General features: G+C 69.8%; 42 protein-coding genes and 2 pseudogenes (1 of these 44 only partly in view). 30 read left to right on the top strand and 14 right to left on the bottom strand.

Annotation, left to right across the window (positions count from 1 at the left end):
• A pseudogene (locus H5J26_RS02000) lies at window positions 1-490 on the bottom strand (hypothetical protein); the annotation flags it as partial.
• A 162-nt stretch (window positions 491-652) separates the two neighbouring features.
• Here H5J26_RS02000 and H5J26_RS01995 point away from each other — a divergent pair.
• The gene (locus H5J26_RS01995; RefSeq protein WP_181763883.1) at window positions 653-1,222 is read left to right on the top strand and encodes a histidine phosphatase family protein; all 570 of its coding nucleotides are present in this window, start codon (window positions 653-655) and stop codon (window positions 1,220-1,222) included.
• A 4-nt stretch (window positions 1,223-1,226) separates the two neighbouring features.
• Here H5J26_RS01995 and H5J26_RS01990 read toward each other — a convergent pair whose 3' ends face one another.
• Entirely contained in the window at window positions 1,227-2,057 is an 831-nt protein-coding gene (locus H5J26_RS01990) for a hypothetical protein (RefSeq protein WP_181763882.1), read from the bottom strand.
• Window positions 2,058-2,390: 333 nt separating this feature from the next.
• Here H5J26_RS01990 and H5J26_RS01985 point away from each other — a divergent pair, with 333 nt between their 5' ends.
• Window positions 2,391-3,512, top strand: coding sequence for a hypothetical protein (locus tag H5J26_RS01985; protein WP_181763881.1), 1,122 nt, complete (start codon window positions 2,391-2,393; stop codon window positions 3,510-3,512).
• Between the two features lie 220 nt (window positions 3,513-3,732).
• Here H5J26_RS01985 and H5J26_RS01980 read toward each other — a convergent pair whose 3' ends face one another.
• The 5 genes from H5J26_RS01980 to H5J26_RS01960 all read right to left on the bottom strand — a co-directional run bounded on the left by H5J26_RS01980 (window position 3,733) and on the right by H5J26_RS01960 (window position 7,785).
• Window positions 3,733-4,737: a MerR family transcriptional regulator gene (locus H5J26_RS01980; RefSeq protein WP_181763880.1), complete on the bottom strand. Its 1,005-nt coding sequence runs from the start codon at window positions 4,735-4,737 to the stop codon at window positions 3,733-3,735.
• Between the two features lie 3 nt (window positions 4,738-4,740).
• A complete protein-coding gene (locus tag H5J26_RS01975) occupies window positions 4,741-5,412 on the bottom strand; it encodes a HEAT repeat domain-containing protein (RefSeq protein WP_181763879.1) in 672 nt (223 codons plus the stop codon).
• 198 nt (window positions 5,413-5,610) lie between these two features.
• On the bottom strand, window positions 5,611-6,099 hold the full coding sequence (locus H5J26_RS01970; RefSeq protein ID WP_181763878.1) for a hypothetical protein: 489 nt from the start codon (window positions 6,097-6,099) through the stop codon (window positions 5,611-5,613).
• A gap of 22 nt (window positions 6,100-6,121) precedes the next feature.
• The gene (locus tag H5J26_RS01965; RefSeq protein ID WP_181763877.1) at window positions 6,122-6,469 is read right to left on the bottom strand and encodes a GntR family transcriptional regulator; all 348 of its coding nucleotides are present in this window, start codon (window positions 6,467-6,469) and stop codon (window positions 6,122-6,124) included.
• A gap of 296 nt (window positions 6,470-6,765) precedes the next feature.
• The gene (locus H5J26_RS01960; RefSeq protein ID WP_181763876.1) at window positions 6,766-7,785 is read right to left on the bottom strand and encodes a hypothetical protein; all 1,020 of its coding nucleotides are present in this window, start codon (window positions 7,783-7,785) and stop codon (window positions 6,766-6,768) included.
• Between the two features lie 1,015 nt (window positions 7,786-8,800).
• On the opposite strand from H5J26_RS01960, the gene H5J26_RS01955 reads away from it, so the two are divergent.
• Genes H5J26_RS01955 through H5J26_RS01935 form a run of 5 tightly spaced genes read left to right on the top strand, consistent with a single transcriptional unit; the run spans window position 8,801 to window position 16,341 of the window.
• Entirely contained in the window at window positions 8,801-10,063 is a 1,263-nt protein-coding gene (locus H5J26_RS01955) for a phenylacetate--CoA ligase family protein (protein ID WP_181763875.1), read from the top strand.
• On the top strand, window positions 10,060-11,484 hold the full coding sequence (locus H5J26_RS01950; RefSeq protein ID WP_181763874.1) for an MFS transporter: 1,425 nt from the start codon (window positions 10,060-10,062) through the stop codon (window positions 11,482-11,484). The genes H5J26_RS01955 and H5J26_RS01950 overlap by 4 nt, the downstream gene beginning before the upstream one ends.
• Window positions 11,481-12,632, top strand: a complete 1,152-nt coding sequence (locus H5J26_RS01945) for a GNAT family N-acetyltransferase (protein ID WP_181763873.1) — start codon at window positions 11,481-11,483, stop codon at window positions 12,630-12,632. Before H5J26_RS01950 ends, H5J26_RS01945 begins: the two co-directional genes overlap by 4 nt.
• Window positions 12,629-13,795: an acyl-protein synthase gene (locus H5J26_RS01940; RefSeq protein ID WP_181763872.1), complete on the top strand. Its 1,167-nt coding sequence runs from the start codon at window positions 12,629-12,631 to the stop codon at window positions 13,793-13,795. The genes H5J26_RS01945 and H5J26_RS01940 overlap by 4 nt, the downstream gene beginning before the upstream one ends.
• Window positions 13,792-16,341, top strand: coding sequence for an acyl-CoA reductase (locus H5J26_RS01935; protein WP_181763871.1), 2,550 nt, complete (start codon window positions 13,792-13,794; stop codon window positions 16,339-16,341). Before H5J26_RS01940 ends, H5J26_RS01935 begins: the two co-directional genes overlap by 4 nt.
• Before the next feature lie 150 nt (window positions 16,342-16,491).
• Here H5J26_RS01935 and H5J26_RS01930 read toward each other — a convergent pair whose 3' ends face one another.
• Window positions 16,492-16,962, bottom strand: a complete 471-nt coding sequence (locus H5J26_RS01930) for a hypothetical protein (RefSeq protein WP_181763870.1) — start codon at window positions 16,960-16,962, stop codon at window positions 16,492-16,494.
• Window positions 16,963-17,173: 211 nt separating this feature from the next.
• Between H5J26_RS01930 and H5J26_RS01925 the strand changes: the two genes are divergently transcribed.
• Together H5J26_RS01925 and H5J26_RS01920 are read left to right on the top strand one after the other, a co-directional pair.
• On the top strand, window positions 17,174-18,913 hold the full coding sequence (locus tag H5J26_RS01925; protein ID WP_181763892.1) for a sensor histidine kinase: 1,740 nt from the start codon (window positions 17,174-17,176) through the stop codon (window positions 18,911-18,913).
• A gap of 91 nt (window positions 18,914-19,004) precedes the next feature.
• A complete protein-coding gene (locus H5J26_RS01920) occupies window positions 19,005-19,667 on the top strand; it encodes a response regulator (RefSeq protein ID WP_181763869.1) in 663 nt (220 codons plus the stop codon).
• A gap of 90 nt (window positions 19,668-19,757) precedes the next feature.
• Here the strand turns inward: H5J26_RS01920 and H5J26_RS01915 are convergent, their stop codons facing one another.
• Window positions 19,758-20,150 (bottom strand): DUF2267 domain-containing protein, encoded by a 393-nt coding sequence (locus H5J26_RS01915; RefSeq protein WP_181763868.1) that lies wholly within the window; start codon window positions 20,148-20,150, stop codon window positions 19,758-19,760.
• A 326-nt stretch (window positions 20,151-20,476) separates the two neighbouring features.
• Between H5J26_RS01915 and H5J26_RS01910 the strand changes: the two genes are divergently transcribed.
• Both H5J26_RS01910 and H5J26_RS01905 read left to right on the top strand, forming a co-directional pair.
• Window positions 20,477-21,136 (top strand): methyltransferase, encoded by a 660-nt coding sequence (locus H5J26_RS01910; protein WP_181763867.1) that lies wholly within the window; start codon window positions 20,477-20,479, stop codon window positions 21,134-21,136.
• Between the two features lie 31 nt (window positions 21,137-21,167).
• Window positions 21,168-21,461, top strand: a complete 294-nt coding sequence (locus tag H5J26_RS01905) for a CDGSH iron-sulfur domain-containing protein (RefSeq protein WP_309237741.1) — start codon at window positions 21,168-21,170, stop codon at window positions 21,459-21,461.
• On the opposite strand, the gene H5J26_RS01900 is transcribed toward H5J26_RS01905, so the two are convergent.
• Both H5J26_RS01900 and H5J26_RS01895 read right to left on the bottom strand, forming a co-directional pair.
• Window positions 21,435-22,460 carry an iron-containing redox enzyme family protein gene (locus H5J26_RS01900; RefSeq protein ID WP_181763866.1) on the bottom strand — a complete coding sequence of 342 codons (1,026 nt, stop codon included), beginning with the start codon at window positions 22,458-22,460 and terminating at the stop codon, window positions 21,435-21,437. The two genes, H5J26_RS01905 and H5J26_RS01900, sit on opposite strands and share 27 nt — an antisense overlap.
• A gap of 763 nt (window positions 22,461-23,223) precedes the next feature.
• The gene (locus H5J26_RS01895) at window positions 23,224-24,504 is read right to left on the bottom strand and encodes an ATP-grasp domain-containing protein (protein ID WP_181763865.1); all 1,281 of its coding nucleotides are present in this window, start codon (window positions 24,502-24,504) and stop codon (window positions 23,224-23,226) included.
• A 477-nt stretch (window positions 24,505-24,981) separates the two neighbouring features.
• Between H5J26_RS01895 and H5J26_RS31830 the strand changes: the two genes are divergently transcribed.
• The 7 genes from H5J26_RS31830 (at window position 24,982) to H5J26_RS01865 (ending at window position 31,826) form a co-directional block, all read left to right on the top strand.
• A complete protein-coding gene (locus H5J26_RS31830; RefSeq protein WP_268932961.1) occupies window positions 24,982-25,110 on the top strand; it encodes an LPFR motif small protein in 129 nt (42 codons plus the stop codon).
• Between the two features lie 254 nt (window positions 25,111-25,364).
• The gene (locus H5J26_RS01890) at window positions 25,365-26,582 is read left to right on the top strand and encodes a phospholipase D-like domain-containing protein (RefSeq protein WP_181763864.1); all 1,218 of its coding nucleotides are present in this window, start codon (window positions 25,365-25,367) and stop codon (window positions 26,580-26,582) included.
• A 204-nt stretch (window positions 26,583-26,786) separates the two neighbouring features.
• Window positions 26,787-27,815, top strand: a complete 1,029-nt coding sequence (argC, locus tag H5J26_RS01885; protein WP_181763863.1) for an N-acetyl-gamma-glutamyl-phosphate reductase — start codon at window positions 26,787-26,789, stop codon at window positions 27,813-27,815.
• Between the two features lie 52 nt (window positions 27,816-27,867).
• Window positions 27,868-29,043, top strand: coding sequence for a bifunctional glutamate N-acetyltransferase/amino-acid acetyltransferase ArgJ (gene argJ / locus H5J26_RS01880; protein WP_181763862.1), 1,176 nt, complete (start codon window positions 27,868-27,870; stop codon window positions 29,041-29,043).
• Window positions 29,040-29,984, top strand: coding sequence for an acetylglutamate kinase (argB, locus tag H5J26_RS01875; protein ID WP_181763861.1), 945 nt, complete (start codon window positions 29,040-29,042; stop codon window positions 29,982-29,984). The genes argJ and argB overlap by 4 nt, the downstream gene beginning before the upstream one ends.
• Window positions 29,985-30,103: 119 nt before the next feature.
• Window positions 30,104-31,252: an acetylornithine transaminase gene (locus tag H5J26_RS01870; protein WP_235980297.1), complete on the top strand. Its 1,149-nt coding sequence runs from the start codon at window positions 30,104-30,106 to the stop codon at window positions 31,250-31,252.
• A 19-nt stretch (window positions 31,253-31,271) separates the two neighbouring features.
• Window positions 31,272-31,826 (top strand): arginine repressor, encoded by a 555-nt coding sequence (locus tag H5J26_RS01865; RefSeq protein ID WP_181763859.1) that lies wholly within the window; start codon window positions 31,272-31,274, stop codon window positions 31,824-31,826.
• A gap of 134 nt (window positions 31,827-31,960) precedes the next feature.
• On the opposite strand, the gene H5J26_RS01860 is transcribed toward H5J26_RS01865, so the two are convergent.
• Window positions 31,961-32,494: a GNAT family N-acetyltransferase gene (locus tag H5J26_RS01860; protein ID WP_181763858.1), complete on the bottom strand. Its 534-nt coding sequence runs from the start codon at window positions 32,492-32,494 to the stop codon at window positions 31,961-31,963.
• A gap of 54 nt (window positions 32,495-32,548) precedes the next feature.
• Window positions 32,549-32,911 (bottom strand): annotated as a pseudogene (locus tag H5J26_RS01855) (helix-turn-helix domain-containing protein); the annotation flags it as partial.
• A 15-nt stretch (window positions 32,912-32,926) separates the two neighbouring features.
• Here H5J26_RS01855 and H5J26_RS01850 point away from each other — a divergent pair.
• The 9 genes from H5J26_RS01850 to era all read left to right on the top strand — a co-directional run bounded on the left by H5J26_RS01850 (window position 32,927) and on the right by era (window position 42,348).
• Window positions 32,927-34,273, top strand: a complete 1,347-nt coding sequence (locus H5J26_RS01850) for a cation:proton antiporter (protein ID WP_235980254.1) — start codon at window positions 32,927-32,929, stop codon at window positions 34,271-34,273.
• Between the two features lie 185 nt (window positions 34,274-34,458).
• Window positions 34,459-35,751, top strand: a complete 1,293-nt coding sequence (locus H5J26_RS01845; RefSeq protein ID WP_181763856.1) for a glucarate dehydratase family protein — start codon at window positions 34,459-34,461, stop codon at window positions 35,749-35,751.
• A 405-nt stretch (window positions 35,752-36,156) separates the two neighbouring features.
• The gene (locus tag H5J26_RS01840) at window positions 36,157-37,368 is read left to right on the top strand and encodes a carbohydrate kinase family protein (protein ID WP_181763890.1); all 1,212 of its coding nucleotides are present in this window, start codon (window positions 36,157-36,159) and stop codon (window positions 37,366-37,368) included.
• A gap of 120 nt (window positions 37,369-37,488) precedes the next feature.
• Window positions 37,489-38,565 (top strand): PhoH family protein, encoded by a 1,077-nt coding sequence (locus H5J26_RS01835; protein WP_235980251.1) that lies wholly within the window; start codon window positions 37,489-37,491, stop codon window positions 38,563-38,565.
• A gap of 12 nt (window positions 38,566-38,577) precedes the next feature.
• Entirely contained in the window at window positions 38,578-39,078 is a 501-nt protein-coding gene (ybeY, locus tag H5J26_RS01830) for an rRNA maturation RNase YbeY (RefSeq protein ID WP_181763855.1), read from the top strand.
• Window positions 39,075-40,412 (top strand): hemolysin family protein, encoded by a 1,338-nt coding sequence (locus tag H5J26_RS01825; RefSeq protein WP_181763854.1) that lies wholly within the window; start codon window positions 39,075-39,077, stop codon window positions 40,410-40,412. The genes ybeY and H5J26_RS01825 overlap by 4 nt, the downstream gene beginning before the upstream one ends.
• 109 nt (window positions 40,413-40,521) lie before the next feature.
• On the top strand, window positions 40,522-40,884 hold the full coding sequence (locus H5J26_RS01820) for an MmcQ/YjbR family DNA-binding protein (RefSeq protein WP_181763853.1): 363 nt from the start codon (window positions 40,522-40,524) through the stop codon (window positions 40,882-40,884).
• 67 nt (window positions 40,885-40,951) lie between these two features.
• Window positions 40,952-41,311 (top strand): cytidine deaminase, encoded by a 360-nt coding sequence (locus tag H5J26_RS01815; RefSeq protein ID WP_181763852.1) that lies wholly within the window; start codon window positions 40,952-40,954, stop codon window positions 41,309-41,311.
• Window positions 41,312-41,370: 59 nt separating this feature from the next.
• Entirely contained in the window at window positions 41,371-42,348 is a 978-nt protein-coding gene (gene era / locus H5J26_RS01810) for a GTPase Era (protein WP_181763851.1), read from the top strand.
• A 109-nt stretch (window positions 42,349-42,457) separates the two neighbouring features.
• Here the strand turns inward: era and H5J26_RS01805 are convergent, their stop codons facing one another.
• The gene (locus H5J26_RS01805) at window positions 42,458-43,192 is read right to left on the bottom strand and encodes an SDR family oxidoreductase (protein ID WP_181763850.1); all 735 of its coding nucleotides are present in this window, start codon (window positions 43,190-43,192) and stop codon (window positions 42,458-42,460) included.
• Between the two features lie 426 nt (window positions 43,193-43,618).
• Here H5J26_RS01805 and H5J26_RS01800 point away from each other — a divergent pair, with 426 nt between their 5' ends.
• The 3 genes in view from H5J26_RS01800 to H5J26_RS01790 are tightly spaced (each overlapping or abutting the next) and all read left to right on the top strand, a layout consistent with a single transcriptional unit that may run on beyond the window.
• Entirely contained in the window at window positions 43,619-44,047 is a 429-nt protein-coding gene (locus H5J26_RS01800; RefSeq protein ID WP_181763849.1) for a cupin domain-containing protein, read from the top strand.
• Entirely contained in the window at window positions 44,044-45,312 is a 1,269-nt protein-coding gene (locus tag H5J26_RS01795) for a beta-ketoacyl-[acyl-carrier-protein] synthase family protein (RefSeq protein ID WP_181763848.1), read from the top strand. Before H5J26_RS01800 ends, H5J26_RS01795 begins: the two co-directional genes overlap by 4 nt.
• Window positions 45,309-46,140, top strand: the 5' portion of a protein-coding gene (locus tag H5J26_RS01790; protein ID WP_181763847.1) for a ketosynthase chain-length factor. 401 nt of this gene lie beyond the right edge of the window; the window shows 832 of its 1,233 coding nt (coding positions 1-832); the start codon lies at window positions 45,309-45,311; its stop codon lies off the right edge, out of view. Before H5J26_RS01795 ends, H5J26_RS01790 begins: the two co-directional genes overlap by 4 nt.

The raw sequence follows: 46,140 nt of genomic DNA, 5'->3' as shown, positions 1-46,140 counted from the left end.
CGGCTTCTCTCGCGGCGGCGTCGAACCCGACGGGGACGGCCAGCGGCTTCGAAAGTCGCCCGGCCGCCCACTCCTCGGCGGCGTCCGGGTCGGCGAGCACCGCTTGGAGCGTCTGGGTCAGCTCCTGCTGCGCCTGCGGGCCCAGCGGCTGCCCGGCGTCCGAGGCCAGCTGCTCCGCCTGCCGGGCCAGGGCGCTCACCAGCTGATGCTGCTGCCGCGAGAGGGCGCGCAGCTCCTCCCCGTCCAGATTCCGGTGCGCACCTCGGAGTTGGGAGCCCAGCCGGAGCAACGGCGCGACCTGCTCCTGCTGCTCGCGCACCAGCAGATTGCTTGCCCAGGCGGCCAGGGTCGGACGGTGCAGCGCGCGGATCCTCTCCGCCAGCTCCCGCTGCCCGTCTGCCCGGGCGCGCTGCGCGCGGTCGTTGCGGGCGGCGGTGAACTCCTGCGGCCGCAGTCCGTACAGCTCCTCCGACACCTCGTCCAGCTCCACGCTGTCCTCCTGTGTCCGATATCACCTTCTTCGTCGCCGCTCCTCATCTTCCCACCGCTCTCTCGACCTGCAGGGATGTCCGTGCAGCCGGATGCGCAGGCGGGTTGCGCGAAACTGACCGGTCCAGGCCAATTCAGGCGCTCGCCGTTCTACGATCGCCGAATGGCTCTTCGCCTCACCCTGCTGGTCTCCAGCCGCAGCTCCTCGGTGCTCGACGTGCGGTTCGCGGACAACCGCCCGCTCGACCCGGCTGGGCGGCACCAGGTGAAGAGGAAGGGACGCGCGCTGTCGCATCTGGCGAGGGCGGAGCTGCGTTACTGCTCACCGTCCACCCGCTGCCGCGAGACGGGGCTCTCACTCGGACTCGAACCGCTCGCGCAGCCCGCACTGCGCGACTGCGACATGGGCCGCTGGAACGGACGCACCCTCCAGGAGGTGACCGCGCGCGAACCGCAGGCCGTGAACGCCTGGATCGCCGACCCCCGCACGGCCCCGCACGGAGGGGAGTCCCTGCTGGAGTTCATCCAGCGCGTGGGGGCCTGGCTCGACACCCGTCCTGCGGACGGAGGCGCTTGGATCGTCGCGGTCACGGAGCCCGCGGTGATGCGCGCGGCTCTGTGCTACGTGCTGAAGGCGCCGCCCCACGCGTACTGGCACATCGACGCCAACCCGCTCTCCGTCGTCACGCTGTCGGGACGCTCGGGGGACTGGTCCGTGAACCTGCAGACCTGACGGGTCACGCCTGTTGGCGATGTCCGGGGAAGAGCACCGCGGGCGAACCGCTGTCCGGCGGCTCAGGGAAGTCGGCGATGGCCAACTCGACATCCCGCGTGCAGTCCTCGGCCCCGCATTCGCAGGCGAACGCGCGCACAGCCGTCCGCGCATCCCCTCGCGACCAGGGGCGGGCGAAGGCTTGAAGGTGCTGGGAGACGATCGCGCGGTTGGCATAGCGCAGCAGCTCGCGGCGCTCGTTGGCCGAGGCGGCCGCCGGTCCCTCCGCGAGCGGCCCCGCGAAACGCCTCTCGACCTCGGCGACGGTCTCCGCCACGCTCAAGGACCCGTCGACGGTCAGCTTCGCGGCGCCCGACGCCTCGACCTTCGCCTCGATCTCGTCGAACAGGGCGCGGTAAAGCCGGAAGAAGCCCCCGTCGGGTGACAAGCCCTGCTCGATCAGCCGGGCGTGCTGGAGTTCCGGCGTCGGCAGCAGCCACAGAGCGCGGTCCGGTGCGGCCATGACCGCCGGCGTGACCGGCGATCCTTCGGCGACGGTCAGAGGCCGGGCCGGGAGGGCACGCAGATCGTCGGCGATCATCTGGCCGCGCTCGTGATGCAGGGACATCGACAGCAGCTCCCCGGTCCCTTCCGCCCAGCGTTCCTCGTGCGTCATCCGCTCCCAGCGGAGCGCGCCGGGATGCCCGTCCGCAACGGCCCGGTCCCGGTGCTCCCATGTGTGCGCATCGGAGTTGTACCAGCGCAGACCGCGGCGGCGGGCGATCAGCCGGGCGACGCTCGTCTTGCCCGCTCCAGGCGGTCCGCCCAGCCACAGCACAGGTGGCCCGTCACCCATCCGTCCGCTCCCCCCTTCCGCGCACGGGACGGCGCTCGTCCCGCTCCGGCCTCAACTCCGGATCGGCCGCCCACCGTAGCGGTACGGGACCCGCCGTAGGGCCGCCGTGCTGTCCGCACTCGGCGAAGCGGTGTTCGGCAGCGAGTCGGACCAGGCGGCACGGCCGGAAGGCTTTCCGGGGGTGGCGGGCCAGACAGCCGAGCCGCAAATGCGTGGACCGTGCGCTTCGGATAGATCTCTGAATGTCGATCTGCGGCGTTCGGAGGCGAAGGCCGTCGGGGGCGGGGCGTCACCAGGTCGACCGCCCCCACCCCCACGCGCAAGGGACGCCGCATGACTGACAAGCTCAGACGCGCCACCGTCACCGCTGTCACCGGCCTCGGCCTGTGCCTCACTCTCCTTCCCACCGGACAAGCGCAGGCGCAGGCCCCGATCCGCGTCCCCTGCAACGACATCGCGGCGCTCAAGGCGGCCATCGGCACGGCGAACAGCAGCGGCGGCAGCATCGTCCTCGCCTCCCGCTGCGTCTACTCCCTCGTGTCGGCCGACAACACGGACGACGGCCTGCCGGAGATCACGGGCAAGGTACGGATCTCAGGAGACCGCACGATCGTCCAGCGGGCTCCGGCATCTCCGGCCTTCCGCATCTTCCACGTGACGCGGGGCGGCAGCCTCAGCCTGAAGTCGCTCACCGTCCGCGGCGGTGAGTCCGCTCCCGTCACGGGGAGCAACGGCGGAGGAATCCTGAACGAACGCGGCGCCGTCACCCTGACCGGCGTGACGGTCAGGAACAACGTCTCCAGCGGCCTCGGCGGCGGGATCGCGAACCTCCTGGGAACGCTCGCCCTGAAGGACACCACGGTCAAGGACAACAGTGCCGTGTGGGGAGGCGGCGTCGGCACCAACGGCACCATGACGATGCGGGGCGGCGCCTTGCGCGACAACGCCGGAGGGAACTGGGGAGGCGGCCTCGCGAACGGAGGCAGGACCACGCTGGACCACGTGTCGGTCGACGGCAACTACGACGGCGACCTCGGTGGCGGCATCATCACGCTGGCCATCGATCAGCACACCGGGCCGCTGCGCCTGAACTTCACCCAGGTCAAGGGCAACAACGCGCAGACATCGGGGGGCGGCCTCTTCGCAGGCTCGGAAGAGCCGACGACCCTCTACCGGAGCAGCGTCAGCCACAACTCGGCGAACGGCGGCCCCGCCACCGGGGGCGGCATCGCGAACTCCGGTCCGTCCCTCAGCATCGATCTCGGCCCGGGCTCCGGAGCCAAGCAGAAGAGCAGCAAGAGCGGGCCCGCGCAGCCGCCGTTCGACGTGAACCTCATCCGCAGCACCGTCTTCAAGAACACCCCCACCAACTGTGCGCCGCCCGGCAGCGTGCCCCGCTGCGACGCCGTCGGCGCCGCGCCGGGCACGAAGGCACCGCACCGGCACGGGAGTTGACGCGGCGGTTGCGTGCGTGAGGCGGCGCCCAGAGGCCCGGCGCCTTTGAGGTCCGGTACGTAGAAGGGGCCAGGTCGTCCCGAGGCCGGCGGGCTGTGATCTTCAGGCTGGATCCAGGGGACGACTGTCCACGGGCGGGTGGCGGTGCAGGTGTGCTTCGGCGCAGGACCGCCACCCGTGCGGGCAGTCGGCGTGATGATCCTGGCCGCCTGGGGATCCGTCACGGGGTGGCGCGTAGCTGGAGAAGGTATGCCGCAGTCAGCGCAACGGCGCGGTCCCCGTCATGAGACAGCTCTGCCAGGGCACGCGAGGCCGTGGTTCCCGGGATGTCCGCCAGTGCCTGGGTCAGCCGTCCGCGTGCAGGGCCTTGAGTGGTGTCGTGGGCGAGGCGGTCGACGAGCCCGTTCGCGATCTGATTCGCCATCGCATCGTCGATGGCCAGCACGCTCAGTGCATCGGCTGCATCGGTGTCGTTCCTTCCGTCCACGATCATGTCGATGAGGGTCGGGGCCGCATCGGCCACTCCACGCGTCCCGAGAGCCAAAGCCGCATGTCCGCGGACGACGACGTCGTGGTTGTCGAGAGCGTCCCGCAGCTGCGCGGCGGCCACATCACCCGGCATCTCGGCGAGGGACTGAACGGCACGCTCCCGCACCGCGGCCACCGGTGAGCCGATGCCCTCCGCCAGCAGCGCCGAGCCGGCGTCGCCCGATCGTGCCAGCGCCCATCGAATGGCTCCGGCGACGTTCGGGTCCGTCTCGCTCAGTGCCGCCTCGACCAACGCCTCCACCGGCACCGGAACCTCGTCGACCGACGAAAGGGCGGCGCGCTGCCGTGCGTCGGCGCTCTTCGACCCGAGTGCCTGGAGGAGCGCGACGGCCCGGAGGACGTCCTCCCAGCCGGCGAGGTCCGCGGCATCGATCCGGCGCAGCCGTGTGAGCAGCTCGGTCTCCGCTGCGATGCGTTCGTGCGTCTGACGGATGAGGTCGCCGACGAGCGCCGAGGGCGTGAAGCCGGGGTCTTCGAGCGCGCGCCCGATCTCACGCAGCGACAGCCCCAGCGACCGCAGGCTCTCGACATGGAAGATCCGCCGGATGTCCTCGCCGGAGTACTCCCGGTAGCCGGAGCCCGTACGACTCGCAGGCCGCACCAGGCCGAGCGACTCGTAGTGCCTGAGCATGCGGGCGCTGACCCCGGACCGTCGCGCCACCTCACCGATCAGCACGTCCTATTGCCCCTCCTGGCCGGGCCCGCCGAGTGCCACGATGCGCTTGGCCTCCTCGATCGCGAACTCGAATCCTGCGTCCGGCTCTCGCAGCAGCCGTTGCGTGGCGAGCGCGTGTGCGCACACGCGCGGGTCAGGGGCCATCGTCGCAGTACGCAGAGCCGGCACGATCACTTCACCCAGTGCGACCAGCGCCCGGCTGAGACTCAGCTGCATCTCCCGCTCACCGCGCCCGAGCTGTGTCGCCAGCACCGTGGCCAACGCGGCCTCCTCACCCTCCGGCACGAGCACGACCGCGGCCCGCCAGGCGCTCCGCGCCACCTCGTCGTCGGCGTCGGACAGTACCGCCGGTGTGATCGCCGGCCACGCCTGCCGGTCCTCGATCTTGGACAGCGTGTGCAGAGCCTGGCTCCGTGCCTGCCCACGCCCTGAGCGGACCTCGCGGAGCAGCACCGGAAGCGTCATGGACCCCGGGTGGCGGGTGAGCGCCCAGGTCAGCATGTCGCGGACGAAGAACTCGGGCTCGATCGCGCATCGCTCGACGAGCTTGTCGACGAAGCGCGGGTCAGGCGTCGTGCCGACCGCCAGAGCGGCCCGCAGCCGCACGGATGAACGGCTGTCCTCCAGCCCTTGGAGCGCCCGCATCGCATCCGTGTCCTGTCTCGTGACCGTCATCGAGACCACCTCCTCGGAGGCAGTGAAGGCCCTGTCACCGTGTCAAGGTCAAACAGCGCTCCGGTGTGCGGTCACCCGTCACCTGCTGCTTCCCGGGCGTGCCCCTGGGTGCCGCAGCCTGTGACCGAGAGTCTTAGCTGGCGGATCACGACCTGAACCGTGGGTGGGACCGCGTTGTAGGCGCCGCGGGTCCCGCAGTCAGGCGGATTTGGCCTCGTCGATGGCGGCGACTGCCGCGCGGGCGTCCGGCACGCTGACGGTCACGGTTCTGCCGGTACGAAGGGTCAACTTCAAGGTCGGCCCGGAGCGGACCGTGCAATACGTACGGCGAGTGGTCCACCAGAACCCGAAGGCCACGTACCACGGGTGGAGATCGATCACCTCGGCACGCTCGACCTTTTCGAGGCCGTAGGTGCAGCGCGGCCACCCGAGCAGCCCGAACCGGACGGAGACCCCGTTGGGACCCGCCGCGATCCTCACGCTCGACCCGGTCAGCGCATTCACGAGCACAACGGCGGCGGCCACCGACAGCGGCACCGCCAAGCCGCCCCAACTCTCGTTCGACGTACCCCCCATGACCAGGAGCGGCGCCATCGGCACGACGCTGAGTACCACCAGGGGCCAGTTCGTGACCCGTCCGGTGTAGATCGAGTACCGGCCCCGGCCGGCGAACGCGGATGCCGTCACTGGGCACCATCCTCTCGGTAGGTCACGTCAACTCCTGTATGAGGCGGATCAATTCGCTCCGCCCGATCCCGTGCTGGCGGGCAACGGCCACCAGCGCCTGAGCTGCCTCGGTCACCGGGCCCGGCTCCGTAACGGCGGACGCGACCCGCGCCCCGCGCCCCCGGCGGAACTCCAGCAAGCCCTCGTCCCGCAGCTGCCGGTAAGCGGCCAGCACGGTGTTGCGGTCGACCGACAAGGCCTCCGCCAGCTCGACCGCCGGAGGAAGCTGCTCGCCGACCGTCAACTCACCCGAAGCCACGTCCTGACGGACGCAGTTGGCGATCTGGTGCTGCAGCAACTCCCGCGACGCGTGATCGATTACCCACCTCATAGTGCTAGTACTATTAGCACTATGAGGCTCTGGGTCAACCCCGTACCGGACCCGGTCCGCGACTGAGAGCCCTATGTCCCTGGCTGTCACTTATGGCACTCGGAGCAGCAGACTTCTGTACGAGGTCGAGCCGTGGCCGCACTCCCACCCCGGCGGAAGGCGGGGTGGAGGGATCCATGGCAGCGTCACGGCAGCGGCGCGATCAGTGCTCGCAGGCCCTTGCCGGTTCAACGGCGCCGTGTTGATCGTGATGAGGAGGCGGCCGTCGAAGCAGAGCCCGAACCGCCATGTTCCAGTCAGTCGGTGAACGCCGTGTCACTGGCTTTGCCGATAGGGGCCGAGATGCGGATCACGCCGTCCTGGCCTCCGCTCGCTATCCGGACTGTGCCCTTGGGGCCGGGCACTGCGGTCAACGCAAGGATCGCCGAGTCCGCACTCGGGTAGTCGAGGCGAGGTCCGTGGCGGTTGAACACTTCACCGACGAGTTGCCCCCGATAGGGATCACATAGCTGCACCCCCGAATCAGGGCCGCGTTCGACGACCACGGCCAGCACCGGCCCGCTGTCGAGCGGGACCGGCGCCATGGCGCTGATGCGCGGAGTTCGGTCACTCCAGCCGATGCGCGGAGCTGGGTCACTCCAGAGGTCAAAGCGCGCCACTTGCCGGTGGGTGGTGACATCCCAGACGACAATCACCTGGGGCGAGGAGTGCACGGCTAAGTGCGAGCCGCCCGATCCGAGGTTCAACACGGCAAGGTTTCGTCCGTGAGTCAGGAGGTGCCTACGCCACCTCAACCGAAGGGGCGCCCACGAGGGCCGCCGTGCCGGCGCCCAGAGCTCGACCACACCGTTGAACCGGGCGGCAGCGAATCCTGACGTACCGTCAGCGAACCGCACGCCGGCCAACTCGAAGATGCCGGGGCCGATGAGTCCCCCGCGCAGGCCGGCGGCGATACGGCGGTCTCGGGGCTGCCTGAGCTGGAACACCACCGAGTCCGTTTCAGGTTCCAAGACCTGGATCCGCTTCCGGTCTGCGGTCGTCACGGCGAGGGCGGGAGTCCGTTCCGTCGCTGGCACGACGGTGCACCCGGTCGCCCGTGCCAGCTCGACCGAGTCGAGGCGGAGCGCGGCAAGTTCCGCTTTGGACTCGTCCCTCTTGATCGGACCGCACACCGACTCGCCGGTCAAGGGGTCCCACACGCGCTGGGAGCTGTGGGTGTCCGCACTCACAAGCAACACGCGGCCATCGTGTGTCCGGACGGTGGTGAGAAAGCCGACGAACCGGTTGTGTCCGCGTAGCTCAAGGCTCTGTTCCATTGGCAGCCAGTATGCCCAGTGCCCCTGGGACGTGCCCCCAAGCTTGACGCCGTCGACCCAGTGGCAACACCCGGTCCTGGAGGACGGTCCACTCGATGCGATCCGGACGAGCGGTAAGGCACTCGACGAAGCCGGGGATTCAAGAGTGAACTGGTCCATGCACTCCGGACGTTGACCCTGCGCACCGTCACACAAGGTTCGCCGGGCGCCTACGTCCCTTTCCCGGGCGTCCGGTTGCCGCGTACGTCCGGAGCACCTGCGCAGAGGTGTCGAGATGCTTCCCGGGACGTTGGTCCCGGCGTCCAAGAGGGACCCGTCGGCCATATCGAGGAAGTCGTGACCCGGCGCGAGTGGGAAGGGCGGACGACTGTCGACGCCGCTTTGCAAGATGCCGCGAGGCTGCTCAGCCACGCGCCCAGGCCACGTCGTCTTGGAGGCCGCGAAGGCCGGTGCTGTGGGCGGGGATCGGGCCACGCACGCCGAGGTCGTCGCCCGGAACTCCCTAACCGGTTCCTCCAGTTGGAAGCGTCTGAGTCTCCTGGCCGCCGTCACGGCGACGAGAGCAGACGGCGCCGGTCGACTACGCCTCGGACGATGCCCTGCGCGGCCGCACCTTGAGGATGCGCGGACAACGCCGCGCCTTCGTACGGGGGCCGCTCGGACGACGCTGGTGAAGCGCCGTCGGGCAATACCCGCCGCTGTCCTGATAATTCGCCCGCCGTGAGATGTAACTCACTGTTGCAGCACGATGCTGGGCGTAATCAGGGTGTCGGGGGAGTGTTATCGTCAAGTGTCGGCGCAAGCCTGAAGCAGTAAGAAGTAAGCCAGAGTTGACCGGCACGGAAGCGAGGCTTCCGTGCAGGGTCTCCCAGAGGAATTCCGGCTGTCCGTGAAACTTCCGGACCGGCCGTCGAACTCTGTACTGCACGAACAGCAGCTGAACCACACCAATTCGCAACGGTGTCCGCTCTTCCTGGACGCCGTCCTCCTTCGCATGCCGTAAAGCAAGGAAATCATGCCTGTTCAATCGCTCGCGGAACTCGTACGCTTCGTCCGCCGTAATTCGTCCTTTTACGCAGCGCTCTACTCCGGTCTGCCCGACGGTGTAAAGGAGTTGACCGAACTCCCGGTCATACCTCAGACCGAGTTCTGGCAGGCGAACACCCCTCGCGGAAACTCACTGCTGACCGGCCCGCTCGACGAGGCAGTGGTTTTCAAGAGTGGTGGGACCACCGGTGCGCCGAAGTTCTCCTTCTACACCCGGGAGGAATGGAACGAGTTCACCACGGTTTTCGGTACCGGGCTGGTCGATGCCGGGCTGCGGCCCGGTCAGCGGGTCGCCGACCTCTTCTACACGGGTGATCTCTACGCCAGCTTCAGCTTCATCCTGGACTCACTGCACCGTGCCCCGGTGGCCAACGTCCGCCTTCCGATCGGGGGCGCCGCACCCCTGGCCTCGACCGTCGAGACGCTCGAGCAGTTCGACGTCGAGGTGATCGCAGGAGCCCCGACGACTCTCTGTTCCCTCGCCGAGTACCTGCGGGCCGACGGTCGCCAACTGCCCCGCGTGACCACGCTGTTCTTCGGCGGCGAGAGCATATTCAACGACCAGCAGCGCCTCTTGGCGACGGCCTTCCCCAACGCCCGTGTGGCCTCCATCGGTTACGCCGCAGTGGATGCCGGACTCGTGGGCGCTGCCGTTCCGGGGGGCGACCCGCGGCTGCACCGCGCCTTCACTCCGCACACCGTGGTGGAGATCCTCGACGAGGACAGCGGAGAGCCCATCACCCGTGCCGGCGTCCCCGGCCGTGTCGTCGTCACGGACCTGCGCCGGCGCTTGATGCCGGTACTGCGCTACCCCGTCGGTGACCGCGCCGAGTGGACCTGCACCACAGCCGGACACTTCCGCATTCTCGGGCGCGCCGAAGAGGGAGTCCGCGTCGGCGCGGTGGCGCTGCACACCCAGGACGTGCAGGACCTGGTGCGATCGGTCGACCCCGCGGGCCGCATCACCGGTCTGCAACTGGTGGTGCGCCGCTGGGAGAACCGCGACGGGTTGATACTGCGCCTCGGCTCCGACCTCCGGGACGAGGAGCTGCCCGAAGTCACCGCAGCCGTGGACAAGGCGTTCCTGGCGGCCCGCCCGATGTACGCGGCGGCGGTCGCCGCAGGGCACGTCCACCCCATGGCGGTGGAGTGGGTGCGGCACACCGACCTCGCCGTCAACTCCCGCTCCGGGAAGTTGATTCGCGTCATCGACGAACGTCCGCACGCATGAGCGCGGCGAAGGGACACCGCCGGCGAGCACCCATCGTCCTGCGCAACCCCGCCTTCTGCGCCGTGTGGATCGCCCAGGTCCTCACTCAGGCCTCGGCCCGGATGTTCCAGGTCGGCATCGTATGGTGGCTCGTCCAATACGCCGCCGGGTCCGAACCGGGCCTGGCCTCCGGCGCGTTCCTCGCCGTGTGCACGCTCCCCGCGGTCGCCCTGGCGCCCGTGGTGGCCGCCGTCATCGCGCGCAATCCGTACCGGTCCGTCATGGCCGCGGCGGCGGCCGGCGCCGGACTGGTCGCCGCGTGCACCGCGGCGTGGGCGTTCACGACCCCGCTGCCTACGGGCGTCGCCTACGGCGCGGCCCTGCTCCTGGCGGGCTGCCAGGCCCTGTTCGACCCCTGTCTGACCACGTCCGTGCCCGAACTCGTCGACGACGACGACATCGAGGCGGCGACCGGCTTCGAGTTGGCCACGCAATCCCTCGCGGGGCTGGCCGGCGGCCTTCTGGGCCCGCTCGTGGTCGACGCGTGGGGGCTGCCGGGCATCGTCGCCGGATGCGCCGGCGCGTACCTCCTGGCGGCCGGGCTGATCGGCGTCACACGCTTCCCGGGCACGGCGCCCCGACGGACGGGAGTCGCGGGCATGCGGGGCGGAGGAACGGCGGCGCAGTCCGCCGAGGAGGCGGCACCGGGCAGCGGGCAACCTACCGCTCCGCGTCGTACGCTGCGGCAGATCCTCGCCGAACTGCCCTTCATCCGGCGGGTGTTGCTCAGCTTCGCCGCGGCGAACGTCTTCACCACGGCCGTCTTCGTCGTCATGCCCCTCTACACCGCCTCCGTGCTGCGTGCCGACGGTTCGACTGTGGCGCTGCTGGAAGCGTCGCTCGGCATCGGCACCCTCGCCGGGGCGTTCACCGGCAGTCGGCTGCCGGGGCGCCCGACCACGGTCGGCGCCGTCTGCCTGGGATTGATGGCGGTCTCGTTCGCCCTTCCGGGCATGCTCGCGGACCGGACCGTCTACGCGGCGGCCATGGTCGTCGCGGGATGGTGCGTGGGCGCCGTCGGCGTACGGTTCGTGGCCCTCTTCCAGCGGCTCGTACCGCCCGCCGACAAGCCGGGGTTCTTCGCGGTCATGCAGTCGCTGCTCGGAGCCACCTTCCCGCTCGCCTCTCTGCTGTTCGGCGTACTGGGCGACCAGATCTCGCCGCAGACCCTCTGCCTGATCCAGGCACTGGGCCTGGTGCCTGTCGCCCTCGTCCTCTGGCGGACGGGCGCCGCCGGCAACGCCGCCGAGGCACGGCCGGACTCACCCGGCTCCGAGGTGACGGCAGTCGCCGCCTCGCACACGACCGCGACGGACACCGCGCCCGCCACCTTGGTTGCCACCGCCGCCGCCGATGTCACCGCTGAAGGAGGAGCACGATGACCGTCACGATCACCCCCGCTGTCCTTCAAGACGTCGCGGAACTGCGGCAGTTGTACTTCGAGGTCTACGGCCACGGATACCCGGTGCCGCTCGGCAGCGACCCCGCCGAGATGCGACGGCTCATCACCGATCCGCACACCCACTGGCTGGTGGCACGCAAGCCCGGCACCGGGGAACTGGCCGGCTCCGTGGTCGTGCAGACCGACCCCGGGAGCCGGATCGGCAAACTCGTCGGACTCGCCGTACACCCCGTCCACCGCGAGGGCGGACTGGCCGGCCGGCTGACCGGCGCAGTATGCACCGGCGCCCTGGCCACCGGTTCCCTCGATTCGATCTACGCGACGGTGCGGGTGGTGACCGAAGGCCCCCAGCACATCGTGGTGCGCAACGGTTTCCGCCCGCTGGGGTTGATGCCCAACGCCGTCGAAGTGGCGGGCTGCGAAAGCCTCGCCCTCTTCGCCCGCTTCGCCGACGACGTGCTGAACCGCCGTGAGCATGTGCCGTGCGTGCCGGCCCCCCTGGCTCCGCTCCTCACAGCCGCGGAGGAGACCTCGGGCATCGGCTACGCGAGCGTCCGCCCCGTCGAGACGCCGGGCACCGGCCTGCTCTCCGGGCCGGTCGTCCCCTCCACCGCAGCCATGGAGATCATCACCGCCCGCTCCTTCGTCAACCGCCGCTTCCTGGAACAGTTCCCCGACCCGGCAGGACGTTTCTTCCCCCTGCACTCCCCGAACGCGATCCTCACCCCGGAGAACGGTGAGTTCGAGGCATACGCGGATCTGGACCCCGTCACCGGAAGCTGCTCACTCATCGCGGTGCACCCCTACCCCGCCGCCATGGCGCACGCCCTGGAACCACTGATGAGTGCGGTCACCCGTACGGGCGTGGACTACGTCGAGACGCTGCTTCCCCTGTCCGACACCGCGGGGCTCAGCGCCTTCCTGGCCGCGGGGTTCGTTCCCAGCGCGCTGTATCCGGCCATGCGCCGCCTGGGCGACCGCTTCCACGACTACGTCGTGCTCTCCCGAACCAACCGCCAGATCGACTTCCGCACCGCCGCCGTCAGTTCGCCGGTGCAGCCGTACCTGAGCGCATACCTGAGGGCCTGGACCGCGACGTACCTTCCACTTCACGAGGTTGCCTCATGAATCGCCATCTGCTTCCCGCCGAGGTCCCCGATCCGGCGTCCCTCCAGCACGTCCAGCAACTGTGCGACCTCGCAGCACCCTACGAGCAGGGCCCGGAGACCGACGCCCTCTTCGCCGCCGCGATGGCCGAGAACAACTCATGGCATGCCGAACGCTCCGAGTTCTTCCGGTCGTTGCTGAGGGACGAGCCCGAGACGCCGGCCCCCAGCGTGGGTCCTGACGTCCGCGCCCCGCTGGTGCACGCCAACTTCTTCAAGCGTCACGAGCTGCTCTCCATTCCCCGGGACGAGGTCCATCTCCACCTCACTTCCTCCGGCACCACCGGTCAGAAGTCGCAGATGTTCTTCGACGAGTGGACCATCCGCTCCGCCCAGCGCATGGTGGCCCGCGTCTTCGACCACTACGGGTGGATCACCCCGGACCAACCCGTCAACTACCTGCTCTACAGCTACGAGCCCGCACCGCAACTGAAGCTCGGCACATCCTTCACCGACAACTACCTGTGCGACTTCGCGCCCGCCCGGGACACCACTCACGCCCTGCGCCACACCGGCACGGGACACGAGTTCGATGTGCGCGGCTGCATCGAGGCGCTCCAGCGCTACGCCGACGAGGGACTGCCGGTACGGATCCTCGGTTTCCCGGCCTTCCTCCACTTCACCCTCGAGCGGATGCGTTCGCTGGGGGTCCCTCCGGTGCAGCTGCCGCCCGACTCGCTCGTCGTGCTCGGCGGCGGCTGGAAGGGCCACGCCGACCGTCAGATCGCCAAGGACGACTTCTACGCGGAGGTCACCGAGCAGCTGGGCATCCCCTCAGAGCGGATCCGCGACACCTTCGGGTCCGTCGAGCACTGCGTGCCCTACGTCGAGTGCGAACGGCACCGGCTGCACGTCCCGGTCTGGTCCCGTGCCGCCGTACGCGACACCGCCACCCTCGAGCCGCTTCCCCACGGTGAGCGCGGCTACCTCCACCTCGTCTCCCCGTACATCACCTCGGTCCCGGCACAGAGCGTGCTCATGGGCGACCTCGCCTCCCTGCACCCCGGCGAGGAATGCGGCTGCGCCCAGCCGACCCCGTGGTTCACCGTCCACGGCCGCGCCGGAGTCAGCCGCAACCGCAGCTGTGCGGTGGCCGCCGCCGAACTTCTGAAGGGACTGTCATGACCAGCGCACCGACCCCCGGAGCGACCAGCGGACTCCACCTGTGGCAGGGCACGTTCGTCGACGACGAGAAGGTCACCGAGCTCCTCGCCGACCTGCCTGCCCTCACCGAGAGCACGATGGCGGAGCAGCTGCCCACCGACGTCGTCCTGTGCGCCTGCGACCGGCTCTCCGAGGCACTGCGCACCCCCGGTGACCCCGTTCACGTCCGGCTGACGGACTGTCTCACCGAGGGCGGCACGGAACCGGAGCAGGCCGCTTCCCTGCTCGCCGAGTTGGCCCAGGCCCTCAGCCGCCCGGCGCTGGAGCGCAAGCTCCGCCGCGAACTCGGCGGACTCCACCCGGAGCGGCTCACCCGGCCCGACGCGCGGGAGACCGTCTACGAGGCGTGGGCGCCAGTCGGCCTCGTCGTGCACGTCGCACCAGGAAACGCGGCGGGCGTGGCTCCGCTGAGCGTCGTCGAGGGACTGCTGACCGGCAATCTCAACGTGCTGAAGACGAGCAGCTCCGACACACCGCTCGCTTCACGTCTGCTCGCCGAGCTCGCCGCAGCCGACGAGACCGGCATCCTCGCCCGCCGGGTCATCGCCCTGAGCTTCCCCTCCAGCCGCCGCGCATGGCTTGAGCCCTTGTGCGCCGCGGCCGACGCGATCGCCGTCTGGGGCGGCGAGGACGCCGTGGCCGGTATCGCCGCGCTCACGCCAGCCGGTTGCCGACTGGTCGAGTGGGGCCACAAGATCTCCTTCGCCTACCTGACCCGCGATGCCTGGAACGACCCCTCCGTCCAGACCGCGCTCGCCACGGACGTCTGCCTCCTCGACCAGCAGGCCTGTTCCAGCCCCCAGGTCGTCTACCTCGACACCGACGCCCGGGAGGAAGTCTTCGCCTTCGCCGACACCTTCGCGGCCCAACTGGCGCAAGTCTCCGACAAGTTGCCGCGCACCCAACTCGACGCCGCCGAGCACGCCGAGATCACCAACACCGAACTCGTCGCCCGACTCGAACAGCATCTCGACCTGACCCGGGTCATCGCCGCAGACGACGGCTCCTGGCGCGTCCTCGCCGACACCCGTCGCGCGATGACCGCCTCACCGCTCCACCGCAGCGTCTGGATCAAGCCGCTGCCACGCCACGACATAGCCGCCACCCTGCGGCCCATGCGGCGCTACCTCCAGACCGCGGCCATCGCCGGCACCCGCGCGGACATAGCGAAGCTCACGCGCTCCGTCGTCACCGCAGGGGTCACGCGAGTGACCCCGGTAGGCGCCATGCTCGACGCCTACGACGGCGAATCCCACGACGGCGTGTACGCGTTGCAGCGATACAGCAGGCGCATCGCCGTACAGGCCGACCAGCGGTTCACCGCCACCTCCTGCCTGGACGACCTCGTGGCTCCGGCCGTACAGCCGGCCCCGCCCACCGGCCCACTGCTCGACAAGGCAGGCGTCCAGGAGCAGTTGGGGAGCCTGGCCCCCGAACACGCCCACCTGTACTTCCGCAGCGGCGGCAGCACCGGCGCGCCCGGCCTCTCGGTCTTCACCAACGCCGACTACGACACCCAGATGCGCGCCGCTGCGAACGGCCTGCTCGACGCCGGGTTCGATCCGGCCCGCGACCGTGCCGCCAACCTCTTCTACAGCGGTGGCCTGTACGGCAGTTTCATCAGCTTCTTCTCCATCCTGGAGCGGCTGAACGCCACCCAGATCCCGCTGTCCGCGGGCAACGACCTCGCCGCTGTCGCAGAAGACCTGGTGACCTACCGGGCCGACACCCTCTTCGGCATGCCCTCCTACCTCTGGCAGCTCTTCAACTCCCAGAGCGAGACCATGCGCGCCTACGGCGGAGTGCGGAAGGTCTACTACGGGGGTGAGCACTTCACCGCTGAGCAACGCCGCGTCCTCACCGACGACTTCGGCGTCGAGGTGATCCGATCGGCCGCCTACGGCAGCACCGATCTCGGACCACTGGCATACCAGTGCGACCACGCCGACGGCTCCGTCCATCACGTGCTGACCGACCTGCACACCCTGGAGATCCTCGACCTCGAGGAGGACCGGCCGGTACGAGCCGGTGAACCGGGGCGGCTGATCTTCACCAGCCGAGCCCGGTCCGGGCAGCGGCTCGAGCGCTACCAGATCGGCGACCTCGGCCGAGCGCTGGGCGGTGTGTGCCCCTGTGGCAACCGCGCCCCGCGGATCGAACTCCTCGGCCGGCACGGCGATGTGGCACGCATCGGCACGTACTCCTACCACTACCGGCACTTCGTCCAAGCCGCCGAGACGCGCCTCGGCTACCGCGGAGAACTCCAGATCGTCCTCACCTCGGAGGCAGCGCGGGAGCGGCTCACCGTCCGACTCGACGAGCGCTACGCCCCGCCGGCCGATTCCGCTCGAGCCACCTTCCTGGCGGAGGTCCCGGGCCTGCGCTCCGCGGTCGAAGAGGAGGACCTCCTCACGTGCTCGATCGAGATCACCGACGGGGCCGCGTTCGAACGGACCGCGGCCAGCGGCAAGTTGCGCACGTTCGTGGACCGGCGCAGGACGGGATGACGTCAGTACGGGTCACCGGGCAACCGAGGTGGTGCCGGCGCGCGCCGAGGGCGAGTGGAGCGGTGGCTGACGCGAGGTTCCTTGTAGATGCTCCGCAGCACAACAAAAGAGATGACGGGTTCTATAGGCCAGCGTGCCGACTGAGTGCATTCAGAAGGGCAGGCTTTCGTGCTCCAACAGCAGGAAGTAGAGGCCGCCCGCTACGAGGATGCCGAGTCCGATCGGCGCGGCGGGAATGTCAGGCTTCCTACGCGCCAGCAGGGACCACACCCCTATGAGGAGGAGTGGCGCCCACCCAGCGAAGTAGACGAGCCAGGCGCTCTCGTCTCTTTCATGACTCTTTGATGTCAGGAAGAGGGAGCCTGCGACGAAGACGAACAAGGCTGGGGATCCCCATATATTTTCATATACGGATTGGGTGAGAGGTTTCTTTTTCTGCTGCATGTTTCCTCCTGTGCCGTACTCGAGGAGACACCTTGTCTCTTCGGGTACTTGGTCAGTCATCGTCGGTACTACGTTCGCGAAGCCCGGAGTGCCCTCCTCAAGGGCCGTCTCGTCGTGAGGCTTAGCAATTGCCTCCGACAGTCCGGCCGTTGATCCGGGTGGTTCATGGGAGTCCACTCCTGTTCGTATGCGCTTCGGCCATGAGCAGAGTGGCTGGAACCGGCACGTCGGCGCAGTCTCCGGAAGTCGCGGTGTTGCAGCGACGGAAGTCGATGATCTGGTGGCTCGGAGAGCCGTGGTGGGCACGGCGCGTACGACTTTGGTCGTTCGACTACGGGGTCGGGCGAGGGGTGCGGTGTCTGTGCCCTCCGCTTATCGTCGGCTCGTGATGAGAGCAGCAAGGGCGCGCGGAGTCTGGAGCCTGGCGTCCTCGGGCGAGTGGAACCGCGGGCGGCTGATGGGTGAGGGCCTCGGCGCTCTCGCTCTCGGCGTGCTCGCGACAGCGGTCGAAGTTTCGACAACCGACGACCTCCTGCGTGTGGTCGCTGTGGTCCTCGGCGTCGTCGCGCTGTTCCTGCTGCGGCGTCGGCTGCCCGCGACCGTGCTCATCGTCGCCGGGGCAGCGGCAGGTCAGCTCTACGCCGCAGTGCCGCTCTTGATCTACGCAAGCTGGTCCGCGGGGAGCCGAATATCAAGCAGGTGGCGGGCAACGGCGGCGTTCCTCACCGCTGTTGTGCTTCAGGTCGCGATCTCCGCCTTCCGTAATGTCTCTGAAGCCCATGGCGTGATGGCGACGGTGCCTGCGCTCGTCGCCTTCTCCGTGGGTGCGTCCCTCGCCTTCTCCGTGGGCGCGGTGGTCGTTCCTGGCCTCGCCGGTCGCTACCGGGCTCAGCGCCGCACCCACCTCGGAATGTTGCAGCGGCACAACGCCCGACTGAAGAGCGAGCGTCCGATGGTGGCCTGGCAGGCACAGATGAGGGAACGCCATCGCATAGCGCAGGGCATCCACGACAACCTCGGCCATCAACTTGCCCTGATCGCCGTACATACCGGGGCTCTGGAAGTCGACAGCCAACTGACCGAGCAGCAGCGCAGGGGAGTTGCGGTACTGCGGGCCGCGTCGGCGACAGCGATGCGGGAGTTGCGCGAGGTGGTCGGCGTCCTGAGTGACGAGCCGCAAACACAGGGCCTGGCCGTGCCTCACGAGAACCGCGGCGGTCAGCCCGTCACCCGGGGCGTGGCGGCCATCAACGACCTCGTCGCGTCTTCCTGTGCCCCGGGCACCTCAGTTGAGCTGCGCTGCTCGGGCGACTCCCGGTCGCTTCCTCCGGCGGCTGACCATGCTGCGTACCGGATCGTGCAGGAGGGTCTGACCAACGCCCTCAAGCACTCTCCCCGCGCCCCGGTCTCCGTCGCCCTTCGGTACGAGCCGGACGCCCTCCTGGTGGAGGTGGCCAACGGCCCTGTGCCCGAGGACGCCCCTCAGCCCGCCCCGGATGCGGTCAGCGGCGGGCAGGGGCTGCGGGGACTTCGAGAGCGTGCCCGGCTCATCGGGGGTCTGCTGCACAGCGGCCCCCTCGCAGACGGCGGCTTCCGGCTCGCAGGCGTGCTCCCGTACGAGGTCGACAACGGCAATGCTCATCCTGGCGACGACGCGCCCTCGGGTGCTGAGGCGGGGGACTTGTGGCGGCAGACCCACGCGGGCGCGGCGGCTGCTGGAGCGGCGTTCGACCGTTCCGCTCAGAGGGAAGAACTCGCCGTCGTGAGCAGGAAGAGGGAAACGGTCAACAGTTGTGCTGTCGCAGCCGGTCTTGTCGTCCTGGGAATCGGCGCCCTGTTCACCTGGCTGGCTTTGGAGCTGGGCAGTGAGGAGGAGAAGGCCAAGATTCCTTCGAGTGTCTACGAGTCGGCGCGGGTCGGGCAGCCGGAGAAAGAGATCCAAGCGAAGCTTCCGAAGGGGGATTCGTGGGTCCTCGACGGCGTGGAGGACCAGGCACCGCCTCTCCCCGAGCGTGCGAAGTGCCGTCATTTCATGTCCGAGGAGGACAGGGATGAGGAAACGCAATTCCGCTTCTGCTTCAGAGACGGGAAACTGGTGGAGAAGCGCACATTTCAGGCACGGCTTTAGGAGCTTCTTCCTGCACCCGAGCTGTGACCAGCCCGGGTGCAGGGCATGATGGCCGGGCATCGTATCTCCGACCTGCACTGAGGTGACCGTGGTGATCCGGGTCCTCGTCGCCGACGATGAGCCGCTCATCCGCACCGGCATCAGGACGATTCTCGCCTCGGCCGACGACATCGACGTCGTCGGCGAGGCTGAAAACGGGCGCGACGCGGTCGAGTCGGCGCGGCGCCTCTCGGTCGACGTCGCCCTGCTCGACATCCGGATGCCCGTGCTCGACGGCCTGTCCGCGCTGGCCGAACTGCGCCGGACCGCGCCATCCGTACGGGGGTTGATCCTCACCACGTTCGGAGAACGCGGCAACGTACTGGGAGCGCTCAGCCACGGCGGTGCCGGATTTCTGCTCAAGGACTCGGCACCCGAGGAGCTCATCAACGCCGTCCGGGCGGCAGCTGCCGGAGACGCCTACCTCTCCCCGCCGGCGACGCGGCAAGTGGTGGACACCTTCAACTCCGGGGCCGCCGCCCGTGAAGAAGGGGCCCGGCGCCGGCTCGCCGTCCTGACCGAACGAGAGCGCGAGGTGCTCGCCCTGCTCGGCGAGGGGCTGTCCAACGCCGACACCGGCTCCCGACTCCACATGAGCGAAGCAACCGTCAAGACCTACGTCAGCCGCATCCTGACAAAACTCGGATGCCGGAACCGGGTCCAGGCCGCGCTCCTCGCACGCGACGCCGGACTCGAACCCGAGTCCACCACCTGATCGTTCACTTTCCTGGCCGGTCGCGCGACACAGGACGGTGTATGGGCCCGCTGACAGGGGGCCGGGCCCGATCCCGCGGCGCAGGAAGCGTCATGGCCTCGCTTCCTGCCGGTTGAAGAGCGCAGCGAAGTCGTCGGGCAACTGCGTGACGAGATGGCGGACTTGGCCGGCGGACACGGCAGCGGGGAGCGTCGAAAGCACCGCAGTGGCATCCCGTTCGGCGGTGTGAGGGCCCCGTCCCGTCCGCTCCTCAACGCGGCGGTGGAACTCGGCGAGATCGAACGACTCGCCGCTGGCACCGTTCGGGTCGCGTAGGGCCTGGTCCAGGGGTGAGGGGAGCTGTGAAGCCAGATCCGCGGCTTCGCTGGAGGTGATACGGGAAGCGAGGACCGACAGCACGGCATCCAGCACCGCGTGTGCCTCCTGTTGGTCCTTGTAGTCACCCTGGTCGCGGATCTCTGCCAGCAACTCGTCGTCACGCATGGGAGAAACAACCTCACTCGTTCGCGATGTGTCTTGGAACCGGGCGGGTTTCCCACGTGTTCGTGTGTATTCACCCAGTCGGTCAGCCAACCGCCGAAGTGGAACGCGGACGAGGAACCCCCATGTGCCGGCACGGACCACTGGTCGGCCATAGGACGGGAGGTCTCACGGCCCGAGCGCCTGCCATCTCCTGTGCAGATGCCGGCGGGAGGTCACCAGTCGTCGTCCCTCATGTGTTCGTGCCCGCACGGCCTCCGGCGTCGCACCTCCCGACCGCCCCCCACCTGCACCGTTTAGCCGGACGGCGCCGAGGAACACGGGCGGCTGTGTGGCTTCTGAGACCCCCGGGGGTGTACGCCCCGCAGGCTGACACCGACTTGTTGATCGAGGCCCTTCACCGCGCCTCGATCCCGTGCGGTGCTCGGATGCTCGACATCTGTACGGGCACCGGCGTGGTCGCACTGACGGGTGCCCGCCTGGGCGTCGGGGAAGTGCACGCCGTGGATCTGTCCGCACGGGCCGCCCTGGCTGCTCGCTGGAACGCCCGCCTACGGAAACTGCCGGTGACCGTTCACCGTGGCGACTTCCTCAGCAAGGCTCCCGGCCGCTTCGACGTGGTGACGGCGAACCCGCCCTACGTCCCCGGACCGAAGAAGACCCGAAGCGGCCGCAGAGAGCGCTCCTGGCACGCCGGTCAGACGGGCCGGGACTGCATCGATCGCCTCTGCCGGGCGGCGCCAGGGCTGCTCGCCGAGAGGGGCATGCTGCTCATCGTTCACTCGGCCCTGTGCGGGCCCCAGCTCACGGTTCGGCTGCTGCGTGAGGCGGGTCTGAGGGCTGCTGTCACGGCGTATCGCAGCCAGCCCTTCGGCCCGGTGCTCCGCGAGCGTGCCAGCTGGTTGGAAGAGCAGGGGCTGATCGCTCCGGGACAGCGAGAAGAGGAGTTGGTGATCGTACGTGCCGACCTCGTACGGCCAGGAACCTGATCCCGCGTCCGAACCGGGCCCCCCGTCCGGAGTGTCACGCCGTGAGGACCGAGTGGCCCGCCGCGTGGTCGTCGACCCTGGGGGCCCGGTCCTCATCGAGGGTCCCGTGGAGGTCGACCTGGGCGACGGACGTACGGCGAGATCGGACCGGTTCATGGTGGCGCTGTGCGCCTGCCGCCGCAGCCGCACCTTCCCGTGGTGCGACACCAGCCATCGGAGGCATTCACGCCCCGCCGCGCCGGGCTGCCCGGAGGAGGGTGGCGACCCCGACGGCAGCGGCGCGAAGTACGAGGAGAAGTCAGCGGGCGACGGGACGCCTCAGTGAGGTGACGCCTTCGTCCCAGGACCGGTCGAGGTGCCCGGTCAGGCGGCCCTCCAGAAGATCGGTGGCCTGGATGCCGAGAACGACGTCCGCGGCGAGTTCCGGCTCGTCCTCCAGGAGGCCACCGACGACGTCGCGTCGCATCACCTGTTCGTGCACGGCGTCGGCTTCGACGTGTTCGCTGTAGAAGTGGACGCAGGCGGGGTGGGCGTCCATCCGCTCCAGGGCGCGCACCATGCTCCGGGAGGCGGGTGCGCTGGTCGTCTCGACGACGGCGAAGTGGCCGACAAGAGCTCCGCGCAGGCCGTGGTGCAGTCCGAACAGGGACATCATGTTGACGATGGCGAGGGCGGGCGCGGGCACGTCGTCCAGGTAGTGCAGGTAGCCGGCGTCCAGCCCGGCCCCGGTGAGCAGGTCGGCGAACAGCCGGGCGTGCACACGCTCCGCCCGGCCCGCTCCGAACTCGTCGTACTCCACGGCGACCAGCGCCGCCTTAGCCCGGCCGTGCAGGCGCGGGATCACCCAGGCGTGGGGGTCGGCCTCCTTGAGGTGGTAGACGGAGCGGTGGACGAAGTACTCGCGCATCTGCCACCACTCGCCCCGTTCGGCCAGCCTCCGGGACGTGCCGGCGCCGCCCGAAGGCTCCACCAGCAGGGCGTCCAGCTCTCCGGTGACGTCGTCACCGCCGGCGGCCCCCGTGCGCAGCTCCTCCAGAAAGACCTGCTCCAGCGATGCCCGCAGTCGCAGGAGGCCGGGATTCCACTCCCAGCCTGCATCGACGCCACGCATGCCCCGGTAGTGCAGCTCGTAGGACAGGTACAGGGCAAGGTGCAGGTCGTCCCCGAAGGGGTCGGCTCCGACGACCGTCGGCCATTCGGGTTCCACGGATCCGGGCGGCCGACGCATCGCGTCGATGACCGCGGCGGACAACTCGCCCCGCGGCTGCGGAAGTTCCGCCGGGCCGCCCGTACGGACGGTGGTCGAGGCCGGCGAGGAAGTCATGGTCTCCTCCGGTGAGGTGCGCGGTGTGCGGTGTGTCCTCCCGGGGGCGCCTGGTCGGAACGAGGGGAGGGCCGCGGTGCCGAGTCGCGACGGCTCGCAGGAGCTCTCGTAGGGACTCCAGATCGCCAGTCCTCTCGAGCGCCGACGTCAGTCGGTCGAACAGCTCGTCGAGGACGGAGGCGGCGGGCACTCTCAGCTTGTGCAGCGGATGGATGCCGAGCCCGTCGGGCTCCGTGGCGCGAAGCTGCCTGGGCGGCAGAGGCGGCCTGATCGTCCACCTCCGGTGCCGGCTCCGCACGGGCCGGCGCCGTACGCCTCGGGCCGCGGCAGCGCGCTGCCTGAAGCGCCGGCTCCTCGACACTCGCGGTGACGGCTTGCAGCGTGGACGAGGTGCCCCGGCCGGAGGGCGCGTCGAGCGCGGGAACCATGCTGGCCAAGGATCCTCCTGAGTACGGAGCGTCTCGGGCGGACGTGCCCACCGGTAGCCCACCGGCCGGAGCACGAGGTGCCCACGCGCCCGCACGGTAAACGGGTGACCGCCTGCTACGTGTAGTAGGCATCTTTTCAGCGGACGCGTGGCCGACTCGGGCCTCCGGTGGCAGCGGCGGACGACCAGGTGGTGCAGCGCCACGCTGAGGGCGAATACCGCCTGAGCGCTCGTCGTCACACCGGGGAAGAGACGCCGACCTGCTCCGTGGTGGCCACGCGGTGGCCGTCGACGTGCGTCATGGGGCGGGAGCCTGCCGTCGCCGGGAACGCGCTTCTACTCGTCGAATTCGAATGGCAGCAGGTCGATGCAGCGTTCGTATTTCGACTTCAGTTCGTCCTCGTCCTGGGCTCCGATGTAAAGGGCCGCCAGCTCATAGCTGTAGCTGTCCTGCGAGGGCAGATCGGACAGCCGTCCTCCCTGGGTGGCTGTGATGTCCACGATCGTGTCGGGCACCTCTCGCTCGACCCGTGCGATGTCCTCTTCGCTCGGGCTCTTGCGTACGTACCCGTCGGAGAAGCGCCGCAGGAACCACTTCCCGGCCACGTTGTACGAGCCCTTGCGGTACGGCAGTTGGGGAGCCCGGCCGAGCGCGAGGCTGATCATGCACTCGTGGTTGGGCACCCCGTCGACGTACTCGAACAGCGGGGCGTGCGACTGCGACAGCCGCGGGTTGACCTCCACGATGTTGATCCGGTCCCGCTCCGGATCCCAGAAGAACTCGATGTTGAACGTCGAGTTGTCCAAGCCGATCTGCCGCACGACCCGGCTGGAGGCGTCGATCAGCCGGTCGGCGATATCGGCCGGCACTGAAGACGGGTACTGGTACCGCAGGAAGCTCGACGTGCCCTCGTACTGAATGGAGTCGACCACGCCGTAGCAGTGGACCTTGCCGTCGATGCTGTAGCCCTCCACCGTGAGCTGCCGACCGGAGATCTCCTCCTCGGCCAGACACGCATCCTGCCCGCCCGCCTCCGCAACCTCAGGCGGAAGGTCCAGCATCGAGAGAACGACGTCAAAGGCCTCGCCGATTCCGCCGATTCCCTCCCGGATCTGGGAGACGGCGTCGTCGAACTGCTCGGCGTCCTTCACCTGGAACGCCAGCGCGGAGGAGTAGGACTTCACCGGCTTCAGCCACATCGGGAAGTTGAGCTCCCTCGGCCGCCTCGGGTCGTCGAGGTCCACCAGAGCGAAGGGCGGGTGCGCGTCGCAGGCCTTCTGCTGCTCCAGCCGGCTCCAGTACTTGTTCTCGCACTTCACCACCGATTCCAGAGAAGCGGTCGGCAGCCCGTGGCGCTCGCAGAGGATCGGCACCATCGAACTCACCGGGAAGTCCCAGTACCCCACGATGGCGTCGACGGGCCCGTCGAAGGCTTCCAGCCTGCGCTCCGCCTTCTCCAACAGGCGGCGTAGCGGCACCTCTTCGTCCTCCATGAGCTCCTCCTTGCCGAGCAGCTCATGGAAGCGATACGAAGCCAGATGGGGAAGGTCGTGCAGAAGCTCGCGGTTGCGCTCGTCGAGCCCCAGCACGAATACGTTCTCCGGCCTGCTGACCATTCGAATGACTCCCTGCACTCGGCTTCATGCTGACGTCTCGTCACGGGGTCAGGGTCAGCGCGTCACGACTCGTTCCGTTCCGACAACCCCGCTGCGATCGGTTCGACACCCAGGCGAGCTGGGTTCGAGACAGCTCGGTACCCCTGCCTCTCCGTGCCACACCGCCACGGGAGAGGCAGACCGTCAGGGCCGGGGTGGAAAGTCGTTCGACCGGACGTCACTACGAGTGGTTCAGCCGCCGAGGGATGGCCAAAGGCTCATGGGACGCCACCGCCCGTCGTCGGCCAGACCGTTGGCGCTCCTGGGGTGTGGGCCGATTCATCGCGATGCCGCCGTAGTTGAGAGCGAGCGCCCCGTCCGACAGCCCCGCCGCTCCTGAGTTTCCGCACTCGCGCGACGGGCACCCAGAGGCGGCAACAGCCGGGCACCGGCACCGCCGTGTGCTCCGCAGCCAGGTCAACGAACGGAGGCAGAGAAATGCTCACCGCCATCGCAGATGTACTCCGAACGATCGTCGGTGCCGCCGTCACCGTCGTCACCCTGCCCTTCCGCGCTCTGGCAAGGCTCTTCGGCGGCGCCGCGAGCAGCGCCCACGGCCGCCACTGAAAAGGACCGGCCCGGAATCCCGGCTCGCGCGGTGCCGGGATTCCGGGCTGCTCGACTGCGAGACGAATGCGGGGAGAGGTCCGTCTGTATTCGCAGGAGGGGGTGCGGCTCAGTGTCGCGGCGCCGCCGACTTGTGACATGCAGTTGGCTGCGGCTGCACGCGCCGGTGCGGCTCAACGGTGTGTTTGGACGTCCCCTGTAGGGCTACCTACGCGTAGCCGCGATGACGCTCCGACATATGGGTGACCGTGACGATGACGACTGTTCAGGAACAGCCCTCCCTCGATCCACGCCCGGATCCCGTCGCGAACACTCGTGACGACGCAAGACACCGGCTACGGCGGCGGCTTGAGCGGCTGATCGGGATCGCCGCCACCGAAGGCAACTCCCTGACGCCGCTGCGCAACGGGGATGAGATCTTCCCGGCGATGCTGGCCCGGATTCGGGCGGCACAGCACACGGTGGACATGATGACGTTCGTGTACTGGCGCGGCGAGGTCGCCCGGCAGTTCGCGGAGGCACTGGCAGACCGCGCCCGCCGGGGCGTGCGTGTGCGGCTGCTGCTCGACGGCTTCGGGAGCCGGCTGATCGAGAAGGACCTCCTGCAGATGATGGAGCAGGCGGGGGCCGACGTGGCGTGGTTCCGCAAACCGTTGTGGCTCTCGCCGCTCAAGCAGAATCACCGCTGCCACCGCAAGGCGCTGGTGGTCGACGAACAGGTCGCCTTCACCGGCGGTGTCGGCATCGCCGAAGAGTGGTGCGGCGACGCCCGCAACGCGCGCGAGTGGCGAGACACGCACGTCGAGGTCCGCGGCCCGGCCGTGGACGGCATCGCCGCCGCCTTCGCGCAGAACTGGGCAGAATGCCACCACGAACTCTTCGACGACCGCGACCGGTTCATCGACCTCAGCCCGCAGGGCGAGTCCATGGTTCAAGTCGTTCGCGGCTCGGCCAGTTTCGGCTGGCAGGACATGCAGACCCTCATCCGCGTGGTTCTCGAGTCCGCGGAGGAGCGAGTACGGATCGCGACCGCCTACTTCGCGCCGGACGAGCACTTCATCGATCTGCTGTGCCGGACTGCCCGAAGGGGAGTGGAGGTGGAGGTCCTTCTCCCCGGGCCACACACCGACAAGCGGGTCTGCCAGCTGGCGGGCCAGCGCTTCTACGATGACCTGCTGTCCTGCGGGGTGCGGATCTGGCAGTACCAGCCGACGATGATGCACGCCAAGGTCCTCACCATCGACCGGGTCGCCTCGCTGATCGGCTCGACCAACTTCAACCGGCGCTCCCTCGACCATGACGAGGAAGTGATGCTCGCGGTACTCGACGAGACCTTCACCGCCAGCCTGGACAGCCACTTCAACCAGGACCTGCTGCTCAGCGAACGCATGGCGGCGGGCCGCTGGCACAAGCGTCCGGCCACACAGCGCCTGAAGGAGACCGCCGTGGCTCCTCTCCGCCGATTCCTGTGACTCCGCGGCTCCGCGACCGAGTGCCCCTCTGCTTCGGGCCGACCTCCGAGGCTGCGTGGCTTCAACGACCGAGGGCCTGTGTCCGTCCGCCAACGTCCGCCAACTGAAGATCTCGGTCGCACAGCCGAGCGGAGCTGTATCGTTCCGCCTTTTGCATAAAGCTGCTGAGCTACGTATAGTCATGCTATCGACGAGGAGGGTTCGATGGCAGTGCGAGCAGCGGTCGCGGGGGCGAGCGGATACGCGGGCGGGGAGATATTGCGCCTGCTGGCCGCCCATCCCCAGGTCGAGGTCGGGGCGCTCACGGCGAACTCCAACGCGGGAGCCCGGCTCGGCGCGGTGCAGCCGCACCTGACTCCGTACGCGGACCGCGTGCTGGAGGAGACCACCACCTCCGCCCTGGCCGGACACGACGTCGTCTTCCTGGCGCTGCCGCACGGGCAGTCCGCCGCCGTCGCCGAGGAGCTCGGCGAGGGAGTGCTCGTCGTGGACTGCGGCGCGGACTTCCGGCTCTCCGACGCCCAGGACTGGCAGCGCTTCTACGGCACTCCGCATGCCGGCACCTGGCCGTACGGCCTGCCTGAACTGCCCGGTGCCCGCGCCGCGTTGCAGGGCTCCAAGCGCATCGCGGTGCCCGGCTGCTACCCGACCGCCGTCTCCCTCGCGCTCGTCCCCGCCTACGCGGCGGGCCTGGCCGAGCCCGAGGCCGTCGTCGTCGCGGCGACCGGGACGTCGGGCGCCGGCAAGGCGCTCAAGCCGCACCTGCTGGGCAGCGAGGTGATGGGCTCGATGAGCCCGTACGGCGTCGGGGGAGTACACCGTCACACACCCGAGATGATCCAGAACCTCTCGGCGGCGGCGGGCCGGCGGGTCAGCGTCTCCTTCACCCCGACCCTCGCCCCCATGCCACGCGGCATCCTCGCCACGTGCAGCGCGAAGGCGGTGCCCGGCACGGGGGTGGAAGCGCTGCGGGCGGCGTACGAAAAGGCCTACCAGGACGAGCAGTTCGTCACGCTGCTCCCCGAGGACGCATGGCCTGCGACGGCGTCCGTCACCGGTTCGAACAACGTCCAGATTCAGGTCGCCCTCGACGCGGACGCGGGCCGCCTGATCGTCGTCAGCGCTCTGGACAACCTCACCAAGGGGACGGCCGGCGGCGCCGTCCAGAGCATGAACATCGCCCTCGGGTATCCCGAGGAGCTCGGCCTGCCGGCCGTGGGCATCGCCCCGTGAGCGGCGCGTACGTCCCGGCACCGGCCATCGGCGAAGCGAACGGAGAAGCAGAGTGAGCGTGACAGCGGCGAAGGGGTTCACGGCTGCGGGCATCGCGGCCGGGATCAAGGACAGCGGCGGCCCGGACCTGGCGCTCGTCGTCAACGACGGGCCGCGCCGGGAGGCCGCGGGCGTCTTCACCGCGAACCGCGTCAAGGCCGCGCCGGTGCTCTGGTCCGAACAGGTGCTCAAGGGCGGCGCCGTCTCCGCCGTCGTGCTCAACTCCGGTGGCGCCAACGCCTGTACGGGCCCGCTGGGCTTCCAGGACACCCATGCCACCGCCGAGGAGGCGGCCCGGGTGCTCGGTCACAGCGCCGGTGAGATCGCCGTCGCCTCCACGGGCCTGATCGGCATCCGGCTGCCCATGGACAAGCTGCTGCCGGGGATCGGCGAGGCTGCCGGGCAGCTCTCCGCGCACGGCGGCGAGAAGGCCGCCATCGCCATCAAGACCACGGACACGGTGCACAAGACCGCCGTCCGCGAAGGCGGAGGCTCAGGGCCCGGGAAGGCCGGGGCGTGGACCGTCGGCGGAATGGCCAAGGGCGCCGGCATGCTGGCGCCGGGACTGGCCACCATGCTGGTGGTGCTGACGACGGACGCCGACGTCGACTCGGCGGTGCTGGACGAGGCGCTGCGCGCCGCGACCCGTACGACCTTCGACCGGGTCGACTCCGACGGCTGCATGTCGACGAACGACACGGTGCTGCTGCTCGCCTCCGGCGCCTCCGAAGTGGTGCCCGAACGCGGGGAGTTCGCCGAAGCCGTACGCGCGGTGTGCGACGACCTGGGGCAGCAGCTGATCCGGGACGCCGAGGGTGCCTCCAAGGACATCCGGATCGAGGTGGTGGGCGCCGCGAGCGAGGAGGACGCGGTCGAGGTCGGCCGTTCCATCGCCCGCAACAACCTCCTCAAGTGCGCGCTGCACGGTGAGGACCCCAACTGGGGCCGCGTGCTGTCCGCGATCGGCACCACCGGAGCGGCATTCGAACCCGGCACGCTGAACGTCGCCATCAACGGCGTGTGGGTCTGCCAGAACGGCGCGGCCGGCGAGGACCGGGACAAGGTCGACATGCGCTACCGCGAGATCGCCATCACGGCCGACCTCGCCGCCGGTGATCAGGGCGCGGTCATCTGGACCAACGACCTGACGGCCGACTACGTCCACGAGAACAGCGCGTACAGCTCATGAGCACTCCGCTTCATCCCACCCGCAGGCACACCGCACTGCCCAAGGCGCAGATCCTCATCGAGGCCCTGCCCTGGCTGACCCGTCACAACGGCGCGACCGTCGTCATCAAGTTCGGCGGCAACGCCATGGTGGACGACGAGCTGAAGGCCGCCTTCGCCCAGGACGTCGTCTTCCTGCGGCAGGCCGGGCTCCGTCCCGTCGTCGTGCACGGCGGCGGCCCGCAGATCAGCGCGCAGCTGGAACGGCTCGGCCTGGAGTCGGAGTTCAAGGCCGGCTTGCGGGTGACCACTCCGGAGACGATGGACGTCGTACGGATGGTGCTGGCCGGACAGGTGCAGCGAGAGCTGGTCAACCTGCTCAACCAGCACGGTCCCCTGGCCGTCGGCATGACCGGCGAGGACGCGCACATCATGGCGGCCACCAAGCGCTACGCGAATGTCGACGGCGAGCTGGTCGACATAGGCCGGGTCGGGGAGATCGACAGCATCGAGACCGGCGCGATCCGGGCGCTGCTGGACGACGGGCGGATCCCCGTCATCTCCTCCATCGCCCGCAGCGCTGACGAGGCCGGGGACGGGAGCGACGGCACGGGTGTCTACAACGTCAACGCCGACACCGCCGCCGCGGCCCTCGCCGCGGCGCTGGGGGCCGAGACGCTGATGGTGCTCACCGACGTCGAGGGCCTCTACGCGGACTGGCCGGACAGCGACGAGGTCATCAGCGAACTCACGGCCACCGAGCTGGAGAAGCTGCTCCCGGATCTGGCGAGCGGCATGGTCCCGAAGATGGAGGGCTGTCTGCACGCCGTACGCAACGGGGTGCGCACCGCACGCGTCCTGGACGGCCGCGTACAGCACTCCATCCTGCTGGAGATCTTCACCGACGAAGGCATCGGCACCATGGTCGTGCCGGACAAGCGCGAGGGGGAGCCCACGCCATGACAGCGACAGACGCGGCCGGCGGCGCAGCGAACGGCCCAGCGAACCCGGCCGAGGACGAGGCAGCCGACAAGGCGGGGGCCGCCAACTCCGAGCTCACCCGGCGCTGGCAGTCCGCGCTGATGGACAACTACGGCACGCCTCGCATCCCGCTGACGCACGGTGAGGGCGCCACTCTCTGGGATGCGCAGGGCAACGCCTACACGGACTTCGTCGGCGGCATCGCCGTCAACGCGCTGGGCACCGCCCATCCCGCGGTCGTACGGGCCGTCTCGGAGCAGATCGCCACGCTCGGCCACGTCTCCAACCTCTTCATCGCCGAGCCTCCGGTCGCACTCGCCGAACGGCTGCTGGAACTGGCCGGGCGGCCCGGACGCGTCTACTTCTGCAACTCGGGTGCGGAGGCCGTCGAAGCCGCGGTCAAGGCAGGCCGCCGCACCGGCCGCACCCACATGGTCGCGACCGAAGGCGGCTTCCACGGCCGCACCATGGGCGCTCTCGCCCTGACCGGACAGCCCGCGAAGCAGGCGCCGTTCGAACCGCTGCCCGGCGACGTCACACACGTGCCGTACGGCGACACCGAAGCCCTCCGCGCAGCCGTCACCACCGACACCGCGCTCGTCATCCTCGAACCCGTGCAGGGGGAGAACGGCGTCGTCGTACCGCCACAGGGCTATCTCACCGCGGCCCGCGAGATCACCCGGGCCACCGGCACGCTGCTCGTCATGGACGAGATCCAGACAGGTATCGGACGTACCGGCCACTGGTTCGCCTCCCAGGCGCAGGGTGTGGAAGCGGACATCATCACCCTCGCGAAGGGACTCGGCGGCGGGCTGCCGCTGGGAGCGACCATGCTCTTCGGCGAGGCGGCCGGGCTCCTCACACCCGGTCAGCACGGCTCCACCTTCGGCGGCAACCCGGTCTCGTGCGCGGCGGCCCTCGCGGTGCTGGAGACCCTGGAGGAGGAGGATCTGCCCGTACGGGCGGGGCGGTTGGGGGCGCGACTGCGTGACGCGATCTGGTCGATCGGACATCCGCTCGTCGAGCGGGTCCGCGGTACCGGACTGCTGCTGGGTATCGTGCTCACCGAGCCCGTCGCACCTCAAGTGCAGCAAGCGGCTCAGGACGCTGGGTTCCTGGTCAACGCGGTCGCGCCGGATGTCGTACGGCTCGCGCCTCCGCTGATCGTCACCGAGGACGAGGTGGACGCCCTCGTCCGAGCCCTGCCCGGAGTCCTGGACGCGGCGGACGGCGGGAGTACGAGCCGATGAGCCGGAGGGGATCGGGGCGATGACCGAGGGGTACGCGCACGAGCAGGAGCTGGGAAACGGTTACGGGGGCCAGGCCGTACCGCAGACCCGCACGGCAAGGCACCGCCGGATCGTCGACATTCTCAACCGTCAGCCGGTCCGCTCGCAGAGTCAGCTCGCCAAGCTCCTCGCCGACGACGGGCTCTCCGTCACCCAGGCCACGCTCTCCCGTGACCTGGACGAGCTGGGTGCGGTGAAGATCCGCAACACGGGCGGCGAGCTGATCTACGCGGTGCCGAGCGAGGGCGGCGACCGCACGCCCAAGGCGCCGTTGGGGGAGTCCGCAAGCGAGGCCCGCATGGCCCGTCTCGCGGGTGAACTCCTCATCTCCGCCGAGGCGTCGGCGAACCTGGTGGTCCTGCGCACCCCTCCGGGCGCCGCGCAGTTCCTCGCCTCGGCCATCGACCAGGCCGGCGTGCACGACATCATCGGCACCATCGCCGGAGACGACACGCTGCTGCTCATCAGCCGTGCCCCGGACGGGGGACAGGCGCTGGCGGGCCATCTGCTGAGCCTGGCTCAGAAGGAGCACTAGAGGCCGGCACCGGAACGAACACCGCATCGGCCCGACGGGGGAGGAGCGGCCTTACGGAGATGCCCTCCCTGAACTCGGGCGCCCGTCCGCGGTGTTGATGACGGCCGGCGCTCACACGCGGGCCGGGCAGCGCTTCATCGCGCCGCCTCGTACTCGCCTCTGGTCAGCACGTGCACCCGGACCGGCCGGTCCGCGACCTCGAGCTCTCTCGCCACGCGCATCCCCAGTTTCTCCATGACGCGTTCCGACGCGTCGTTGCCGACCTGGGCGATGCTCACGATCTCCTCCAGACCGCGGTCGCGGAACCCGAACCGCATCACGGCCGCAGCTGCCTCGATCGCCAGCCCCCTGCCCCAGAAGGACCTTCCCAGCCGCCATCCGATCTCGACCGCCGGCAGGATCTCGGGCAGGAAGAGCGGCACCGACAGGCCGGTGAAGCCCGCGAGTTGAGCCGTCGCCCGGACCTCGACGGCGAAGAGGCCGTGCCCCTTCGCCTCCCACTCCTGCTCCATCGCCTCGATCCTGGAGCGGGTCTGCGGCTCGTCGAGTGCCGAGCCGTCACCGATCCACCGCATCACCTCGGGGTCGGCGTTGACTGCGGCGAGTGCCGGGACGTCTTCATCCCGCCAGCGGCGCAGAATCAGGCGAGGTGTCTCGACCGTGACCACCCGGCCATCCTCACGCGGGTTCCGGCATCACACCAGCCCCGGCCGTCACTCACCTCACGCCTGGACCGCCTCCGGTTCACGCGGCCCCGGTGCCGGCACCGTCAGGATCCCCAGCGTCGACTGCGCCGGCAGCATCCCGGCCTGAAGTACGGCGCCCAGTACGGGAGCGACCCCCTCCGCCAGCCGTGCGCAGCCCTCGGCGCCCAGCGCGCGGTACGGCGCGGCGGCCAGTTCGTCCGTACGCCGCTCGATCTCCTCACGTTTGCGCCGGCCGCGGTCGGTGGCCTTGCCGGAGGAGTCCAGCCAGCCGCGTGCGGCGAGCCGTTCACGTGCCCCGGCCCACTCCCGGGCGCTCCAGCCGCGGGAGGCGAAGTTCTCCTCGGGGGCGGCGCCGATCCCCGCGAAGGAGACCAGCGCCACAGCACTACCGCCATGCTCATCGAACTCGGGGCGATCATCCTCGCCCTGGGACTCCTCGGACGCTTCGCCGGACGCGTGGGCTTCTCGCCCATCCCCCTCTATCTGCTCGCCGGGCTCGCCTTCGGCCACGGAGGCCTCCTGCCCCTCCAGGCCAGCGAGGAATTCGTCGCCACCGGCGCCGAGATCGGCGTCATCCTGCTGCTCCTCCTGCTCGGCCTGGAGTACAGCGCCTCCGAACTCGTCACCAACCTCAAGACCCAATACCCCTCCGGAGTGGTCGACTTCGCGCTCAACGCGGTGCCGGGCGCGGCGGCCGCGCTCATCCTCGGCTGGGGGCCCGTCGCGGCGGTCGTCCTGGGCGGGGTCACCTGGATCTCCTCCTCCGGCGTCATTGCCAAGGTCCTCGGCGACCTCGGCCGCCTCGGCAACCGTGAGACGCCCGTCGTCCTCGGAGTGCTCGTCATCGAGGACCTGGCCATGGCCGTGTATCTGCCGATCCTCACCGCCCTTCTCGCGGGCGTGAGCCTGGCCGGCGGTGCGCTGACGCTGCTGATCTCCCTCGGCACGGTCGGCGCCGTGCTCTATGTGGCGCTCCGGCACGGCCGTCTGATCAGCCGCGTGGTCTCCTCCGACAACGCCGAGATGCTCCTGCTGGTCGTGCTCGGGCTCACGCTCCTGGTGGCCGGAATCGCCCAGGAGCTCCAGGTCTCCGCGGCCGTGGGCGCCTTCCTCGTCGGCATCGCCCTGTCCGACGAGGTCGCCGAAGGTGCGCACAGTCTGCTGACCCCGCTGCGCGATCTGTTCGCGGCGGTCTTCTTCGTCTTCTTCGGCCTGTCCACCGAGCCCTCGCAGATTCCGCCCGTCCTCGTGCCTGCGCTGATCCTCGCCGTCGTCACCGCCCTCACGAAGATCGCCACCGGCTGGTACGCGGCGCGCCGCGCGGGCATCAGGCCGGCCGGCCGATGGCGAGCAGGGGGGACGCTGGTGGCACGGGGCGAGTTCTCCATCGTCATCGCCGGGCTCGCTGCGGGGGCGGAGCCGCGCATCGGCCCGCTGGCCACCGCGTACGTCCTCATCCTCGTCATCGTCGGACCGCTCGCCGCGCGCTGGGCCGAACCGGTCGCCCGCCGCCTCGGCTTCTCGGCCGGATCGAAGTCCCAGCCGAAGTTTCTTTCGAAGTCCCGGCCGAAGTCCTCGCCCGACGAGGCGGAGTTCGGAGCCGGAGGGACGGCGAAGGCCGAAGGGGCGCGTAACGCCTCGGACGCTGGGGAGGCCCCGGCGGATCCGGCGCCGGACGCCGGGGAGCGCGAGGAGTCCGGTTCGACGGAAGGAGCCGGGTCCGCCCGCACGCACAGATGACGCGGCATCCGGCCCGTCGACTCGCCGCCCGCACCGGTCTCCGGGCGGGCGGCGTTCTGCGTCCGGGAGGCAGCCGGAGCGGCGCGAAGTCTTGACCCTCGGCGTTCACCTCCATAGCCTCCATCTCCGTACGTAGACAGCATCTATGTACGGAGACAGCAGGAGCCATGACAGGGAGCCGCCGCATGACCGCCGACCTGACCGTCACCGAAGTACGGCTCACCCCTGTCCTCGTCTCCGACCCCCCGCTGCTCAACAGCCAGGGCGTGCACCAGCCTTACGCGGCACGGCTCATCGTCGAGGTCGTCACGGCCGGCGGAGTGACCGGCGTCGGCGAGACCTACGGCGACAGCAAGTACCTCGAGCTCGCCCGGCCGTTGGCGAACGCCCTGCCGGGGCGCCAAGTCAGCGATCTGAACGGCCTGTTCGCACTCGCTGCCACCTTCGAGGTCGCCTCGTCGCGCGTCCATGACGCCTTCGACGTCGGCGGGACCCGCGGCGTCCAGACGGCCGACAAGCTCCGGCTCTCGGTCGCCTCAGCCTTCGAGGTCGCCTTCCTCGACGTTCTCGGCAAGGCCAAGGGCCTGCCCGTGCACGCGTTGCTCGGGCACAAGGTGCGCGACCGCGTCGAATACAGCGCCTACCTCTTCTACCGCTGGGCACAGCACCCCGGCGGCGAGGGCGAGCCGGACGACTGGGGCGAGGCCGTCGACCCTGCCGGGATCGTCGAGCAGGCCCGCCGCTTCGTCCGCGACTACGGTTTCCGCTCCTTCAAGCTCAAGGGCGGCGTCCACGAACCCGCGCAGGAGATCGCCGCCGTACGGGCGCTGGCCGAGGCGTTCCCCGGCGCGCCGCTCAGGCTCGACCCCAACGGCGTCTGGTCCGTGGCGACGTCGCTGAAGGTCGCCGCCGAACTCCGCGACGTACTCCAGTACTTGGAGGACCCGACCACCGGTACGCCGGGCATGGCGGAGGTCGCCGAGGAGGCCGGCGTCCCCCTGGCGACCAACATGTGCGTGACGACCTTCCCCGAGGTCCCCGAGGCGTTCGCCACCGGCGCCGTCCAGGTCGTCCTGAGCGACCACCACTACTGGGGCGGCCTCGCCCGCACGCGCGAACTGGCCGCCGTGTGCCGCACGTTCGGCGTCGGCCTCTCCATGCACTCCAACACCCATCTGGGAATCAGCCTCGCGGCGATGACCCACGTCGCCGCGACCGTCCCCAACCTCGACTACGCCTGCGACAGCCACTACCCGTGGCAGACCGAGGACGTCCTCACACGGCGGCTGACCTTCCGCGACGGGTGCGTCGACGTAGGCGACGCACCAGGTCTCGGCGTCGAACTCGACCGCGACAGGCTCGCCGCCCTGCACGAGCGCTGGCTCCAGGACGACGGCACGATGCGCGACCGCGACGACGCAGCGGCCATGCGCAAGGCCGACCCCGGCTGGATCAGTCCCACTCTCCCCCGCTGGTGACCCTCAACTCCCGCACACCCGGCTGCCCGAAGACCGGAGGCACGGAGGAGGCCGGAGCAGCACGAGGTGCGCAGAACCGTGGACGCGACGGACGTAACGGCTCCCGCGGCCGGCGCCGCCTCACTCCTCCGGGGGTTCCGGCGGGCACCCCGGTCCGCTGCCACGACCACTGCGACGCCTGACGTCCCAGCCAGGGCAGCCCTCCTGATCCACCCGGGAAGGGCTGCGTGCACATGAGTGGCCGTACGCCCGATGCATGCCGCCGCACGTGGCGCGGTTGGCCCGGGGCCGCACCGACGCGGTACACCGGATACACCAGTCGAAGCAGCGACGGTGTCGAAGGAGTCCACGGTGAGTACGGGCGCGGGGCAGGGAACAGACGGTCCAGGCAACAGTGCGGAGGGACTGAAGCGTGCGCACGAGACCCATCAGGGGCACGCCGACGTCCGTCCCGGCCACGCCTTCGACCCGCTCGACGCACTCCGGGTCCCCGGCGATCCGGCCTGCGACGTCTATCTGACCGGCACGGTCTTCCTCGACATCATCTTCACCGGACTGGACTCCGCTCCCGTACGCGGCACCGAGTCCTGGGCACGCGGAATGGGGTCGAGCCCCGGCGGCGTGGCCAACATGGCCACCGCCCTGGCCCGGCTCGGCCTGCGCACCTCGCTCGCCGCCGCGTTCGGCGACGACATGTACGGGGACTACTGCCGCGAGGCCCTCGAGAAAGGGGAGGGCATCGACCTCGCCCCCTCCCACACCGTCCCCGGCTGGCACTCGCCCGTGACGGTCTCCATGGCGTACGAGGGCGAGCGGACGATGATCTCCCACGGCCACGAGGCGCCGCCCAAGGAGAGTGCGGCCTCCCACGCGGGCTTCGGGCCCGGCGGCGTTCCTCTCGGAGGATCCGGGGGCGATGCCGCCGGCGACCGCGCGACCTCCGACTGCCCGCCCCGCGCCCGCGCCTGCGTGACCTCGCTGGTTCCCGGCGAGGGCCAGGAGTGGATCGCCACCGCCGCCCGGCGGGGCAGCCGCATCTTCGCCGACGTCGGCTGGGACGACACCGGGCGCTGGGACCTCTCGGCGCTGCCGGACCTGGCCCACTGCGAGGCGTTCCTGCCCAACGCGCAGGAGGCCATGCGCTACACCGGCACCGACTGCCCGCGCACCGCCGCCCGGGCACTCGCCGAGCGGGTCCCCCTGGCAGTGGTCACGCTCGGCTCGCAGGGCAGCTACGCCGTCGACTCCGCCACGGGCGAGACGGCGGACATCCCCGCCATCCCCGTCGAGGCACTGGACACCACTGGAGCGGGGGACGTCTTCGTCGCGGGCTTCGTCGTGGCGTCGCTCGCCGGCTGGCCGCTCGCCGACCGGCTGGCCTTCGCGGGTCTGACCGCGGCGCTGTCGGTGCAGGAGTTCGGGGGCTCGCTCTCGGCGCCCGGCTGGCCCGAGATCGCCGCCTGGTGGCGCCAGGCCCGGCCCCGTACCCAGGAGAGCACCGGCAGCGGCGGGAGCTACGCCTTCCTCGACGCGGTCCTCACCGGCTGCGGTCCTCCGGGGCCGCTGCGCCGGGCGGTCCCCACGATCGGCTTCGGGCGCAGCAGGCCGTCCCGGTAGGGCCGGGCGCTGAGCCGGGGACCGCAAAAGCGTTCTGGCTTGTCAGTGGGGCGTCGTATTCTTGGAAGCCCATCACCCGCAGGACAAGAGAGGGATGAGGAAGGCCCGACCGGGTCACCCATGACGCAGACAACGACGAATCAGGCGGGCTCCCAGCAGGCGACTGCCCGCTTCACGGTTCCGGCCAAGCATCCGATGGTGACGGTGCTGGGTTCAGGTGACTCCCTGCTTCGCGTGATCGAGCAGGCGTTCCCCACCGCCGACATCCACGTGCGGGGCAACGAGATCAGCGCGACCGGCGAGGCCACCGAGGTCGACCTCGTCCAGCGCCTCTTCGACGAGATGATGCTGGTCCTGCGCACCGGTCAGCCCATGACGGAGGACGCCGTCGAGCGCTCGATCGCCATGCTCCGCGACCAGCAGGACGGCAGGGACTCCGCAGGTGAGACACCGGCCGAGGTCCTCACGCAGAACATCCTCTCCAACCGCGGCCGCACGATCCGTCCCAAGACGCTGAACCAGAAGCGGTACGTCGACGCGATCGACAAGCACACGGTCGTCTTCGGCATCGGCCCCGCCGGCACCGGCAAGACCTACCTCGCCATGGCCAAGGCCGTTCAGGCCCTGCAGTCCAAGCAGGTCAACCGGATCATCCTGACGCGGCCCGCCGTCGAGGCGGGGGAGCGCCTCGGCTTCCTGCCCGGCACGCTCTACGAGAAGATCGACCCGTATCTGCGGCCGCTCTACGACGCCCTGCACGACATGCTCGACCCCGACTCCATCCCGCGCCTGATGGCCGCCGGGACGATCGAGGTCGCGCCCCTGGCATACATGCGTGGCCGTACCCTCAATGACGCCTTCATCATTCTCGACGAGGCGCAGAACACGAACCCCGAGCAGATGAAGATGTTCCTCACCCGCCTGGGCTTCGAGTCGAAGATCGTCATCACCGGCGACGTGACCCAGGTCGACCTGCCGGGGGGCACGAAGAGCGGTCTGCGGCAGGTGCGCGAGATCCTGGACGGCGTGGACGACGTGCACTTCTCCATGCTCGACAGCTCCGACGTGGTGCGCCACAAGCTCGTGGGCCGCATCGTCGACGCCTACGAGCGCTTCGACAGCAGTGCCGCCTCCGGCGTCGGGCAGAGCGCCCCCGCCGGAAAGTCCGGCGACCGCCACGGCAACGGAAAGCGCTGAGCCGACGCCACCATGACGATCGACGTCAACAACGAATCCGGCCGCAAGGTCGACGAGTCCGCGCTGCTGGACATCGCGCGCTACTCCCTGAGCCGCATGCGCATCCACCCTCTCTCCGAGCTCTCGGTGATCGTCATCGACGCCGACGCCATGGAGCAGCTGCACCTGCAGTGGATGGATCTGCCCGGCCCCACGGACGTGATGTCCTTCCCGATGGACGAGCTGCGCCCGCCCGTACGGGACGAGGAGGAGCCGCCGCAGGGCCTCCTCGGCGACATCGTGCTCTGCCCGGAGGTCGCCGAGCAGCAGGGGGCCGACGCCCCGACGCAGCACTCCATGGACGAGGAGCTCCAATTGCTCACCGTCCACGGTGTGCTGCACCTGCTGGGCTACGACCACGAGGAGGCGGCCGAGAAGGCGGAGATGTTCGGTCTGCAGTCCGCGATCCTCGACGGCTGGCGTGAAGAGAGGGGCCTGACAGGCCCGTCTCCGGCCCCCACCACCACCTCGTGACCGCGCAGTTCATCGCCGCGGCGATCCTGCTGGTCGTCATCGCGTGGCTGGCCGCCTGTGCGGAGGCGGGGCTCGCGCGTACGACCAGCTACCGCGCCGAGGAGGCCGTCCGGCAGGGGCGCCGCGGCGCGGAGCGCCTGGCGGTCGTCGCGGCCGACCCCACCCGCTACCTCAACCTGGCGCTGCTGGTGCGCGTCGCGTGCGAGGTCGCCTCGGGCGTCCTGGTCACCTACACCTGTCTGCGCTTCTTCGAGGGGACCTGGCAGGCGTTGCTGGTCGCGATGGGCGTGATGGTTCTCGTCAGCTACGTCGCGATCGGCGTCTCGCCCCGCACCATCGGCCGTCAGCATCCATTGAACACGGCCACGGCCGCCTCGTACGTGCTGGTGCCGCTCGTGCGGATCCTCGGTCCCGTGCCGCAGTTGCTCATCCTGGTGGGTAACGCGCTGACCCCCGGCAAGGGCTTCCGCAAGGGCCCGTTCGCGAGTGAGGCGGAGCTGCGGGCGATGGTCGACCTCGCCGAGCAGGAGTCGTTGATCGAGGCGGACGAGAGGAAGATGGTTCACTCCGTCTTCCAGCTCGGCGACACGATCGTGCGCGAGGTGATGGTGCCGCGCACCGACCTGATCACCATCGAGCGGTTCAAGACCATACGGCAGGCGCTCACGCTCGCCCTGCGCTCGGGTTTCTCGCGCATCCCGGTCGTCGGGGAGAGCGAGGACGACATCGTCGGCGTGGTCTATCTCAAGGACCTCGCGCGCAGGGTGCACATCAGCCGTGAGGCGGAGACGGAGCTGGTCTCCACGGCCATGCGCCCGGCGACGTTCGTACCGGACACCAAGAACGCGGGCGATCTGCTGCGTGAGATGCAGCAGGACCGCATCCATGTCGCCGTCGTCATCGACGAGTACGGCGGTACGGCCGGCATCGTGACCATCGAGGACATCCTCGAGGAGATCGTCGGCGAGATCACCGACGAGTACGACCGTGAACTGCCCCCCGTCGACGACCTGGGCGAGGGGCGTTACCGCGTCACCGCCCGGCTCGACATCGGCGATCTCGGCGAGCTGTACGACTTGATCGGTCTGGACGACGAGGACGTGGAGACGGTCGGCGGCCTGCTGGCGAAGTCGCTGGGCCGTGTGCCCATCGCCGGAGCCACGGCGACGGTCGACGTCACGGAGGACAGGTCCGACCCGACGCTCACCGCGCTGCGGCTGACGGCCGAGGCCCCGGCCGGGCGCCGGAACCGGATCGTCACGGTGCTGGTGGAGCCGATCCGTTCGGCTGAGGCCTCGGACGACCGTTCCGCGGACGAGCCCGCCAACGTGTGACCGCTCGCCAGGGCCAGGGCCGGGACGGGCCGGCGTCGGGGGCTGCCGGGTCCGCTCTCGGATCCGGGGTCCGCGGCGCCTTCGGCCGCCCGGTGGGATCCTTGAGCGCATGACGCCGGACCAGCTGCGGACGTACTGCCTCTCGCTGAACGGAGCCGTCGAGGACCGTCCGTTCCCGGGCAGTCCCGGGCTGTCGGCCTTCAAGGTCGGCGGGAAGATCTTCGCTTTCTGCTCCCTCGACGACAGCCCCCTGCGGGTGAGCCTGAAGTGCGAGCCCGAGCTGGCCGTGCAGCTGCGTCAAGCGCATGCCGCCGTCTCGCCGGGATACCACTTGAACAAGCGGCACTGGAACACCGTCGTGATCGACGGCACCCTCCCGGAGCGCATGGTCCGGGACCTGGTCGAGGACTCCTACGACCTGGTGGTCGCCGGCCTGCCCCGGCGTGAACGGCTCCTGCTCGACCGGCCCTGAGCAGGGCGCTGCGCCCGGCGGCACACCCATGGAAGGCCTGGGAGGCGCGCGTCATATGCTCGGTCGCATGAGCGACCAGAGTGACCAGGCACTGGACCCCGAGGACCGCAAGCTCCTGACGCTGGCGCGCAGCGCCCGCGCCCGCAACGGCGTGCCCGAGGGTGCGGCCGTACGGGACGAGACCGGCCGCACCTATGTGGCGGGTTCGGTCGACTTGGCCTCTCTTCAACTGAGCGCCCTGCAGACGGCGGTGGCGATGGCGGTCGCGTCCGGGGCGTCGTCCCTGGAGGCCGCGGCAGTGGTCACCGAGGCCGAGCTGATCCCCAAGGCGGATCTCTCGGCGGTGCACGACCTGTCGGGTGCTGCGACGACCGTCCTGCTGGCGGGCCCCGACGGCAGTCTGCGCGCCACGGTCGCGGCGGGCTGAGGCCTTCCGGGGCGGCCGGACGGTCGGGGGCACTCACCCGATCGGGGACAATGGTCGCCATGGATGCACCTTCCCCGGCTTCCCCAGCTCACAAGGCCTCACCGGCCGACGACGCCGCCGACGCCCCGCACCGCTCAGGCTTCGCGTGCTTCGTCGGCCGCCCCAACGCGGGCAAGTCGACTCTCACCAATGCGCTGGTGGGCACGAAGGTCGCGATCACCTCCAACCGCCCGCAGACCACGCGGCACACGGTGCGCGGAATCGTGCACCGCCCCGAGGCACAGCTCGTCCTCGTCGACACCCCGGGCCTGCACAAGCCGCGCACGCTGCTGGGGGAGCGGCTCAACGACGTCGTCCGCACGACGTGGGCCGAGGTCGACGTCATCGGCTTCTGCCTGCCGGCCGACCAGAAGATCGGTCCCGGTGACCGCTTCATCGCCGCCGAACTGGCCGGTCTCAAGCGGACCCCGAAGGTGGCGGTCGTCACCAAGTCCGATCTCGTCGACTCCCGGGCGCTGGCCTCGCAGCTGATCGCCGTCGACCAGCTCGGCAGGGAGACGGGGATCGAGTGGGCCGAGATCGTCCCGGTCTCGGCGGTCGCAGGCGAGCAGGTCGCGCTCCTGGCCGATCTGCTGGTCCCGCTGCTCCCCGAGGGCCCGCAGCTCTACCCCGACGGCGACCTCACGGACGAGCCGGAGCAGGTCATGGTCGCCGAGCTGATCCGGGAGGCGGCGCTGGAGGGCGTACGGGACGAGCTGCCGCACTCCATCGCGGTCGTCGTCGAGGAGATGCTGCCCCGCGAGGACAGGCCGGCGGACCGCCCCCTGCTCGACATCCACGCCAACATCTTCCTGGAGCGCCCCAGCCAGAAGGGCATCGTGATCGGCCCGAAGGGCAAGCGCCTCAAGGAGGTCGGGTCCACCTCGCGCGTCCACATCGAGGCGCTGCTGGGCACTCCCGTCTATCTGGACCTGCACGTGAAGGTCGCCAAGGACTGGCAGCGCGACCCCAAGCAGCTGCGCCGGCTGGGCTTCTAGGTCCCTGCGGTCGCTCCGGCGCACCACGCCGGGGCGGGCACGTGCGCGTATTTCGCGTCGTGCCGGGCCCCGGCCCGGTGGGCCTCCACCCGCGAGGCGACATACCCGTTCAGTACAGTCCGCCGCCCGCGTTGACCGCTTGCCCGGTGATCCAGCGTCCCGCGTTGGACGCCAGGAAGGCGATGACCTCCGCGGCGTCCTCGGGCTCGCCGATGCGGCCGAGGGGCGTCTGCTTCGCGATGCCTTCGGCGGCGCCGCCGGGACGGTCGTCGAATGAGGCGCTGCGGACGGGGCCGAGCACGACGCTGTTCGCGGTGATTCCGCGCGTGCCGCACTCGTGGGAGAGGGTCCGGATCAGCTGTTCCCCGGCCGCCTTGGTCGCCGCGTAGAGACCGAACTGCGGGATGTGCATCCTGGTCACGCCGCTGGAGACGAAGATGATCCGTCCGTCGCACCGCAGCCGCCGGGCGGCCTCCCGCATCGAGACGAAGATCGACCGGGTGTTGGTCAGGAAGCTCGTGTCGAAGTGCTCGTCAGGGGCGTCGGCGATCGTCGAGAACGTGGCGGAGGTGTTGGCGTTGTTGACGAAGATGTCCAGGGCGTCGAAGTTCTCCTCCACGGCGTCGAACAGGTCCCGCACCTGCGCGGGGTCGCCGATGTCGGCCTGCACCGCGACGGCCTCCCCACCGCCCTTGCGGATCTCGTCCACGACCTCGGCCGCGGCCTCCGCGTTCGTGTGGTAGTTGACGACGACGGCGGCGCCGTCAGCGGCGAGCCGCAGCGCCGTGGCGCGGCCGATGCCCCGTGATCCGCCGGTGACGAGCGCGATCTTCCGAGCTGTCATGGTTGGTTCTCCCCTTACCGGTTGATTGCGCGTCCAAGTCGTCCACCCCGGCAGCGCGTTCAGGAGCCTGCGCCTGTCCGGCCGGTCCGCGAGTGCGACGGCATTCCGGGGTCCGGCGGATTCCGTGGGACGGACGTACCTGCTCCGACCGGTGCCTCCGGCTCCCCGCCGGTGGTTGCCACTCGGCTGTCGGGCGCCGGGCGCGCAGTGGGTGGAGCAGGTCCCGTACACCACTCGTGAGGATCCATCAGGGCTCTTGAACACCGCTGGTGTCCTGGTGGTGCCGCGTCTCACCCGTCACCGGTCCGTACCACCAGCCCGGCTCACGAGCCCTTCAAGCCCCCGTCTCTAGCGTTCCTGTCGCAACGCAGCCGTCGGCATTCCGGCAGGCGGCAGTGATGTGCTCAGCGTTCGAAGGGGAATCTGGTGTCAACTGGCAATGCGCTGAAGGTGGCCGCGAAGGACGTACCGTCCACCGACCGCCAGGGCGGCGAGATCAAGGCTCTGCTCACCCCCACTTCGGTCGGAGCGACCGACGGATTCACCGGCACGATGCGGATCGCCCCCGGCGACCGGGTCGCCGAGCACTACCACCCCTATTCCGACGAGTTCGTCTACGTCGTCGAGGGGGCGCTGCGGGTCTCGGTCGACGGTGACGAGCAGGAGGTCGCCTCCGACGAGGCGGTCATGTTCCGGCGCGGGCAGCGGCACCGCCTGGTCAACGCCGGTTCCACGGCGGCGTTCCTCGTGTACCACATCAGCCCGCTGGCCCCACGGCCCGAACTCGGGCACGTCGACACGGAGAAGCCGCCCAATCCGGATTCCGAGCCCCCTCAGGTAGGTGGTCCACGATGAACCGCAGGGTCGTCATCACGGGAATGGGAGTCACGGCGCCCGGGGGCGTCGGCACCGACGACTACTGGAAACTGATCTCGTCCGGCACGTCCGCGACCAGGACGATCTCCCTGTTCAACGCGGACGGTTACCGGTCCCGCATCGCCGCCGAGGTGGACTTCGAGCCGGAGTTCCACGGCCTGACGCCGTTGCAGATCCGGCGGCTGGACCGCGGCGGCCAGTTCGCACTCGTCTGCCTCCGGGAGGCGATCGCCGACAGCGGCATCGAGATCGACGAGGCACTGGCCGCGCGTACGGGCGTGAGCATCGGCAGCGCCATCGGCGCGAGCACGAGCCTGGACCAGGAGTACTCGGTCGTGAGCGACTCCGGCCGCGACTGGCTCGTCGGGCACACCGACGTCGTACCGCAGCTGTTCGAGTACATGGTGCCCGTCAGGTTCGCCTCCGACATCGCATGGGAGGCCGGCGCGGAAGGGCCCGCCACCGTGATCTCCACGGGCTGCACCTCGGGCCTCGACGCGGTGGGATACGCCTTCGAGTTGATCCGCGAGGGTTCCGCCGACGTGATGCTGGCCGGCGCGACCGACGCCCCCATCACGCCGATCACGGTCGCCTGCTTCGACGCGATCAGGGCCACGTCGCCGAGGAACGACGACCCCGAACACGCCTCCAGGCCCTTCGACTTCGACCGGGACGGCTTCGTACTCGGCGAGGGAGCCGCGGTGTTCGTCCTGGAGACGCTGGAATCGGCCCGGCGCCGCGGAGCGCACATCTACGCCGAGGTGTCCGGCTTCGCCGGGCGCAGCAACGCCTACCACATGACCGGCCTCAAGCCCGACGGCCGTGAGATGGCCGAGGCGATCGACGCGGCGATGCGTCAGGCCCGCGTCAATGCCGAGGACATCGACTACATCAACGCGCACGGTTCGAGCACCAAGCAGAACGACCGGCATGAGACGGCGGCGTTCAAGCGCAGCCTGGGCGACGTGGCGTACCACCGCCCCGTCAGCTCGCTCAAGTCGATGCTGGGGCATTCGCTCGGCGCGATCGGCTCGATCGAACTGGCCGGCTGCGCGCTGGCGATCGAGCACGACGCCGTGCCGCCGACGGCCAACCTGGAGACGCGCGACCCGGAGTGCGACCTCGACTACGTGCCGCTGACGGCGCGCGACCAGCCGGTGAACACCGTGCTGAGCGTGGGCAGCGGATTCGGCGGCTTCCAGAGCGCGGTCGTCCTCAACTCCTACCGGGGGGAGGCGGCATGACGGCCTCTCCGGCAGTGGTGACGGGCCTCGGCGTGATCGCCGCCAACGGCGTGGGCGCCGAGGAGTACTGGGAGGCGTCGCTCGCGGGGAAGAACGCGATCGGTGAGGTCTCCGCGTTCGACTCGAGCAGCTATCCGATCCGACTGGCAGGCGAGGCCCGCGACTTCACCGGCGCGGACCATCTCCCCTCGCGCCTGACGAAGCAGACCGACCGCGCGACTCAGATGTCGCTGGTGGCCACCGAGTGGGCCCTGGCCGACGCAGGGGTCGAGCCGGAGACGTTCCGCGACTACGACATGGGGGTCGTGACCTCCAGCGCCGCCGGCGGATACGGCTTCGGCCAGGCCGAGTTGCAGAAACTGTGGGGCCAGGGCTCCGAGTTCGTCAGCGTCTACCAGTCCTACGCCTGGTTCTACGCGGTGAACACGGGCCAGGTCTCCATCCGGCACGGCATGCGGGGATCCAACAGCGTGCTCGTCGGAGAGCAGGCGGGCGGGCTCGACGCCGTCGCGCACGCCCGGCGCAACATCCGGAACGACGCGGCCACGCTCATGGTCACCGGCGGTACGGAGACGACGCTGTGCCCCTGGGGCTGGGTCGCGCACGTGGCCGACTCCCGGGTGAGCCGGAAGTCCCAGGCGCACGAGGCCTACCTGCCCTTCGACGTCGAGGCGAGCGGTCACGTTCCCGGCGAGGGCGGGGCCATCCTCATCACGGAGAACGCGGACACCTGGCGCGCCCGGGGCGGCGGCAACGTCTACGGCGAACTGGCCGGGCACGCCTCGACGTTCGACCCGCCGCCGGAGAGCGGCCGCGGATCCACGTTGG

It is taken from the genome of Streptomyces albidus (ex Kaewkla and Franco 2022), from assembly GCF_013870515.1.
Classification (GTDB): domain Bacteria; phylum Actinomycetota; class Actinomycetes; order Streptomycetales; family Streptomycetaceae; genus Streptomyces; species Streptomyces albidus.
Note: the sequence above shows the minus strand (reverse complement) of the source record. Positions and strands in the feature narration are given on the sequence as shown.

What these genes read in the sequence shown, in the direction of transcription:
- H5J26_RS01940 (WP_181763872.1), top strand. Translation starts at nt 12,629, where the DNA reads ATGAATCGCCATCTGCTTCCCGCCGAGGTCCCCGATCCGGCGTCCCTC.
- H5J26_RS01890 (WP_181763864.1), top strand. Translation starts at nt 25,365, where the DNA reads ATGACGACTGTTCAGGAACAGCCCTCCCTCGATCCACGCCCGGATCCC.
- H5J26_RS01975 (WP_181763879.1), bottom strand. Translation starts at nt 5,412, where the DNA reads ATGACGGTCACGAGACAGGACACGGATGCGATGCGGGCGCTCCAAGGG.
- ybeY (WP_181763855.1), top strand. Translation starts at nt 38,578, where the DNA reads ATGACGATCGACGTCAACAACGAATCCGGCCGCAAGGTCGACGAGTCC.
- H5J26_RS01955 (WP_181763875.1), top strand. Translation starts at nt 8,801, where the DNA reads ATGCCTGTTCAATCGCTCGCGGAACTCGTACGCTTCGTCCGCCGTAAT.
- H5J26_RS01865 (WP_181763859.1), top strand. Translation starts at nt 31,272, where the DNA reads ATGACCGAGGGGTACGCGCACGAGCAGGAGCTGGGAAACGGTTACGGG.
- H5J26_RS01925 (WP_181763892.1), top strand. Translation starts at nt 17,174, where the DNA reads ATGAGAGCAGCAAGGGCGCGCGGAGTCTGGAGCCTGGCGTCCTCGGGC.
- H5J26_RS01820 (WP_181763853.1), top strand. Translation starts at nt 40,522, where the DNA reads ATGACGCCGGACCAGCTGCGGACGTACTGCCTCTCGCTGAACGGAGCC.
- H5J26_RS01985 (WP_181763881.1), top strand. Translation starts at nt 2,391, where the DNA reads ATGACTGACAAGCTCAGACGCGCCACCGTCACCGCTGTCACCGGCCTC.
- H5J26_RS01850 (WP_235980254.1), top strand. Translation starts at nt 32,927, where the DNA reads ATGCTCATCGAACTCGGGGCGATCATCCTCGCCCTGGGACTCCTCGGA.
- H5J26_RS01960 (WP_181763876.1), bottom strand. Translation starts at nt 7,785, where the DNA reads ATGGAACAGAGCCTTGAGCTACGCGGACACAACCGGTTCGTCGGCTTT.
- H5J26_RS01995 (WP_181763883.1), top strand. Translation starts at nt 653, where the DNA reads ATGGCTCTTCGCCTCACCCTGCTGGTCTCCAGCCGCAGCTCCTCGGTG.
- H5J26_RS01945 (WP_181763873.1), top strand. Translation starts at nt 11,481, where the DNA reads ATGACCGTCACGATCACCCCCGCTGTCCTTCAAGACGTCGCGGAACTG.
- era (WP_181763851.1), top strand. Translation starts at nt 41,371, where the DNA reads ATGGATGCACCTTCCCCGGCTTCCCCAGCTCACAAGGCCTCACCGGCC.
- H5J26_RS01815 (WP_181763852.1), top strand. Translation starts at nt 40,952, where the DNA reads ATGAGCGACCAGAGTGACCAGGCACTGGACCCCGAGGACCGCAAGCTC.
- H5J26_RS01990 (WP_181763882.1), bottom strand. Translation starts at nt 2,057, where the DNA reads ATGGGTGACGGGCCACCTGTGCTGTGGCTGGGCGGACCGCCTGGAGCG.
- argB (WP_181763861.1), top strand. Translation starts at nt 29,040, where the DNA reads ATGAGCACTCCGCTTCATCCCACCCGCAGGCACACCGCACTGCCCAAG.
- H5J26_RS01965 (WP_181763877.1), bottom strand. Translation starts at nt 6,469, where the DNA reads ATGAGGTGGGTAATCGATCACGCGTCGCGGGAGTTGCTGCAGCACCAG.
- H5J26_RS01795 (WP_181763848.1), top strand. Translation starts at nt 44,044, where the DNA reads ATGAACCGCAGGGTCGTCATCACGGGAATGGGAGTCACGGCGCCCGGG.
- H5J26_RS01805 (WP_181763850.1), bottom strand. Translation starts at nt 43,192, where the DNA reads ATGACAGCTCGGAAGATCGCGCTCGTCACCGGCGGATCACGGGGCATC.
- H5J26_RS01870 (WP_235980297.1), top strand. Translation starts at nt 30,104, where the DNA reads ATGGACAACTACGGCACGCCTCGCATCCCGCTGACGCACGGTGAGGGC.
- H5J26_RS31830 (WP_268932961.1), top strand. Translation starts at nt 24,982, where the DNA reads ATGCTCACCGCCATCGCAGATGTACTCCGAACGATCGTCGGTGCCGCC.
- H5J26_RS01900 (WP_181763866.1), bottom strand. Translation starts at nt 22,460, where the DNA reads ATGACTTCCTCGCCGGCCTCGACCACCGTCCGTACGGGCGGCCCGGCG.
- H5J26_RS01835 (WP_235980251.1), top strand. Translation starts at nt 37,489, where the DNA reads ATGACGCAGACAACGACGAATCAGGCGGGCTCCCAGCAGGCGACTGCC.
- argC (WP_181763863.1), top strand. Translation starts at nt 26,787, where the DNA reads ATGGCAGTGCGAGCAGCGGTCGCGGGGGCGAGCGGATACGCGGGCGGG.
- H5J26_RS01950 (WP_181763874.1), top strand. Translation starts at nt 10,060, where the DNA reads ATGAGCGCGGCGAAGGGACACCGCCGGCGAGCACCCATCGTCCTGCGC.
- H5J26_RS01915 (WP_181763868.1), bottom strand. Translation starts at nt 20,150, where the DNA reads ATGCGTGACGACGAGTTGCTGGCAGAGATCCGCGACCAGGGTGACTAC.
- H5J26_RS01845 (WP_181763856.1), top strand. Translation starts at nt 34,459, where the DNA reads ATGACCGCCGACCTGACCGTCACCGAAGTACGGCTCACCCCTGTCCTC.
- H5J26_RS01895 (WP_181763865.1), bottom strand. Translation starts at nt 24,504, where the DNA reads ATGGTCAGCAGGCCGGAGAACGTATTCGTGCTGGGGCTCGACGAGCGC.
- H5J26_RS01935 (WP_181763871.1), top strand. Translation starts at nt 13,792, where the DNA reads ATGACCAGCGCACCGACCCCCGGAGCGACCAGCGGACTCCACCTGTGG.